Below are 48,696 nucleotides of genomic sequence, written 5' to 3'. Positions count from 1 at the left end.
CCCCCCCCCCCCCCCCCCCCCCCCCCCCCCCCCCCCCCGGGGTGGAGCAGAAAGGCGCGACGATCAGGCGTCGGCGTTCTTCGGCGCAGCCTTGGGGGCGGCCTTATTCACAGCGGCGGTGGCCTTCTCGGTGGCCTCCTCGACGGTGGCCTGCGCCTTGTCGACGGCGGCCTCGGCCTCGTCGCCCGCACGGTTGACCAGCTTCGCGGCGCGCTCGCCGACCTGCTTGGTGGCGGACGCGACCTGGCCCAGCGAGGACTCGGTCAGCTCGACGGCCTGGTTGTACGCCTTGGTCGCCTGCTCGGTGGCGTCCTCGATCACGGAGCCCGACTTGATGCGCTCGAAGGCGCTCTCGCCGCGCTCGGCCAGCGACTCGTAGATGTCGGTCGCGACCTGGATGTAGGCGGCGGCCACCTTGCGCAGCTCCTCGGGGGTGAACTTGGCGCGCAGCTCGTCGACGTCCTTGGGCAGGCCGTCCTTGGCCTCGGTCAGCTTGGCCTGCGCGGAGTCGGTGGCCTCCTCGACCTTCGCCTGGGCCTCCTCGACCTTGGTCTGGAAGTCCTTCGACGCGTCGGTGGCTGCGGCGCGCAGCTTGTCGACGACCTCGGACACGGCCTCGTAGGCATAGTCGCCGGCGCCGAGGGCGGCGAACAGGGGGGTCTTCAGGTCGTCGAGGGTGTTCTGCTCGGTCATGGCATGTTCTCCTTCAAAGCGGTCTCGTTCTCGCGGCGGAAGCTCTCGTAGATGTCGAGTAGGGCCTGCTTCTGCCGCTCGTTGATGGCAGTGTCCGCGATCAGTGCATCGCGTACCGGGGACTCCGGACGCTCCTCGAGGATCCCGGCCTGCACGTACAGCACCTCCGCCGAGAGCCGCAGCGCTTTGGCGATCTGCCCCAGCACGTCGGCCGACGGTCGGCGGAGCCCCCGCTCGATCTGGCTGAGATACGGGTTGGAAACCCCCGCCCTCTCCGCCAGTTGCCGGATGGACACCTCTGCCGCAAGACGTTGCGACCGAATGAACGCTCCAATATCGGATCCCGAGTTCACTGAATCCACTTCGGGCCCTTCATCGCTCGTCATATCCGGTCTCCCGTCTGCGCGGCTGACACCACGCTAACAGCTAGTGCTAACTCTTGCAAGCAGTTGGTTAGCAGTGTGATCGTAGTCATTGACACGAGCCCGCGCGCCTCAGAAGAGGAGCTGGGTGATCGTGTAGATCGCCAGGCCGGCCAGGGCACCGACGACGGTGCCGTTGATCCGGATGAACTGCAGGTCGCGTCCCACCGCGAGCTCGATCTTCCCCGACGCCTCGTCGGCGTCCCAGCGCGCGACGGTGTCGGTGATGATCGAGGTGATCTGCCCCGCGTAGTTCTCGACGAGGTGCCGCACCGAGCGATCGACCCAGAAGTCGACCTTCCCGCGCAGCGCCGGGTCGTCGCGCAGCCGGACGCCGAACCGGGCGGCGGATTCGCTGAACTTCTCGCGCAGTGTCGAATCGGGGTCGTCGACCGACGCCTCGATCATCCGCTTGGCCGCGCGCCACGCCGCCTGCGCCGCGGTGCGCACCTCCTCGCGCCCCATCAGCTCGGCCTTGACGTCCTCGACCTTGGCGATGGTCCGCGGATCGTGCTGCAGGTCGGAGGCGAAGTCCCAGAGGAAGGTGCTCATGGCGTGCCGCACCTCGTGATCGGGGTCGCTGCGCACCTTCCAGGTGAACTCGACGAGCTCGCGGTAGATCCGCTCCCCCAGCAGCGAGTTGACGAACTTGGGCGACCACTGCGGACCGTCGGTGTCGACGATCTTGTCGATGACGCCCTGGCTGCCCAGGGCCCAGTGGTGCGCGCGCTCGGCGAGCAGGTTGATCAGCGGCAGCTGACGCTGCTCCTGCAGCAGCGTCTCGACGAGCCGCCCGATGGGCGGCCCCCACTCGGGCTCGGCGAGCCGCTTGATGATGGTGGAGTTGAGCACCGCCTCGACGTCCTCGTCGCGCAGCACCTCGCTCATGACCTTGACCAGCTTCGCCGCCTCGGCGCCCAGCCGCTGCGAGTTCTCCGGATCGGCCATCCAGTTGGCGACGCGGCCGCTGAGCTCGAGCGAACCCACCTTCTCCGCGATCACGTCGGGGGTGAGGAAGTTGCTCTCCACGAAGCCGCCGAGCGCGTCGCCCAGCTGGTCCTTCTTGCGCTTGATGATCGCGGTGTGCGGGATCGGCAGGCCCAGCGGGTGCCGGAACAGCGCGGTCACCGCGAACCAGTCCGCCAGGCCGCCGACCATTCCCGCCTCGGACGCGGCCTTCACGTACCCGACCCACGGCCCGGCGATCGCCAGGTGCGCACCCTTGGTGTCCAGGTACTCGCAGATGAGGTAGATGATCGCCGCGCCGATGAGGAAGGAGAGGGCCAACGCCTTCATCTTGCGCAGATCTCGGCGCTTCTGCTGGTCCGGCGTGCCGCCGAACGGACTCGCCGGAGCTGAGGACGAGGGCTTCGGCCCGGACGTCTGCGGGGTACCCGCGGGAGATGACACCGTCACGAGTCGATCTTGCCCGAAGATCGGGCCCGCGCGCCGGATAGGGTGGTTCCATGGCGAACGACAACGGTTGGTCCGGTTCCGCATCCGCAGCTCTGCGCTGGCGACCGGGGTCCACGGTGCAGGACATCGACACCTCCGGCACGCCGGGATTCGACGGTGACAAGGCGGCGGGCGAGGCGCTCCTCGTCGAGCGCGGCAAGCGGCTCTCGCAGCTGCAGGAGCTGCTCTACGCCAACGGCCGCGCGGGCGATCACCGCTCGGTGCTGCTGGTGCTGCAGGGCATGGACACGGCCGGCAAGGGCGGCATCGTGCGGCACGTGATCGGCATGGTCGATCCCCAGGGCGTGAAGACCGCCTCCTTCGGCAAGCCCACCGAGGAGGAGCTCGCGCACGACTTCCTCTGGCGCATCCACCGGCAGACCCCGAAGGGCGGCCAGATCGGCGTCTTCGACCGCTCGCACTACGAGGACGTGCTCGTGGTCCGCGTGCACGATCTGGTACCGCAGTCGGTGTGGGAGCCGCGCTACGGGGTCATCAACAGCTTCGAGGAGGATCTGGCCGCCTCGGGCATCACCGTGGTCAAGTGCGCCATGTTCGTCTCGTTGGACGAGCAGCGCAAGCGGCTGCAGGAGCGCCTGGACCGCCCCGACAAGTACTGGAAGTACAACCCCGCCGACATCGACGAGCGCGGCTACTGGCCGAAGTACCAGGAGGCCTACCAGGCGATGCTCGACCGCACCAGCGTCGACAGCGCCCCCTGGCACATCATCCCCGCCGACCGCAAGTGGTTCAGTCGGCTCGCGATCACCGAGCTGCTCATCGAGACCCTCGAGGGCCTCGGGTTGGACTGGCCGCCCGCCGCGTTCGACGTCGAGCACGAGAAGGCCCGCCTGGCGCAGGCGTAGCCCCTCGGGGCGCCCCCCGCGGCGGGGGCGCCCCCGAGGCGGGCGGCCTACCCGAGTCGGGCGGCCCGGCGCTCGCCGGACCACAGCTCCTCGACGAGGACCTGCACCACGAGGGCGATGGCGCTCCACACCAGCGCGGCGAGCGGCGTGGCCCCCGCGGCGACGGCCGCGATGCCCGCGCCCAGCAGGGCGAGCGTGATGCACACCGCGAACGCACGGGTGCCGTCGAAGCCGGTGAGGTAGGCGTCCATGACCCCGATCCCCAGCACCGCTACCGCCAGCGGCCCGACGAACGCCGCCGCGACCACCACGTTGCTCACGTGCGCCTCGTGCGAGATGCCGAGCGCCTCGACGTGCAGTCCGGCGCCGAACGCCGCGATCCCCGTGAAGATCACGATGTGGCCGTAGCCCCAGGCGAAGCACTTGCTCGGAGCGCGAACCAGCGCCTCCCCGACCGGGATCGAGAAGTAGATCCACCAGATCGACAGGTTGAGCACCATCGCGGCGACGCCGAGCACGGCGATGTCGGCGCTCCAGCCCTGGGCCTTGAGCAGCGCCTGCAACGCGACGACGGTGCCGACCACGCCCTCGCCCAGCGTGATGATGGTGAGCAGGCCGTAGCGCTCGGCGATGTGGTGCGGGTTCCACGGGGTGCGCTCGCGCCGCTCGGCGATGTACGGCCCGCCGAGCTCCACGATGAACAGGATCAGGCCCGCGACGAGCACCTGCGCCAGGGTCAGCGGCGCGAACGCGCTGAAGATCCACCCGATCTGCGCGAACGTGATCGCGACGATGTAGGTGACGGCGGCCCGGCGGTACCGCGGCGACGAGATCGCCACCCGGGTCCACTGCGCGAGCAGCGCGACGCGCATCACCACGTAGCCGATCACCAGCACCGAGTTGTTCGGCTGCTCGTGCGCGGCGACCGAGGCGAAGAAGGGCTCCACGCCGAGGCCCATGATGCAGACACCGATCATCTGCAACGCCGTGACGCTGCGGAAGAGCCAGTCGTCGGTGTCGAAGGCGGAGGCCATCCACGTGAAGTTGATCCACGCCCAGATCGCGGCGAAGGCGCAGAACCCGAACCCGACGAAGGCGGCGAAGTAGTGCCCCTCCGCGATGGCGTCGGCGAGTTGCACGCCCGCGAGCGAGAAGACCACCACGAAGGTGAGGTCGAAGAGCAGCTCCAGCGTGGTGGCCGTCCGGCCCTCCTCGTGCGGGTCGCGCCCGGACATCCGGATCAATCTGCGGCGCATCGCCGACGGTGCTTCACTCACTCGCGTCTCCCTCTTCACGTCCCCACAGAACGAAGCTCATCGTAGGCGCGCCGAACGCCCTCCGCGCGCCCGGATCAGCGGGTGGTGTAGCCGCCGTTGGCGAACAGCGTCTGGCCGGTGATCCAGTGACCATCGGTCGCCAGGAAGTCGACGATGGGCGCGATGTCCTCGATCAGGGTCAGGCGGCCGCCCATGCCCTGCGACTTGTGGAACTCGACCCGCTCGGGCGTCTCCTGGCCGTAGAAGAAGGGCGTGTCCATCGGCCCGGGGGCGATGGCGTTGACGGTGATCCCGCGGCCCGCGAACTCCTTGGCCGCGGCGCGGTTGAAGTGCTCGACCGGCGACTTGCCGCCCGCGTAGGTGGAGTACCCGTCGGTGAAGGCGCCGAGCAGCGCGGTCACGATCGTGACCAGAGTGCCGCCGTCGCGCAGCGTGCGCCCCGCCTCCTTGATGAAGAAGTAGGCGGCCTTGGCATTGATGTCCAACATCGAGTCGTACTCGGCCTCAGAGGTTTCCAGGATCGGCTTGCGCAGCACCTTGCCGACCGTGTTCACCGCGACGTCGACGCCGCCGAACTCGGTCACGGCCGCGTCGAACAGCTCGGTCACGGTCGACGGTGCCGTCAGGTCGCCCTGGAACAGCAGCGCCGCAGCACCCGCGGCCTCGACGGCGGCCGCGGTCTCCCGGGCCTCCGCCTCCGACGACGGGCTGTTGTAATGCACCACCACGTTCGCACCGAGCCCGGCGAGATGGCGACTGACCAGACCGCCGAGGTTCTTGCCGCCACCGGCCACCACTGCCGTCTTCCCAGCGAGCTTCGTCATGTGTTCTCCTCATCGTTGTGCGCATCGGTGTGTGCCGCACCCAACGTAAGCGCCTAAAAGACAACCGACAATCGAATGTTTTCGGACTATTCACTACTTCTGATTGTGAATAGGATGGCCTGATGACCACGCCCGACCTCCGCCGCCTGGAGCAGTTCGTCGCCGCCATGGAGGAGCCCTCGCTCGCCGCCGCGGCCGCCCGCCTGCACCTGAGCCAGCAGGCGCTCTCCGCCGCGCTCCGCCAGCTCGAGCGCGAACTCGGCACGCCCCTGTTCACCCGCTCCGGGCGCCGCCTCGCCCCGACCGCCGCGGCCCGCACCCTGTACGACGGTGCGCCCTCCCTCCTGTCCGGTGCCCGGCTGCTCGCGGCGCGCGCCCGGGACGCGGGCGCGCAGCGCCGGCGTCCGTTCGTCGTCGGTCGCAGCCCCGCGGTGACCGCCGAGGAGGCCTACGAGATCCTGGAACCGCTGATCGCACAGGACGATCCGCCGTCGATCACCGTGCGCGAACTGTTCCCGTCGGCGATGGTCGCCGAGCTGCGGGAGGGCACCATCGACCTGGTGCTCCGGCGCGGCGCGGCGCTGCCGGACCAGCTGGCGGGAAGCACGCTCGCCTACCACCCGCTGCGGGTCGCGCTGCACCGCGACCACGGGTCGGCCGGTCGCGAGCGGCTCGCGCTCGCCGAGCTCGCGGCGTCGCCGATCGTGGTGTGGGCGCCGCCGCACGCCTCCTTCTACACGGACTTCCTGGTCGCGCAGTGTCGTCGTGCGGGCTTCGAACCGGACCTGCTGATCAACCACGTGCAGGGCACGCCACCCGCGACCGCGGTGCTCGCCGCACCGCACGCCGCCGCGTTCGTGACCGGTCCGCCCGGGGAGCGCTTCGGGGGCCGGGTCACGGTCCTCGAGCTCGACGATGCCCCGCAGGTCCCGGTACAGGCACTGTGGCTGCCGCACACCACTGATCCGGTGCGCGCCGCGCTCCTCGCCGCCTATCCGCCGGCGTGAGCCCCGACGCGAGGGCCTTCGTGAGGGCCGGGGCGAGGGCCGGGGCGGGCGCCGGTCACTGGGGCTTGCGCGCGGTGACGAACTGCCCCTGACCGCTGACCGTCTGTTTGACGTCCACGAGACCGTTATCCCGGAGCCAGCCGGTGATCTCGTCCTTGCCGAACCAGCGGAAGCCCGAAACCCGTTCGGCTGTGGACGATCCGAGGACGGAGGTGAGCGGGGTCTGCAGCGAGGTGAACAGTGCGACACGCCCGCCCGGCCCGGTCACGCGGCAGATCTCGCGGACCGCGAGCCGCGGCGCCGGGATCAGGTACAGCGCCGCCAGGCAGACGACGGTGTCGAAGGCACCGTCGGAAAAGGGCAGCTCGAGCGCGCTGCCGCGGACGTAGACGATGCGGTCGCCCGAATTGTCGGCGACGGCGCGCTGCAGCATCGCGTCGGAGACATCGAGGCCGACCACCACACCGTCGCCACTGAGCTTGCGCGCCAAGGGTTTCGTATACAGACCGGGTCCGCAGGCCACGTCGAGGAGCTTCTGCTCGCCGCGGCCCGTCAGCTCGTCGAGCAGCAGGTCCTGGCGGCTGAGCGTGCCGGAACCGCCGAGGCTGAACAACCGGGTGAAGGCCGGCCGCCAGGCCTTCTCGTACACCGCGGCCAGCGCCGGGTTGTGCATGAGCGCATTGCTCAGCCCCGTCGGCCTGGCGCTCTCCGGCGCGAGCACGTCGAGGTAGCCGTGGGTGCGGTCCGGCGCGCGGCCGAGCCGGGTGGGGTCGAGCATCGCCTCGACCCGGTCGATCGCGCCGGTCATGCGGCCCACGCTAGCGCGCCACGCACCGACCCGGGACGGTTCCCGCTCGATGTCGCCGCCCCGGCGGAGGGCTGAACCGGCAAGTCCCCTTGCCGGTTCAGCAACGGATCCCTACTTCGCCGAGTACTCGAAGAAGCCGCGGCCCGCCTTCTTGCCCTTGTAGCCGGCCTCGACCATGCGCAGCAGGAGCGGCGGAGCGGCGTAGAGCGGCTCCTTGTACTCCTCGTACATGGCGTCGGCGATGAACTTCACGGTGTCCAGGCCGATGAGATCGGTCAGCTTGAGCGGGCCCATTGGGTGCGCCAGGCCGAGCACGATCGCCTTGTCGATGTCCTCGGCCGTGGCGAAGCCCGACTCGTACATGCGGATCGCCGAGAGCAGGTACGGGACCAGCAGGGCGTTGACGATGAAGCCCGAGCGGTCGGTGGCGCGCACGACCTGCTTGCCCAGCACCTCGGAGGCGAACTGCTCGGCGCGGGCCACGGCACCGTCGGACGTGGACAGCGAGCTGATCACCTCGACGAGCGGGAGCACCGGCACCGGGTTGAAGAAGTGCAGGCCCAACACCCGTCCGGGGTTCTTCGTGGCCTCGGCGATGCGCTGGATCGGCAGCGACGAGGTGTTGGACGCGAGGACGGCCTCGGGGTCGGTGACCACGGCGTCGAGCTTGCCGAACACCTCGGCCTTGACGGCCTCGTTCTCGACGATGGCCTCGATCACCAGCTGGCGGTCGGCGAAGTCGGCGAGATCGGTGGTGAAGGTCAGCCGCTCGGCGGCCTGGTCCCGCTCACGCTCGGTGATCTTGCCGCTGGACACGGCCCGGTCCAACGACTTGAGGATGCGCGCGCGGCCGCCGGCCGCGAGCTCCTCGGTGGCCTCCCAGACCAGCACGTCCGCGCCGGCGCGGGCCGACACCTCGGCGATACCGCCGCCCATCTGGCCGGCGCCCACGACGCCGACCCGCGAAACTACTTCAGACATTTCCGCCTCTCCGAAACTTCTGCCGATATGCAAGCGGCCCGCAACATCGCGTTGCGGGCCGCCTGTCAGGTAGTCGGGCACGTTCTAGGCGTACCCCAGCAGAGTTACCCTCATCTCACCTCGTGCACGTGTCACGATCCGAGCGCCGGGTATCTCCTTGCCAATTCCTAGTGGAACTGGCCTTCCTCGGTCGAGCCCTTCAGCGCCGCGGTGGACGTGTTGGGGTCGACGGTGGTGGCGATGCGGTCGAAGTAGCCGGCGCCGACCTCACGCTGGTGCTTCGTGGCGGTGTAACCGCGCTCCTCGGCGGCGAACTCGCGCTCCTGCAGGTCGACGTAGGCCGACATCTGGTTGCGGGCGTAGCCGTGCGCCAGGTCGAACATCGAGTAGTTGAGGGCGTGGAAGCCGGCCAGCGTGATGAACTGGAAGGTGAAGCCCATCGCGCCCAGCTCGTTCTGGAACTTCGCGATGGTCGCGTCGTCCAGGTGCTGCTTCCAGTTGAACGACGGCGAGCAGTTGTACGCCAGCAGCTGGTCGGGGAACTCGGCCTTGACGGCCTCGGCGAACTTCTTGGCGAGCTCGAGATCGGGCTTGCCGGTCTCCATCCAGATCATGTCGGCGTAGGGCGCGTAGGCCTTGGCGCGGGCGATGCAGGGCTCGACGCCGTTCTTGATGCCGAAGAAGCCCTCGGAGGTGCGGGTGCCGTCGAGGAAGGGCTTGTCACGGTCGTCCACGTCGGTGGTGAGCAGCGTGGCGGCCTCGGCGTCGGTACGGGCGATCACGACGGTGGGCGTGTTCGCCACGTCCGCGGCCAGACGCGCCGAGGTCAGGGTGCGGATGTGCTGCTGGGTCGGGATGAGCACCTTGCCACCGAGGTGGCCGCACTTCTTCTCCGAGGCGAGCTGATCCTCCCAGTGGGTACCGGCGGCACCCGCGGCGATCATGGCCTTCTGCAGCTCGTAGACGTTGAGCGCGCCACCGAAGCCGGCCTCGCCGTCGGCGACGATCGGCACGACCCAGTTGTCGACCGCGTTGTCGCCCTCGACCTTGGCGATCTCGTCGGCGCGGAGCATGGCGTTGTTGATGCGGCGCACGACGGCCGGAACCGAGTTGGCCGGGTACAGCGACTGGTCCGGGTAGGTGTGGCCCGCGAGGTTCGCGTCACCGGCGACCTGCCAGCCGGAGAGGTAGATGGCCTTGAGGCCGGCGCGCACCTGCTGCACGGCCATGTTGCCGGTGAGGGCGCCCAGGGCGTTGATGTAGGAGCCGTCGCCCTTGGTCACGCCGTCCCAGAGGATCTCGGCGCCGCGCTTGGCGAGCGTGTTCTCCTCGACCACGGAGCCCTGGAGCTCCTCCACCTGAGCCGCGGTGTAGTCGCGCTTGATGCCCTTCCAGCGCGGGTTGGTGTCCCAATCCTGCTGGATCTCGGCGGCGGTCCTCGGCTGTCCGACGGTGCTCATTGGCTCCCCGTTCTTCGCTCTTCGCGTAGTCGATATAGGAATCTGATCGGCGACCGGCTGCGGGCGAGAGGCTGATCGCTAACCCGCTTCACTGCACCGGCTTTGCGCCTGAACACAGGGTGCCACACCTAAAGCCGCAGGCCAAGGCCATCGAGGATGCCAAAGCAAGCCATGAAATCACGAGGATCTTGCTAATTTTGCGAAGGAGAGTGGCACGGTTCGCAGAAAAAAGTACGTCCGTACTGGGAGTTTGCGGGTCGGGCTCCCCGGCCCCGTCGGGCCGTTTCCGACGGTCCGCCGCCGCCCGGCAGCGCACCGTCGGACCGGTTGTGTGATGCACTTCACTGCGAAGGTGGCGCATCACTGCCCGTACGCGCCGGTAGCTGGGCTTCCACGACTAATATTCGCTGCATGTCCAAGACCTACGTGGGTGCTCGCCTCCGAGGCCTGCGCAAGGAGCGCGGGCTGTCGCAGGCGTCCCTCGCCGAGGCGTTGGAGATCTCGCCGTCGTACCTGAACCAGATCGAGCACGATGTACGGCCGCTCAGTGTGCCGGTGCTGCTCAAGATCACCGATGTCTTCGGCATCGACACCTCGTTCTTCAACTCGCAGGACCAGACGCGGCTCATCGCGGAGCTGCGTGAGGTCACGATGGACGTCGACGCGCCCACCAGCACCGACGAGCTCTCCGAGCTGGCCCGCGACCACCCCGGCTTCGCCCGCGCCATGGTCGCGCTGCACCGCCGCTACCTCGGCGCCGCCGACCAGCTCGCCCAGGTCACCGACGGCCGCAACGACCCCGGTGCGCGCGGCAGCATCCCCAACCCGCACGAGGAGGTGCGGGACTTCTTCTACCAGCGGCAGAACTACTTCCACGAGCTCGACACCGCCGCGGAGGAGCTCACCGCCCGGATGCGCATGCACAGCGCCGACGTCCGGACCGAGATCGTCACCCGCCTCGAGGCCGTGCACAACGTGTCCATCCGCCGCCGCGTCGATCTCGGGGAGACGGTGCTCCACCGGTACGACCCGCGCACCCGCGTCCTGGAGATCAACCGCCATCTCTCGGTCGGGCAGCAGGTCTTCAAGATGGCCGCCGAGCTCGCGTACCTCGAGTGCGGCCGCGAGATCGACGCCATGGTCGACGGTGCCGGGTTCGGCTCCGAGGAGGCGGGTCGCCTCGCGCGGCTCGGGCTCGCGAACTACTACGCGGCCGCCGTCGTGCTGCCGTACACGCAGTTCCACGGTGCCGCGGAGGAGTTCGAGTACGACATCGAGCGGCTGTCCGCGTTCTTCTCCGTGAGCTACGAGACCATCGCGCACCGTCTGTCCACCCTGCAGCGCCCCAACCTGCGCGGCGTGCCCCTCTCCTTCGTCCGCGTCGACCGGGCCGGGAACATGAGCAAGCGGCAGAGTTCCACCGGGTTCCACTTCTCCGCGTCCGGCGGCACCTGCCCGCTGTGGAACGTCTACGAGACCTTCGCGTGGCCGGGCAAGATCATCACGCAGATCGTCGAGATGCCCGACGGCCGCAACTACCTGTGGGTCGCGCGCACCGTCGAGCGACGGGCGGCGCGGTACGGCCAGCCCGGCAAGACCTTCGCCATCGGCATCGGCTGCGAGCTGCGGCACGCCCACCGCCTCGTATACGCCCGCGGTCTGGACCTGGGCGACGCCAACGCCACCCCGATCGGCGCCGGCTGCCGCGTCTGCGAGCGCTCCGGCTGCCCCCAGCGCGCCTTCCCCGCCATCGGCAAGAGCCTCGACATCGACGAGCATCGTTCGACGGTCAGCCCCTACCTCGTCCGGTAGCTCCGTCACCCTCCCTGGTTCGACGGTGCCCGCCGTGCCGCCCGGAGGCGTACGCTCGGCGGGCGTGATGATCGAGACCCCGTCGGGGATCGCCGACGCCTACTTCGCCCGCCCGCAGACCGACGACCCCGTGCCCGGGGTCCTGCTGTTCATCGACGCCATCGGCCTGCGACCGCAGATCGCGTCGATGGCGGACCGCATCGCCTCGTGGGGGTACGCGGTCCTCGCGCCGAACGTCTTCTACCGCGACGGCGATGCCGCGGCCACGTCCCCCGACGAGCCGCTGGACACTCCGGAGGCTCGCGAGCGGTTCATGGGTGGGGCGATGAAGCGCGTCATGGGCCTCACCCCGGACAAGTCCGAGCCGGACACGGACGCCTACCTGGCCGCGCTCCTCGCCCAGCCCGGCGTCACCGGCCCCGTCGGCGTCACGGGCTATTGCCTGGGCGCCCGGCTGTCCACGCTCGCGGCGATCGCGCACCCGGACACCGTCGTCGCCTGCGGCGGCTTCCACGGCTCCCGCATCGCCACGGACGAGCCCGACAGCATCCACCTGGGCCTCCCCCGGGCGCGCGCGGAGTTCGTCTACGGGCACGCCGATCACGACACGTCGATGCCGCCCGAGGCCGTCGAACTGCTCGGCGCGGCACTGGCCTCCGCCGGGCTGACGGCCACGAACGCGATCTATCCCGATGCCCCGCACGGCTACACCATGGCCGACACCCCGAATTACCAGGAGGCCGGCTCGGAGCGGCACTTCACGGAGCTCGAGGCCCTGTTCGCCCGCACCCTCGGAGACCGCTGATGCCCACGTCCCCCCGGGTCCGCCCCGCCGGCCTGCGCGCCGCCGGACCGATCAACTACGCGATCGCCAAGGTCGGGGCGCGGGCCATCCGCGCCGACGACATGCACCTGTTCTCCACCCTCGGCCGCACGAAGCGCTTGTTCCTGGGCTGGCTCGGCTACTCCGGCATGCTCATGCCCTTCGGTGCGCTCAAGCGAACGGAGTCCGAGACGGTCATCGTCCGCGTCGCGTACCTGCGGGAGAACGCCTACGAGCTGGGCCATCACCGCCGCATCGGCGCCCGCGCCGGGCTCACGGCCACCCAGTTCGAGCGGATCTTCGACGGTTCCGGGTGGAACGAGCGCAGCGCGGCGCTGCTCGAGGTGGTCACCCAGATCGTTGCGGACAGGTCCGTCTCCGACGACGCCTGGGCGCGGCTCGCAGCGTTCTACGACGAGCGCCGGCTCGTCGAGATCGTCCTCCTCGCCACGAACTACGACGGACTGGCCACCACGATCGACATCCTCGGGATCGAGCCCGAGCGGTGACGGCGCCGTCGACGGCGCTCCTCGCCGACGCCCAGCGCGAGGACCTGTTGGCGCGCTGGAACGAGCCGCACCGCAGGTACCACACCGTCGACCACCTGGCCGGGGTGCTGCGCGGCCTCGACGAGCTCGCGGCGGCCGGTGCCGCCTTCGACCGCGACGCCGTCGAGCTCGCCGCGTGGTTCCACGACGCGGTCTACGTGATCGGCGCCCCGGACAACGAGGAGCAGTCGGCCCTTCTGGCCGAGCAGATGCTCGACGGTGACCTCGGTGCGGAGGTCGCGCGATTGGTGCGGGTCACGGCCGACCACGACGTCCCCGCCGGCGACCCCGACGCCGCCGCCCTGTGCGACGCCGACCTCGCGATCCTCGCCTCCCCGCCCGAGCGGTACCGCACCTACGCGGCAGCGGTGCGGGCGGAGTATTCGACGGTGCCCGACGACCTGTTCCGGCCGGGGCGCGCGCAGGTGCTCCGCGGCCTGCTCGCGCACGCCTTCCTGTTCCACACCGCGGCGGGGCGCGCCCGGTGGGAGGACGCCGCGCGCGCCAACCTGGCCGCGGAACTGCGCGAGTTGGAGGCCTGATCGTGCAGGTGCACAGGGTGATCACCAACATCGCGGTCGACGACATCGACGCCGCCCGCGGCTTCTACGCGGACTTCCTGGGCCTGTCCGACGAGGAGTTCAACCTCGGCTGGGTGGCCCGATTCTCCTCCCCCGACCATGCGGCCAGCGTGCAGCTCGTGACCGGTGACCGCACCGCCGAGATCGACTCCGACATCTCCGTGATGACCGAGGACGTCGAGGCGGCGTGGGCACAGGCGCAGGCCTCCGGCTACGAGATCGTGCACCCGCTGACCAGCGAGGAGTGGGGGCCGCGACGGTTCTTCGTCCGCGCCCCGGACGGCACGGTGGTCAACGTCGTCGGCCACCCGCACTGACGGCTCACGAGGTGACTCAGTCCCACCAGAACGACCAGTGGGTCCATTCGGTGAGGCCGGCGCGGAACTCGTCGGCGTCGAGCCCCTGGTCGATGTTGTCGGGGCAGTAGGCGTAGTGCTCGCGCAACAACCCGTCGATCTGTTCGGCGGACTGCGGTACCTGCCCGACCTGCACCAGTAGCGTGTCGAAACCGATCCCCACCAGCGCCGCCCCGAACCGGTCCTCCCACGACCGCAGGACCGCGGCGTGATCGTCGCCGGACATGTCGTAGTTCGCCGCACCCATCCAACCGAGCGCGGCGGGCACGTCCGCCGGCCGGGCGACGGGCACCAGCAGCAGGCCTCCGGCGCTGCCCGTCTCGAGCGATCCCGCGGCGAGGTCGGCCCCCGGGATCGCGGGCGCGAGCCCCGTCACCGGGGGGACGCTGGGCTCGTCCTCCTCGGCATCGGGTTCCTGCGCCGCGTCCTCGGCTTCGAAGCGGGTCAGGACCGCGAGCGCGTCCGGGACGTCCTTGCCCGACGGTCCCTCGAGCTCACCGTCGCCCCATGGCCTCGCGAGGTTCCCGTCCTCGAGTCCGGTGGCCTGCAGCGGCCAGAGCCCGGTCTGCGGGAAGGCCGCGGCGAGCGCGCGGATCAGCTCGTTCAGCCGGTCCTCACCGAGGATCTCGGTGCTGATCCAGGCGACCGCGGGGCCGTCGCCCTCCGCGGCGGTGACCAGGCGCCCGGCCGGCAGCGCGACACCCCCGACCTCGGTGGTATCCGCGGCGGGCAGTTTTCCCGGGGTTGCTCGGAACATCGTCTGACTCCTCGACTCGAAGGGAGATGCGCGTCGGCCCGGCACCGTCGATGACGATGCCGGGCCGACGGACGTGCGATTCCTACAGGTTGATCATGTGGCCGGCGAGGCCGTGGATCGACTCCTGCAGCGCCTCCGACAGGGTCGGGTGCGTGTGAACGTTGCGGGCCAGCTCGTTGACCGTGAGATCCCACTTCTGCGCGAGGGTCAGCTCGGGCAGCAGCTCGGAGACATCGGGGCCGATGAGGTGGCCGCCGAGCAGCTCACCGTACTTGGCGTCGGACACCAGCTTGACGAAACCGACGGGCTCGCCGAGGCCCTGGGCCTTGCCGTTCGCCGAGTACGGGAAGGTCGCCGTCTTGACGTCGTAGCCCTCGTCCCTCGCCTGCTGCTCCGTGAGGCCGAACGAGGCCACCTGCGGCTGGCAGAACGTGGCGCGCGGCATCATGCGGTAGTCGCCCAGCGCCTGGGTCTCGGCCCCGGCGATGGTCTCGGCGGCCACGACGCCCTGCGCCTCGGCGACGTGCGCCAGCTGCAGTTTGGCGGTGACGTCACCGATCGCGTAGACGCCGGGCACGTTGGTGCGCATGTAGTCGTCGATGGCGATGGCGCCGCGCTCGGTGAGGGCGACGCCCGTCTTCTCCAGGCCGAAGCCCTGGGTGCGCGGCGCGAAGCCGATGCTCATGAGCACCTTCGAGACGGTGATCTCGCCCGGGCCCTTGGGCCCGGTGTACTTCACGACCACCTGCGAGCCCTGGTCGTCGACCGACTCGACCTTGGTGGAGGTGAGGATGTTCACGCCCAGCTTCTTGTACTGCTTGGCGATCTCCTTGGAGACATCGGCGTCCTCGTTGGGCAGCGCGCGGTCCAGGAACTCGATGATGGTGACGTCCACGCCGTAGTTCTTGAGGACGTACGCGAACTCCATGCCGATCGCGCCGGCGCCGACGATGGCGATCGACGCGGGCAGCTCGCGGGTGAGGATCTGTTCCTCGTAGGTGACCACGTTGTCCGACAACGTGACGCCGGGGAGCAGGCGCACCGTCGAACCCGTGTCGATGATGATGTTGTCGCCCGTCACCGTCTGATCGCCCACCTGGATGGTGTGCGCGTCCACGAAGGTGCCGTAACCGTTGATCTCGGCGATCTTGTTCTTCTTCATGAGGAAGTGAACGCCCTTGACGATCCCCTCGGAGACCTTGCGGCTGCGGTCGAACGCCGCGCCGAAGTCGAAGGAGACGTCGCCGGAGATGCCGAAGAGCTGGGCCTTGTGTGTGAAGGTGTGCGCCAGTTCGGCGTTCTTCAGGAGCGCCTTCGACGGGATGCAGCCCACGTTCAGGCACACACCGCCCCAGTACTTCTCCTCGATGACCGCGACCTTCTGCCCGAGTTGGGCGGCGCGAATTGCGGCGACGTAGCCTCCTGGGCCGGCGCCGAGAACAACAGTGTCAAAGTGATCAGCCACGGGGTCAAGCGTAGCCCTAGTGTGGTGTCCATGGATCAGTACGCATGGCTCGAAGACGTGGAATCCGCCACTGCCCTCGATTGGGCCCGGGCCCGCAACACCGAGGCCGCGGCGCGGCTGAGCGGACCGCGGTTCGACGAGCTTCAGTCGCGCGTCCTCGCGATCCTCGACACGGACCAGCGCATCCCCTACCCGATCCGGCGCGGCGAGCACCTGTGGAACTTCTGGCGCGACGCCGACCATCCGTACGGCCTGTGGCGCCGCACCACGCTCGAGTCCTTCCGCACCGACAGCCCGGAGTGGGAGGTCGTCATCGACGTCGACGCCCTCCGCGAGGCCGAGGGCGAGAACTGGGTCTGGGGCGGGGCCGCCGTCCTGCGCGGGGAGTCGCCCGACGGTGCGCGGTTCGACCGGGCGCTCATCTCCCTCTCGCGGGGCGGCGCCGACGCGACGGTGGTGCGGGAGTTCTCCATCTCCCGCCGGGAGTTCGTCGACGGCGGCTTCTCCCTCCCGGAGGCCAAGAGCCGGATCTCGTGGATCGACAAGGACACCGTGTACGTGGGCACGGACTTCGGTCCGGGATCGCTCACCGACTCCGGGTATCCCCGGCTGGTGAAGCGGTGGCGGCGCGATACCCCGCTGGGGCACGCGGACCTCGTGTACGAGGGGCACCACTCGGACGTCTCCATCGGTGCCGGCTACGACGACACCCCCGGCTACGAGCGGCATTTCGTCACCCGCGCGATCGACTTCTACAACAGCGAGATCTATCTGCTCTCGCCGGACACGTTGGCACTGGAGCGGATCGATGTGCCGACCGACGCCGATGCGGATGTCCACGAGTCCCGCCTGCTGGTGCGCCCGAAGTCCGCGTGGGAGTTGCCCGGCGGCGTCGTGGAGCCGGGCGCGTTGGTGGCCTTCGACATCGACGCGTACCGGGCGGGCTCGCGCGAGTACAGCACCGTCTTCACGCCGGACGCGCACACGGCCCTCGCGGGGTACGCGTGGACCAAGTCGTACCTCCTGCTGTCGACGATGCGGGACGTCCGCTCGGAGCTGCACACCCTCGAACCGGGGACGTGGGAGCGGCGCGAGACGCGCGGCTTCCCGGAGCTGGCCGAGATCGGCGTGTACTGCACCGATCCCCGCGAGGGCGACGAGATCTTCGCCACCGCCAGCGGTTTCACCCTGCCGCCCACGCTGCTGCACGGCGAGGCCGGCGGCTCCGTCGAGCCGCTCAAGTCCGCGCCCGCGTTCTACGACGCCGAGGGCGTGATCTCGGAGCAGTTCTTCGCGACCAGCGACGACGGGACGCAGGTGCCGTACTTCGTGGTCCGTCGCCCGCAGGAGGGCCCGCAGCCGACCCTGCTCTACGGTTACGGCGGCTTCGAGGTCTCGCTCACGCCGGACTACACGGCGGTGTCCGGCGCGACGTGGATCGAGCGGGGCGGGGTGTACGTGCTGGCGAACATCCGCGGTGGCGGCGAGTACGGGCCCGATTGGCACACAGCGGCGCTCAAGGAGAACCGGCTGCGCGCCTACGAGGATTTCGCCGCGGTCGCGAAGGATCTCGTGGCCCGCGGCATCACCACGCGCGAGCAGTTGGGCGCGCAGGGCGGGTCGAACGGCGGACTGCTCATGGGCGTGATGTACACGCGGTACCCGGAGTTGTTCGGCGCCATCGTCTGCCAGGTGCCGCTGCTCGACATGCGGCGCTACCACCTGCTCCTGGCCGGCGCGTCCTGGGTGGCGGAGTACGGCGATCCGGACGATCCCGCGCAGTGGGCGTACCTCAGCGAGTACTCGCCGTACCAGAACCTGCCCGAATCCGCCGGTGCCCCGGGCGATCTGCCCGCACTGCTGGTCACCACGTCCACCCGTGACGACCGCGTGCACCCCGGCCACGCCCGCAAGTTCGTCGCGGCACTCGAGGCACGCGGCATCGACGTGGACTACTACGAGAACATCGAGGGCGGCCACGGCGGCGCGGCGGACAACAAGCAGGCCGCCTTCAAATCCGCTCTCGCCTACGAGTTCCTGTGGCGCGAGCTGGCAGCGTCGACCACGGACCGAACGTAAAGGGACCAATCATGCTCGCAGCGTTCTCGATCAGCCCCATGGGCGGCGACCAGAGCCCCGACGGTGGCGTGGCCGCAGCGGTGGCGGAGGCGGTCGCCATCGTCCGCGCCTCCGGCCTGCCCAACGAGACGACGTCGATGTTCACCACCATCGAGGGCGAGTGGGACGAGGTGATGGCCTGATCAAGGCGTGCGTGGACCGCCTCGCCGAGACGGCGCCGCGCGTCTCCCTGGTGGTCAAGTGCGACATCCGCCCTGGTCACACCGGCCAGCTCACGGCCAAGCTGGAGCGCGTGGAACGACACCTCCGCAACGACCAGGACTGACGTCCAGCCCACTCACAGCCCCACCTGCAATACTGTGACGCATGTTGCTCAAGAGGCGTCAGGTGTTGATGGGGTTCGTTGCGGTCCCGGCGGCAGCGGTCGCCGCGTCCCTGGTGATCCCGCACGCCGCCGCGGCGGACGCCGACAAGGCACTCCTGGACGCCGCCATCGCGGCGGCGCCGAGCGCGCGGGAGATCATCACGGTGGCGGCATCGTCGTTCTCCTCGACGGACGTGCAGGTCTCGGCGTGGGCCCAGCTCCAGACCGGCTGGACGAAGGTCTACGGCCCGGTCCCGGGCAAGGTCGGCGAGCAGGGCATCGGCGAGGGCAGGGACGATGTCCCTCGCACCCCGTTCGGCGTCTTCGCGCTGGATCAGGCGTTCGGTCGGCAGGAGAACCCCGGCACGACGCTGCCGTACACCAAGGTGACGGATCAGCACTGGTGGGACGGGAACGTCGACTCCCCCACCTACGACCGCATGGTCGTCCAGGCGGCCAGCCCCGGCCCGGGCAGCGAGAACCTCTACGGCGCCGGTCCCGTGTACGACTACGCCGTGCACTTCAACAACAACCCGTCCCACACGCCGGGCAAGGGCGGCGCGATGTTCCTGCACGTCACGGACGGCAAGCCCACCCTCGGCTGCGTCGCGATCAGCCGCGACGGCATGGTCACGCTGCTCAAATGGCTGGCGCCCGCCCACAACCCGGTCCTGGTCACCGGACTCGCTAGCTGATCCGCGGTACCCAGCCGGCACACAACCTCCGATGGTGGAGCGGCGAGGCCACGGAGTCGGCCACAGGCTCAAGGTGTAGTCGATCACCGATTCCGTCGCGAGCGACGTCCACGCGCGAGGCTATGCAGTTCTTGCATAGCCCGATCGTCGATATACAGCGCTGACCAGCACATTCACAGGGTATGCGCGGCGCGCATCACTTCCGTGCGGGACTACCCACCGGCGCCGCGGACTCGGAGCCGATGCCCCTCAGCCGCGCGGCAGAGACTGCGCGATCCACCCGGACAACGCGGGGATCACCGCGTCGGGCGAGAGGATCCACTGGTTGTGGCCCAGCGGCTCCGCGATCCGGCGATGCACGGACGCGGGGAACTTCTCCCCCACGAACCGGGACTGCTTGTCACTGACCAACTCGTCGCCGGCGATGGCCAGCGTCAAGACCGGCGTCTTCGTCGCCGCGATCCTCGCCTCGTAGTCGATATCCGCTCCGGCGACGTTGAAGTCGCCGGTCTGCACCAGGTGATCGAAATCGGCCACGATCCCGGCGGGCACCTCACCGAGCCCGTCCGGGCCGGACCAGTGGCCCCGTCGGGCGGCGGTACGCGCGGCGACGGAGGTGCCGATCCGGCGGGCGGCACCGGAGAGCCCGTCGAGCTTGTAATAGCCCGTGCCGCAGGCGATCAGGATCACCCCGGCCAGGTTCCGCCGGGCGCGCGCGGCGTACATGACGCCCATCAGCCCACCGAGGCTGTGCCCCACCAGGATCCGCGGTGCGTCGGGGAACTTCTGCCGGGCCAGCGCGGATACCGCCGGGTAGTCCTCCACCACGACGTCCTGGAAGCCGTGGGAGCCGCCGGCGCCGCGGGGCCGCGAATCCCCCTGCCCCCGCAGCTCGGACACCACAGCGTTGAAGCCCGCGTCGATGAGGCCGCGGCCGAAGTCGTCGAAGTACCCGGCGGGCACGTTCACACCCGGCCAGATCATCAGCACGGGCGCGGCGGGGTCCGGACCGCGGAAGATCCGGACGGGGTTGGTGGTCCCGTCCTTGTAGGTCAGTGTCGCGACGGTCGGTCGCGCGGTGGACCTCACCAGCCCCGCCGATCCGCCCGCCGCGCCGCGACCGCGCCGAGCCCGCCGAAGATCAGCCCCAGCAGCGCGAGCGCGCCGCCGACCGCCGCCTCGGTCACGATCCACGGGGTCAGGCTCTTCGTCACCTGGCTCAGCGCCGCGTCGATGACCGGGCTCAGTCCGCCGGTGCCGCTGCGGCCCGTCACGTACGACGGTGCCGCCACGCACAGCATCCAGGTCACGCCCGCGGCGACCGCGCCGCCCAGCCCCAGGTAGAACAGCATGAATCCACGACGGTGCGCGGCGAGCAGCGCCAGCAGCGCGGCGACCACCGCCACCAGCGGCGCGATCCACGCGACCTGCTTCAACTTGTCGGCGATCTCGGCGTACCGTCCGGCCCGGAACAGGTCCCGGTTGGCGCCCGTGCCGGACAGGTCGATCGTGACCCGCTCGGGAACCGTCACCTTCACGTTGTTCGCCTCGGCGACGGACGTGATCATCGGCGCGAGGTCGATCTCCGCAGTGGTCGCGCCGCGCAACCGCTGCTCGGCGGTCGGCCGCACCAGCAGCCACGTGTGCACCTGCCCGATCGCCTCCTTGAAGGCGCCCGGGAACTGCGGGCCGTGGGTGTAGGTCGAGACATAGGGCGTGATCGCGGACAACGGCGGGCGCGCGTCCCCCTGCTCGGTGAGCAACCGCTGCACCTGCTGGGCGATCTCCTGCGCCATGGCGTCCTGCACCGCCGGGTCGTGCCCCAACGGCTCCATGAGCGTCATGAACGCGCCGCGGTCGAGCACGGTGTTCTTCGCCCAGACGGCGGGGACCGCCACGAAGGTGGCCAGGATCGCCACCAGAACGAGGAGGAAGGCCGTCAGAGAACGCACGGCGACAACGGTACTCGACGGTGCCGCCGGGCCCGGTCCGCTCGGCGCACCGTCGGCCCCGCGAACCGGCCCGCGCGGCGCACCGTCAGTCCCCGATCAGGTCCCGGCCGCGCCCGACGATGAGAGGATCCGGTCCCGACGCGAGGACCTCCATGTCCTTGTTGTCGTAGTCGAACTTGTCGAGGATGTAGCGCATGGCGTTGAGGCGGGCGCGCTTCTTGTCGTTGCTCTTGACCACGGTCCAGGGCGCGTAATCGGTGTCCGTCGCCGCGAACACCTCCTCCTTCGCCGCGGTGTAGCCGTCCCACTTGTCCAGCGACGCGAGGTCCATCGGCGAGAGCTTCCACTGCCGCACGGGGTCGATCTGCCGGATCGCGAAGCGGGTGCGCTGCTCGAGCTGGGTCACGGAAAACCAGAACTTGGTCACGTCGATGCCGTCTTCGACCAGCATCTTCTCGAACAGCGGCACCTGGTGGGTCCAACGCTCGTGCTGCTCGTCGGAGCAGAAGCCCATGACCCGCTCGACGCCGCCGCGGTTGTACCAGGAGCGGTCGAACAGGACGATCTCACCCTTGGTCGGGAAGTGGTCGATGTAGCGCTGGAAGTACCACTCGCCGGCCTCACGCTCGGTGGGCTTGACCAGCGCCACCACGCGCGCGCCACGCGGGTTGAGGTGCTCCATGAACCGCTTGATGGTGCCGCCCTTGCCGGCGGCGTCGCGGCCCTCGAACACGATGACCAGGCGCTGGCCGGTGTCCTTGACCCAGCGCTGCAGCTTGAGCAGCTCGATCTGCAGCAGCCGCTTGTCCCGCTCGTACTCCGAACGCGCCATCCGCTCGGAGTACGGGTAGCCCTCGCGCCACGTGTCCACGACGTGCCGCTCCGGGGTGAGCAGCACCGGATCGTCGTCATCGTCGTCGTTCACGGAGAAGCCCTCGGTCGCCCGGAGGTCGACGATCTTCTGCAGTGCCTCGCGGCCGCTGACCGCGCTCAAATCGATGCCCACGGGCAGGTCGAGATCCATCACGGCCGGAAGCGTACGGGCAGGTCCGGACCGGCGGGTGAACGTCGCATGAACGCGGGGTGCATCCGACCCGCGTAAACTCCTCGGCGATGCCTACCACCGCCAACCGCGCACGCCGGCGCGCCGAACACCTCGGTCCCGAGCGTCGCCGCCCCCAGGTCCTGGACGCCGCGCTGGAGATCGCCGCGCGCGACGGTCTCGGTGCCGTGACGATCGGCACCGTCGCCGACCGCCTGCAGGTCACGCGCCCCGTGATCTACTCGTGTTTCCCGGACCGCGTCGCGCTCATCACCGAGCTGCTCGACCGCGAGACCGAGACGATGATGGCCTTCGTCCTCGCATCGCTGCACAGCGCCCACGGGGAGGATCCCGAGCAGGCCTTCATCATCGGCATGCGCGGCCTGCTCGACGCGGTGAACGAACGCGCCGACACCTGGCAGTTGTTGTTCTCCGGCGTCACCGACCCGGAGGTCGTGCACCGCGTCGTGGCCGCCCGCGCCACCCTGGCGCGGCAGGCGGAGGAGTGGATCCGGCCCGCGCTCACCCGGTGGTGGGACATGCAGGGCCTCGATGAGAAGCTGCCGATGCTGATGGAGCTCTTCGTCTCGGTCTGCGAGGCGGCAGTGCGGTCGATGCTCGCCGACCGCCCCGACGACGCCCCCGCCTCCTGGCGCGGCGATTCCGAGCGGATCGGCACGTTCTACGGTTCGGCCGTCTACCGCGCCTTCCACGACGCCTGACGGTCCGCCCGCCGGTACTGCCGGCGGCCCGTCCCGGTCCGCCCGCCCGACGGTCCGCCGTCACCTCACCGATGCCGGGACCAGGCGGCCCAGAGCCGGGCGTACCGTCCGCCCGCGGCGCGCAGGCTCTCGTGCGTGCCCTCCTCGACGATGGCGCCGTGCTCCATCACCAGGATCCGGTCGGCGCGCGCCGCCTGGCTCAGGCGGTGCGCCACCACCATCGCCGTGCGCCCGGCGAGCGCGGCCTGCGCGGCGTCCTCGAGGACGTCGGCGTCGGCGCTGTCCGCGTCGGCGGTGGCCTCGTCGAGGATCACCACCGGCGGATCCAGGAGCACCAGCCGGGCGAGCGCCAGCTGCTGCTCACGCTTCGGGGTCAGGGCGTGCCCGCCGGCCCCGACGACGGTGTCGAGTCCGTCGTCGAGCATCTCCACCCACTCGCGGGCGCGAACGCGGTCCAGTGCGGCGCGCAGATCGTCGTCGGTGGCATCGGGCGCGGCCATTCGCAGGTCCTCCGCGAGGGTCCCGGCGAAGACGTGCACGTCCTGCGTGAGCAGCACGGGCGCGGCGTCCTCGGGGAGCGTCGCGAGGTCGGTGCCGCCGATCCGGACCGCGCCGGCGTCGGGCACGTGCACCCCCGCGATGAGCGCGGCGAGCGTCGACTTGCCCGCACCGGAGGTGCCGACCACGGCCACCGTCTCCCCCGACTCGAGGGCGACGCTCACCCCGTCGAGCACGCGGCGCGCGCCGCCGTACCCGAAGGCGACGCCGTCGACCTCCACGCGGGGCGGCCCGTCCGTCCGGTTCACCACGCCCGACGGTGCGCTCTCCCCGTCCGCCAGCCGGATGACGCCGACGATGCGGGCGAGCGAGGCGCCCGCGGACTGGATGTCGTCCATCACCATGAGCAGGGCACCGATGGGTCCGAACAGCCGCAGGAAGAGCAGCATCGCGGTGGTCACGGCGCCGACGGTCGCGAGCTCGCGATCGACGAGCGCGTAGCCGAGCAGCAGGATGGTGGCCATGCCGACGAACTCGGCGAGGTTGACCCGGCCGAACAACCGGTTCTGCACGATCCGCGCCCGCATCGTCCAGCGCACGACGCCCCACGACGCGGTGCTCACCCGCAGGCTCGAGCGCTCCATGAGGTCGAAGGCGTGCACCGTGGGCAGGCCGCGGATCGAGCCGAGCATGTGGTGTGCACGCACTGCCATCGCCGCCCGTTCTGAGCGGTAGACCGGGGGCGCGGTGCGCACGTACATGCGGGCGCCCAGCGCGTACACGGGCAGCACCACGAGCACCACGAGCAGGAACCGCCAGTCGAGCGCGGCGAAGCCGCCGATGGTGACGACGACGGAGAAGCCCGACCGGGCGAGTGCGGGCACGCCCCGCGAGATCGCCTGGCTGACAACGCTGACATCGTCGGTGGCGCGGGAGACGAGGTCGCCGGAACCGGCCTCCTCGACGCGCGCCTGCGGGAGCCGGAACGCGGCGCCCACCATGGACTCGCGCAGCCGCGCGAGGGCGGTCTCGAAGAGCTGGGCCGTGAGCGCGATCCCGATGCCGGTGAACGCAGCCGACGCGATGGCCGCGACCACCATGAGGCCGCCGATGCGCAGTACCTCGAGGTATCCGCCGTCGTCGATGGCGATGTCGACCATCGCGCCGAATCCCCAGGGCACGGCGAGGCCGAGGGCGGCGCCCACGAGCAGGACCGCGAACACGACGAGCAGCGGCCCGCGTTTCCCGGTGAGCAGCCCGCGGGCGTAGCGGAAGGTCTCGCGTCCGCCCGCGACGGGCAGGGCGCCCTCGGCGGTGTCGGTGGCGATGGTCATGCGCGTACCTCCGGTGCGGCCGTGACGATCTCGTCGTCGCGGCTCAGCGTGAGCACGGTGTCGGCCGCGGCGATGAGCGTCGGAGACTGCGTGAACACCACCGTCGCGAGGCCCGCGCGCGCCGCGCCGAGTCGCTCGGCGATGGTGGCCTCGGTGACGGAGTCCACGGCGCTCGTCGGGTCGACGAGTACGAGGGTCCGGGTGTCGGTCGCCAACGCGCGGGCCAGCGCGACGCGCTGCCGCTGGCCGCCGGACAGTAGCCGGCCGGCCTCGCCGACGGGCGTCTCGAGCCCGTTCGGGAGCACCTCGAGGACGTCGTCACAGGCGGCGGCGAGCAGCGCGGCGGCCACCCGGTCGGGCGCCGCGTCGGCGCCCACGTTGTCGGCGACGGTGCCCTCGAACAGGGTGGTGGCGTGCGGCGCGACACGCACGGCCCGCAGCGCGGCCGGCTCGTCGAGCGTGTACAGGTCCGTGGTCCCGACGGTGACCGACAGGCCGGGGTCCGGGGCGCCCGTCCGGGCGAGCAGGGTGGTCGCGGCGGTCGCGGTCCCGGGGTCGCACACGACGGCGGTGACGCCGACGGACGGGAGCTCCAGGTCGACGGTGCCGCCACCCACCGGCAGTCCCGTGATCCGCACGGGCACGGCACCGTCGGGATCGGCGACCGTGCCGGCGTCCCGGGCGTACCGCGCCTGCAGCACCATGAGCACGCGCTTCGCCGAGGCGTTGCCGGCGACCCAGAACTTGCCGAAGTTGGTGCCCATCGCCTGCAGCGGCGACATCACCACCTGGGTCAGGCCGACGACGGTGATGAGCTGCCCCACGCTGAGGTCACCGTGCACGGCCTGCACCCCGGCCAGCACACCCACGACTACGACGAAGACCGCGGCGACGGCCTCCATCGAGCCGACATAGGCGCCCTCCGAGCGGCGGGCGCGGATGACGGCGGCCAGGGCGCGGGCGCTCGCCGCGCGGTAACGCCGGTCGGCCTCCCTCTCGGCGTGCATGCCCTTGACCACCCGGAGCCCGGCGACGAGATCGGCCGCGGAGCCCGCGGCCTCGCCCGCCGCCCGCTGCTCGGCCTCGCTCCGGGCGCGCAGTGCTGCGCCCGCCTTGTCGAGGCACCAGAGCATCGCGGGGGCGCCGAGCAGCACGAGCAGGCCGAGCTGCCAGGAGATCGACAGCAGCACGACGCCGCAGAAGACCACCGCCGCCAGCTCGCCGACCGGATAGAGGCCGAGCGCGACCGACATCGCCAGCCGCTGCACGTCCGAGGTGGCGATCGACAGCAGCACGCCCGGCGGGTGGCCGCCACCCAGGCCGCGCGGGTCGAGGATCCGGTCGGTGACCTGCGTCCGCAGCCGATGCTGCACCGTGTTCATCCCGAGGAAGCCGATCCGTGAGCCGAACCGGAAACTGAAGGACAGGAAGGCGAACAACACGCCCAGCAGCAGCACCCAGCGCACCGTCGATCCCCAGTCGCCGGTCTTGATCGCGCGGTCGATGGCGAGCCCCATCACGACGGGGACGAGCGCCTCGCCCACCTGGTGCCCGATGATGAGCAGCCCCGCGGGGAGCGTGCGCGACGGGTTGCCGAACATGGTGCGCAGCACCAGTGAGCGGGGCGTGGTGTCGTCGTCGACGCCGATCGGCCGGTGGTCCGGCTGCTGCTCGGGCGCCTCGAAGAACACCGGCAGGCGGCTGCCGGTCCAATCGGTCATCGGGTCAGCTCCGGGCGGTCTCGGTGACGAGGAAGGGTCCGAGCACGGTGCGCAGCTTGTTGTGCGTCTCGGTGAGCTCGGCCCGCGGGTCGGACGCGCCGACGATGCCGCCGCCCGCGTAGGCCCGCAGCGCTGTCCCGGCGACCTCGGCGCAGCGGATGCTCACGCGCCAGTGCCCGTCGCCGCTCGCGTCGGTCCACCCGACGGCGCCGGCGTAGAAGCCCCGCTCGCCCTCGATGTCGGCGATGGCGCGGGCGGCGCTCGCGCGGGGGAAACCGCACACCGCCGGGGTCGGATGCAGGGCCAGCGCCAGGTCGAGGGCGGTGGTCGACGGGTCGCGCAGCGTCCCGGCGATCCTGGTTCCGAGGTGCCACACGGGCCCGGCCCGGGTCACCGACGGTGCGCCGGGCACGTCCAGCTCGGCGCACAGAGGCGCGAGCGCGGCCGCGATCTCGTCGACGACGTAGGCGTGCTCCTCGCGGTCCTTCTCGGAATCCAACAGGCCCTCGGGCGTCGACGCGGTGCCCGCGAAGGGGTGGCAGTAGACGGTGTCGCCCATCCGCGCGACGAGCACCTCGGGGCTCGAGCCGACCAGCGCGCGCCCGCGGAACGCGTCGCCGGCAGCCGCGAGGTCGACGGCGAAGGCATTGCCCTCGAGATCGCGGTCCGCCAGCGCTGCGGCCACGGCGAACGGATCGAGCGGCTCGGCGGCCTCGAAATCGACCGCGCGCGCGAGGACGACCTTGCGCAGGTCCCCGGGGCCGGTGATGAGCCGGACGGCCCGCTCGACCCGCGCCACGTGCTCGGCGGGCTCGGGGTGCTGGGCGGTCAGCGTCAGGGTCGGCAGTTCCGCTGCGGGGCGCGCGGGCAGGGCGCCGAATCGGACGGGCACCGTCAGCGCGGCGGGATCGTGCAGGTCGAAGGGCAGGGCGCCGACGACGACGGGAGCGCTCCCGTCGCGCAGGGCCGCGGCCGCCGCGTGCGGGTCCGGGAACACCGCGCGGACGCCGCTCCCCGCGTGGGACCGCCCCGCAGCGGTCAGCAGGAAGTGCGGCTGCTCGCCTTCCTGAGTCATCGCAGTGCCTCCAATACCCGATCCGTGCTCTCCACTCTGCCGCATCGAGTGGACACGTAGGTGAGTGCGCGCTCGTGATCCTCCACCGAGAAGTCCGCGACGGCGTCGCGCACCACGTAGGGCTGGACATCCCGCATGAACGCGTCGAGGGCGGTGGTCATGATCCCGATGTGGGCGTAGATCCCGGCGATCACCAGCTGGTCGCGGCCCCACGCGCGCATCCGCTCGGCGAGGTCGGACTTGGCGAACGCGCTGTAACGCCACTTGGTGAGCAGTACGTCGTCGGCCGCCGGGGTGAGCTCGGCGATGATGTCCTGGTTCGCGGTGGCCAGCCCGGGCCCCCAGAAATCGGTGAGCAGCGCCCGCTCCTCAGGGTCCTGGTCCCCCGGCTGCGCGGTGTAGACGACCGGCATTCCTGCGGCGCGCGCCGCGGCGCGCAGGGCCACGATGTTCGGCACGACGGTGCGCAGCGGCTCGGCGTCGCGCCGGAACGGGCCGACGAAGTGCTCCTGCATGTCGTGGATGAGCAGCACGGCCCGGCCGGGTTCGACGGCCCAGTCGACGGTGTCGGCGCACTCGATGCCGGGCAGTTCGTAGACGATGCTCTTGGGCAGGCTCATTGCTTGTCCTCCTGGTCCGCCCTGGAGAGCTGCTCCGCCAGGGTGCGCCGCAGCTCGCGGCGACTGATCTTGCCGACGCCCGTGGTCGGGAACTCGTCGGCGAACACGATGCGATCGGGCACCTTGTACTCGGCCACGCCCCGGGCGCGGACGAACTTCTTCAGTTCGGGAACGGTCGGCCGCGCGCCCGCGGTCAGGACGACGGCGCAGGACCGCTCGCCGAGGAAGTCGTCGGCCACGGCCACGACCGCCGCGTCGATCACGGCGGGGTGCGCGATGAGGTGGTTCTCGACCTCCTCGGCGGCGATCTTCTCGCCGCCGCGGTTGATCTGGTCCTTCGCGCGGCCCTCCACCACGAGGTGCCCGCTCGGCAGCCGCCGGACGATGTCCCCGGTGCGGTAGAAGCCCTCGGCGTCGAAGGACTCGGCGTCGACGCCGCCCAGGTAGCCACGGATCGTGTACGGGCCGCGCGTCCAGAGGAGGCCGGGCTCGCCGTCGGCGACGGGGAGGCCGTCCTCGTCGAGCACGCGCACCTCGTCGTCGGGCGAGATCGCCCTCCCCTGGGTGCCGAGCACGAGATCCTCGGGATCGTCCGCACGCGTGTAGTTCACGAGCCCCTCGGCCATGCCGAAGACCTGCTGCAGCCGGCAGCCCAGCTCGGGCTCGACGCGGCGCGCGGCCTCGGGGGTGAACTTGGCGCCGCCCACCTGCAGGACCTCGAGGCTGGACAGGTCCGCGGTCGCGGTGGGCCGGGCCTGCAGCCAGAGCATCGCGAGCGGCGGCACGAGCGAGGTCATGGTCACCTTCTCGGCCTCGATCAGCGGGAAGGCCCGCGACGGTGCCGGGTCGGTCCCCAACACGACGGTGCCGCCGGCCCACAGCACTCCGAGGATGCCGGGGCTGCTCATCGGGAAGTTGTGCGCCACGGGCAGGACCACCAGGAACCGGGTACCGGGTCCGAGTCGGCAGATCGTGGCGGACTCGCGGACCGAGTACAGGTAGTCGGCGTGGGTGCGCGGGATCAGCTTCGGCACGCCGGTAGTACCGCCCGAGAGCTGCAGGAAGGCCAGGGATTCCGGTTCGACGGTGACCGGCGTCCCGCTCGCTACGCTCCCGGCGACGGTGACCGGCGTCCCGTCCGCGTTCCCGGCGCCGAAGGGCTCGTCGTCCACCACGAACGCCCGCACGCCGGTCTCCGCAGCGACCTCTGCGGCGAGGCCGCGGTGATCGAACCGGTTGATCGACGCGGCGGTGACGAGCGCCTTCGCCCCGGCCGTCAGTACGAAGTGGGTGAGCTCGCTGCGACGGTGCGCGGGGAGCGCGAACACGGGGACCGCACCGATCCGGAACAGCCCGAACAGGACCGAGACGTACTCGACGGTGTTCGGCAGCTGCAGCACGACGCGGTCGCCCGCTCCGATGCCGCGGGCGACCAGCCCCGCCGCGATGGCCGCGGCGGCGGCGTCCAGCTCGCGATAGGTCAGGCGGACCCGATCACCCGTGCGGTCCTCGCCCACGAGGGCCTCGGCGTCGCCGAACCGCTCCGCGGCCTCCGGAAGGAAGCCGGCGAAGGTGTCGCCGTTCCAGTACCCCGCCGCGCGGTAGCGCTCCGCGAACTCGGGCGGGAAGTACCGGGTCTCGGTGCTGGTCATGCGGTGGCTCCTCCGTCGACGGTGAGTACCTGCGCGGTCACGTGCCGCGCGTCGGGCGAGAGCAGGTACTCGATCGCCCCGGCGATGTCGTCCGCATCGGCGATGCGGCCCAGCGGGATTCCGGGCCGGTGCCGCGACAGGTCGCCGGCGATGGCCGCCTCGGCGGCCGCGGCGCCGCCGAACGCCGTCTGCATCGGCGTCGCGGTCGAGCCGGGAGCGACCACGTTGACCCGCACGCCGCTGCCCGCCACCTCGAGCGCCAGGGCCAGTGTGAGGTTGTGCGCGGCGGCCTTCGACGCGCCGTACACGCCCAGGCCCACGCGGGGGCCGTTGCCGGCGTTGGACCCGACGACGACGGCGGAACCCGTTCCGCGTTCGGCCATCCGGGAGACGACAGCGGTGAGGACGTTCGCGGTGCCGGTCAGGTTCACGCCGAGTGCGGCCGCGATGTCGGCGGCGGACGCATGGAGCACGGGCCCGGTCACGAGGACTCCGGCGCAGTGCGCGAGCGCGTCGACCGGCCCGCCTGCGCGCTCGGCGGCGTCGAGGGCCGCGAGCACGGCGGCGCGGTCGGTCACGTCGACCACGTGGGAGGACGCCGTGCCGCCCGCGGCGGACACGGCGCGCGCGGTGGCGACCAGGCCGTCGGCGTCACGGTCGGCGAGGGCGACGGGTCCGCGCCGCGCGAGCCGCAGGGCGGTCGCGGCACCGATTCCCGACGCCGCGCCGGTCACGAATGCGTGCATCAGTGGTCGTCCTCGTCGAAGTCGGCGACGCCGAGCTTCCAGTAGCCCGTGATGTCCTGGTCGTGCTTGGGCAGTTTCCACGCCTCGGCGACCCAGCGGCGCAGGGGCTTGAGCACCCCGGCCTCGCCGGCCAGCCAGCAGTACCACCGCTCACCGTCGGGTACCTCCTGCGGGAGCTCGGCGACGGCACGCTCCAGCACGTCGGAGGTGCCGGGCGCGGCCTCGCCGCGGTGCAGCCAGCGGACCTGGAAGCCCGGCGGCGGGTCGAGCGGGATCTCCTCGGAGGCGTCGATCACCTCGATGAGCGCCCAGCCGGCGGCGTCGCGCGGCAACTCCTCGAGCCAGCGGTCCATCGCCGGCAGCGCGGTGATGTCGCCGGCCATGAGGTACCGGTCGTAGCGCGGGGGCACGATCACGCCGCCGGGCGGGCCGGCCACGTGGATCCGCGCGCCCGGGGCGACCGCCTCGGCCCAGTCCGAGCCGAGGCCACCCGGGTGCAGGGCGATGTCGATGTCGAGCTCGCCCGCGGCGGCGTCGTAGCGGCGCACGGTGTACTCGCGGGTGATCGGCCGCGGGTCGCGAGGCCAGTGCAGCATGAGCCCGTCCTTGCGCGGCAGGTTGAGTTCGCCGCTCTCCTCGGGGTAGAGGAACTTGATGTGATCGTCGGCGGCGTGGGTCTGGAAGCCCTCGAGCTCGGGGCCTCCGAGGGTCACCCGGATCAGGCCTGCGCCCACCCGTCGGGTGCCGCGGATCTCCAACTCGCGCATGCCGATCGGGTAGGGCACGCGCTCGGCGCCCTCCGTCGCACCGCCGAGCACCTCGGCGATCCGCTCGTGATGTCGAGCGCGGTGATCGGTTCGTGCCATGTCGATGGTCCTGTTCGTCGGGCTGGGCTGGGCTGGGCTGGGCTGGGCTGGTGGTCGCGACGGGCGGGTCAGGTGCCGAGGTAGGCGCCGGAGTCACCGAGGATCTTGGCGGCGGGGTGTTCGGCGCCGTCTGCGGTGCGGACACGCTCGACGACGAGGGCGGGGTTGCCGCCGCGCCAGGCCTCGGGGCCGGCGACGACGGCGATGCCCTCGCCGTCGGGGACGCATACCCGCCCGGGCGTGCCGCCGTACCGCTTGGTGGAGACGGACGCGGCGGTGATCGCCAGTCGCTCACCACGGAAGACGGTGTGCGCGTTCGGGTACGGGTCGGACTGCGCGCGGATCAGGCGTTCGATCGCGTCGGCCGGCCAGGACCAGTCGATCGCGCTGTCGGAGTCGGAGCGCTTGTGGAAGTACGTCGCCGCGGCGGGGTCCTGCGGGATCGGCTGTGCGGTCCCGGCTTCCAGCTCGCCGAGGGACCGGGCGACCAGCGGGCCGATCAGGTCGACGGTGCGGTGGAACAGGTCGACGGTGCGGTCGGCGGGCCCGACGGCGATCGACTCCTGCGCGATGATCGGACCGGTGTCGAGCCCGTCGTCCATGAGGTGCGCGGTGACCCCGACATGGGTCTCGCCGTTGATCAGCGCCCAGATCAGCGGCGAGAAGCCGGCGTAGCGGGGCAACAACGAGTCGTGGATGTTGAGCGTGCCCAGGCGCGGCATGTCGTAGATCGACTTCGGCAGCCAGGTGCGCCAGTTGTTGGCGACGATGATGTCCGGATCGGCCGCTGTGACGGCCTCGAACAGGGCGTCGTCGGGCTTCTTCGCGAGGTGCACCGGCACGCCGCGGTCGGTGGCCAACTGCTCCACCGAGTCGTTCCACATCATCTCGTACGGGTTGTTCGACACGGGATGGGTCACCGCGAGGGTGACCTCGTGGCCCGCGTCGAGGACGGCGGACAGCGTGCGGTGGCCCCAGGTCTGGAAGCCGAAGGTGACGACGCGCATCATGCTCCCTTCGCGACGGTGGTGAGGGCGGTGTCGGCGACGAGTCCGTCGAGGATCTCGCCGGAGCGGACGGCGACGTTCGACAGCAAGGTCGACCCGAGGCCGTGGGTGGATTCGGTGGCACCCTGCACGTACAGGCCGGCGACGGGCTCGCCGTCGATGGTGAGGCGGTAGTCGCGGCCGACGCCCAGGCGCTCGGGCGCCACGTCCCATCCGGCGAGCACGTCGGAGACGCCGATCGAACGGAAACCGGTGGCGCACACGACGGCCGTGTAGTCGGCGGTGTCGGTGACGCCCGCGAGGCGGTCGTGCAGGTCCACGCGGACCCCGGTGTCCGACGGTGCCGCGGAGACCACGGCGGTCGCCGGGCGCATGACCAGGCGGCGGCGCCCCGTGACCTTCTCCTGGTACTCGACGGCGAAGAGCTCGTTGATCAGCTCCAGGTCGACGCAGCCGTAGTTGGTGGTGGCGTGCCGGGTCATCAGCTCGGCGCGCACCTCCGCCGGCGCGTCGTAGAAGTCGTCCACGGCCTGCGGGTCGAACACCCGGTTGGCGTACGGGCTGTCGTCTGCGGGCTGGAAGCCGTAGGAGTTGAACGCGCACTCCACCACGGCCTCCGGGTAGCCGCGGTGCAGGTACTGCGCGACCTCCGCCGCACTCTGACCGCCGCCCAGCACCAGGAAGCGGTGCGGCGCCGTGGGGTCGAGCGCGGCGGCATCGAGGTGCTCGAGCAGTCGGTGGTTGTGGAACAGCCGGGGTCCGGTCTCGGCCCACTCGGGAACACGCTCGCGCAGCCCCGTCGCCACGACGACGGAGCGGGCGCGCAGTTCCCCCGCACCGTCCGGGCCGGTGTACCGGACGAGCCACCGCGCACCGTCGACGGCGATGCCGTCGAGCCGCTCGACGGAGGTGACCGTGGTGCCGTACTCGATGCGCGCGGCGACGGTCTCGGCCACCCAGGAGAGGTAATCGGTGAACTCGACCCTGGTCGGGAAGAAGGTCTGGTGATTGATGAAGTCCACGAGCCGCCCTCGCGCCTCGAGGTAGCTCAGGAAGGTGAACGGGCTGCGTGGATTGCGCAGGGTCACCAAGTCCTTGAGGAACGCGATCTGCATGGTCGCACCGTCGAGCAGCATGCCGGGGTGCCACGCGAAGGACGGTTTGCGTTCGAGCACGGTCATCGAGATCGGGGGCAGGCCGGTGCGATTGCGCTCATCGACGGCGGCGGCCAGGCCCAGGTTGGACGGGCCCGCCCCGATCCCGATCACGTCGACGATCGCGTGCTGCTGTGCCATGTGTCTCCCTCGTGCTGACCAACTTAGATAGGATAGGCATACCTGAAATTCGGTACGGTTCGCCAGTCGATCCACTCGCTGTGTCCAGTGCCACAGCCCCGACGAACCAGGAGAGAAACCGTGTTCTTCCGACCCCGACTCGCGCGATCGGCGCTGGTCATCACCACTGCCGCAGCACTTCTCGCGGGCACCGCGGCGTGCGGCTCCACCCCCGCCGGCGAGGACCACGCGCAGCACGACGCAGGCTTCCCCGTCAGCATCACCAGCTCGCTCGGCACGGCCGAGATCACGCAGCGGCCGCAGCGCGTCGTGACCCTCGGCTGGGGCAGCACCGAGGCTGCGCTCGCGCTCGGCGTCACTCCGGTGGGCATGCGCGACATGAAGTCCGACTCGGGCACCGTCGACGGGATCCTGCCCTGGGTCAAGGACCGGCTGGGCGACGCGAAACCGGTTCTGCTGCAGGAGACCAGCAAGGCGATCCCGATCGAGGAGATCGCCGCGCTCAAGCCGGATGTGATCCTGTCGGTGCAGTCCGGGCTCACCGCGGACCAGTACGCGCAGCTGAGCCGGATCGCCCCCACCGTGGCGCAGCCGGGCCGCGCCTGGCAGACCTCGTGGCAGGATCAGACCACGATCGTGGGCAAGGCGCTCGGTCGCGACGCCGAGGCGAAGCAGCTCGTCACCGACACGGATCGACGCATCGGCGAGGCGAAGACGGCGCACCCGGAGTTCGCGGGGAAGACGGTCGCGGCGGCCAGCGCCACCACCACGGACAGCCTGAACCTGTACTTCGACACCGATCCGCGCGTGCAGCTGCTGCAGGGCCTCGGCTTCACCCCGCTGCCGGGCCTGGCGAAGCTCCGCGAGGAGTCGCCGGCCGGCAAGTTCGCGGTGCCGGTCAGCTGGGAGAAGGTCTCGCAGTACAACGCGGACGTCCTCACCGCCTGGTACCTCTCGCCCGAGACCCAGCGGACGGTCGAGGCCAACCCGGTGTTCGCGAGCCTGACCGCGGTGCAGCGCAAGTCCTATGTGCCACTGACCGATCCGCCACTGGTGTTCGCCGTGAGCTCGCCGAACGCATTGAACATGCCGTGGCTGCTCGAGCGCTACACACCGCTGCTCAAGGCCGCCGTCGACTCCGTTCGCTGACACGGCTACAACCCGGCGGCCTCAAGGGCCTGTTCGTAGAGATCCGTCGCCTCGTCGCGGGAGAGTCCCGCAGCGAGGGCGTCGGCGAACACGCCGCGGAGCCGGTCCTCGCCCACGGCTTCGAACCGTTTCGTCCACTCCTCGGCGTCGAACCGCCAGTAGCCGACGACATCGGCACGGTCCCGCACCCACCCCAGCCCGCGCACGTGCTTCTTGGCGGCGCGGGTGTCCGCCGCCTCTCCCGCGAGCCAGAGGTAGGCGTCGGTCGGCAGGTCGACGGTGCGCAGCAGCGCCGGCAGGCGGCTGGGCGCGGCGCCGTTGCCGGTCCCGATCGCCTCGATGATCTCGGTCCCCGGGCGGCGCGGCAGGTAGTCGATCTCGCTGCGGTCCAACACCTCCGCGATCACGGTCACCTCGATGCCCGCCGGGGTGTCCTCCAGGATCCGGGCGAGCGCGGGCAGTGCCGCCAGGTCGCCCGCGAGCACGTGCCGGACAGCGTCCCCGGGCGGCTCGTACCAGGAGCGCGGCCCGGCGGCGAGGAGCCGCCAGCCTGGCTGCGCCGCCCGGAACCAGTCGATGGCCGGGCCGTGGCCGTGTTCGGCCACGTCCACGACCATCCGCCTGGTGCCGGGGTCGTAGCTGCGCACGGTGTAGTTGCGGTGGCCGAGACTACGGGCCTCGTCGCCGATCTCCCAGCCGCCCAGCGCCTTCGGATCGTCCGACGGTACGGCCCGCAGCTCGGCACCGTCCGGCGAGAAGTAGAACGCGATGGACTCGTCCCCGGGGGCGATGGGGGTGTAGCCCCCGCCCGATCCCTCGCCGACCTCGAACTCGAGGCGCAGCAGGTTCCGGGCGACCTGCGAGACGCCGGTCACGGTGAGGACGAAATCGTTCCACTTCACGCTTGCACTCCGTTCTTCCTACTTCTTGCGGAAGGTCTTCTCCACCACGTCCAGCGTGTCCATCGCCCGGTCGAAGTCGGGACGCTGCACCCAGTACGGCAGGTCGTAGGCGTGGTTCGTGGTGAATGCGGGCAGCGCGGCGTACACCGGCTCGCTGCGCAGCTTGGCCACGTCGAAGGTGTCGCGGTTGAAGCCGATGATGAACACCGTCGGCTGGGTGATCACCGAGGGCAGCAGCTCACTGCTGAGTTCGAACGAGTCGCCGCCGGCCTGATAGGGCTTGTACTTCCCGCTCGCGAACAGCGGGTCGGTCGTGAAGCCCAGGCGGGCGAACTCAGCGGGCAGGCCGCGGTTCTCGATGAGCACGAAGGGCCGCTTGTCGGCGGTCATCGACAGGAACGAGACCGGGTTCGGCGGCACCGTGATGTTGCCCTTGACCTGCTCGATGCGGGCGTCGTAGCGCTTCGCGGCGTCCGTGTAGACGTCCGGCTTGCCGAAGGAGTCCGCGATCCACTTGAACTGCTGCTGCCAGGTGTCGAGCTTGTTGTCCACGAGCACCGTGGGCGCGATCTTGCTCAGCTTGTCGTAGCTGTCGCTGGCCTGCTTGAACGGGAAGGCCAGACCGCCCGCGAGGATCAGGTCCGGCTTCTGGGCGGTGATCGCCTCGATGTCGAAGCCCGTCGAGGGCCAGGGCAGGAACTTCGTTCCGGCCTTGTCGAAGTCCGCCTTCCATGCGTCGCGGGGAACGCTGGTCTTGTCGGTCGCCTCCGGCGTCATCGCAACGATCGGCAGACCGAGGTCGAAGGCGTAGCCCGCCAAGGAGTAGTTCAGCAGCACCACGCGCTTGGGCGCGACGGGCACGGTGACCTCGCCCTTGACGGTGCTGATCGTGCGGGTCGCGGTGTCCGCCGGCGCGTCCTTCGCGCCGGAGTCGCCACAGCCGGCGACCAACGCGACCGCACAGGCAAGGGCGGCGATGATACGGAACTGTCTCTTCACGGGGGACCTTTCTTCGAGGATGTCCGTAGGTCAGGGTAGACTAACCTAGTTTTGGATAGGCATGCACTACCCTTCGCCGACCTTCAGGAGTACTCACTCATGACCGCCCCCACCCTCACCGCCGCGCAGGTCCGCACCGACGTCGCCGAGCTGCTGCAGAGCGACCCGTCGTCGATCGCGCTCGACGACAACCTGTTCGACCTGGGCCTGGATTCGGTACGAGTGATGACGCTCATCGAGCGCTGGCGCACCGCCGGCGCCGCGGTCGAGTTCCCCGATCTCGCCGAGCAGCCGGAGCTGGGCCACTGGCAGGCGCTGCTGGGACTGTCCGAATGAACCCGTTCGACGAGGCCGACGGCGCATTCCTCGTGCTCGTCAACCACGAGGACCAGCGCTCGCTGTGGCCCGCGTTCGCCGAGGTGCCCGACGGCTGGCGGCCGGTGTTCGGGCCGGCCGGCCGCGCCGAATGCCTCGCCCACGTCGAGACCACGTGGACCGACCTGCGCCCGCTCTCACTCCAGGAGGCTCTGCGCCCGTGACCCGTGCCGATCTCGATGCTCCCCACGATGCGGGCCCGACGGAACCCGACCGGACCCCGGATCGTCGCGGACCCGCCGCGGCGACCGATTCCCCCGAGGCGCTGCTCCCGCTCACCGCGGCACAGCTGGGGATCTGGAACGCCCAACGCCTGGAGCCGGACTCGCCCTTCTACGTGGTGGGCGATGTGATCGAGATCGGCGGGGGCCCCGCGATCGACGGTGCCGCGCTGCGCCGGGCGATCGCCGACACCGTCGACGAGGCGGACAGCCTCCGGGTGCGGATCCGCGAGACCGCCGACGGTCCGCGGCAGTGGATCTCGACGGAGCCGACTCCCCTGCCCGAGGTCCTGGACCTGCGCGGGGAGAGCGATCCGCACGCCGCGGCGGAGGCCGCCGTCACCGCCGAGCGCGCGCGGATCGCGGCGCGGTGCCGCGCGATGACCGACCGGCCGCTGTTCGCGCACCGCGTGCTCGTCCTCGCCGAGGACGAGGTCTGGTACACCCAGCTCGGCCATCACCTGGTCTTCGACGGCTACTCCGCGGCCATGCTCTCGCGCCGCGTGGCCGCGCGGTACACCGCCGCCGTCGACGGGACCCCCCTGCGGCCCAGCCCCTTCGGCAGTTTCGCCGAGCTGATCGCCGACGACGCGCAGTACCGCGCGGGTGAGCAGCACGACGCCGACCGGGCCTACTGGCGGGACCGGCTCACCCCGCTCCCGGACATCCCGCCGCGCGGCGAGGTCGACGGTGCCGCGGCCGGCACCCTCAGCGCGCGCGGCATCGTCGACGCCGCAACCCGCGAGCGCCTCGCCGAGGTGGCCGGCGAGTCCGGGACCACCTGGGGCGAGGCGATGATCGCCTGCTACGCGGCGTTCCTGCAGCGCAGCACCGGCGTCTCCGACGTGGTCTTCGCCCTGCCCCTCATGTGCCGCACGGGCTCCGTCGCGCTGCGCACCCCGGCGATGGCGGTCAACGTGCTGCCCCTGCGGGTGCGCGTGGACGCCGGCGACACGCTGCCGGAGTTGAGCGCACGCGTCGCGGAGGCCATGCGCGAGATGCGCACTCACCAGCGCTACCGTGGCGAGGACCTCCCCCGCGACCTCGGAGCACCCGGGGCCGGCGCGATCCTGCACGGCCGCGGCATCAACCTCAAGGCCTTCGACCTCACGCTCACGTTCGGCGGGGCGTCGGGTGTCATGCGCAATGTCGCCGGCGGACCGCCGGAGGACTACGGGCTCAGCGTCATTCCGGCCGGCGACGATCTTCTGCTCGGCTTCGAGGTGGATTCCCGGGCGGCCGACCAGGACCGGGTCGACCGCCGTATGGCCGCGATGCTGGCCTTGATCGAGGGACTCACCGCGGACGATCGCCCGGCAGTGGGACAGGTCCCGCTCCGCGGCGCCGCGGAATCCGCGGCCCTGCTACACGCCTGGCACACACCCGACGACGCGCCGCTGCCGTCGGCGATCGACGCACTCGCGGCGCTCGACCCGGCGGCCCCGGCCCTCGTCGCGGGCACGGAACGTCTCACGGCCGGCGACCTCACCGCCCGTGTGCACCGCCTCGCGCGGCTCCTGCGTGCCCGTGGGGTCGGCGCCGACGACGTGGTCGCGATCGCGCTTCCCCGTTCCGCCGACCTGATCGTCGCGCTGCTCGCGGTCCTCGACGCCGGTGCCGCCTACGTGTGCCTCGACCTCGCCCACCCCGACGCGCGACTGCGCGACCTGGTGGCCGACGCCCGCCCCGCGCTCGTCCTCACGGATTCCGCGCACGCGGGCGAGCCCTGGCGCGGCGACGTCCCGGTCCTGGACCTCGACGGCGCCGCCGCGGAACTGTCCACCCTTTCGGCGGATCCGCTGGTACCCCGCGAACTCTCGGCGCCCCGCCACCCCGACCACCTGGCGTACGTCATCTACACCTCCGGTTCGACGGGCCGCCCCAAGGGCGTACTCGGCCGCGTCGGAGGGCTCGCGAGTCTGCTGCGGCACCACCGTCGCACGCTGCAGCCCCACGCCGCCCGGCAGGAACCGCAGGGACGGTTGCGGACCGCGCACACAGAGTCCCCTCTCCCCGCCCAGGGCGTCGCCCGGCAGGAACGGTTGCGGACCGCGCACACCTACTCCTTCTCCTTCGACGCCTCCCTCGACCAGCTGCTGTGGCTGCTCGACGGGCACGAGCTGCACCTCTACGACACCGGGATCAGCCGCGACGCCGAGGCGCTCGCGGCCGCGTACGCCGCCGACCGCATCGACGTCGTGGACACCACCCCGTCGATGGTCCAGCCGCTGCTCGACGCCGGGCTGCTGACCTCCGCGCACCCTCCGGCGCTGCTGCTCCTGGGCGGCGAGGCGACGCCGCCCGCGCTGTGGCGCACCGTCGCGGCCAGCGGGGTCCCGGCGCTGAACCTGTACGGCCCCACCGAGGCCGCCGTCGACGCGACCGCCGCGCCGATCACCGGCACAGCGCCGACCATCGGGCGAGCCGTCGCCGGCACCACCGCGATGGTGCTCGACGGCGCCCTCGAACCGGTACCCGAGGGCGAGACCGGCGAGCTGTACCTCGCGGGCCCGCACCTGGCTCGCGGCTATCTCGGCATGCCGGGCACGACGGCCGAGCGATTCGTCGCGAATCCCCACGGCGAACCCGGGTCCCGCATGTACCGGACCGGTGATCGGGTGCGCTGGAGCGCTGCCCAGGGCCTCGAGTTCCTCGGCCGCAGCGACGACCAGGTCAAGATCCGGGGATACCGGATCGAACTCGGCGAGGCGGAGACCGCCCTGGCCGACGTCCCGGGCGTGACCGCGGCCGCGGTCATCGTGCGGTCCGACGGCGGTCGCCCCCGCCTCGTCGGCTACGTGACGGGCGCCGTCGACGCGGACGCGGTGCGCGCCGACCTCGCGGACAGGCTGCCGGAACACCTCGTGCCCAGCGCGGTCGTCGTGCTCGACGAGTTGCCCGTCACCATCAACGGCAAGCTCGACCGCGCCGCGCTGCCCGCGCCGCAGGTGCGCTCCGAGGGCCGCGCACCGCGCACCGACGCGGAGCGCACCATGGTCGCGGTCGTCGCGGCCGCCCTCGGCCTCGAATCGGTGTCGATCGACGACGACCTGTTCTCGATCGGCGGCGACAGCATCTCGGCGATCACCGTGTGCAGCGCGCTCCGCGCCGAGGGACTGGAGATCCGTCCGCGGGAGTTCCTGTCGGGCAGGACCTTCGCCGCGCTCGCGGCCGCGGCGCAGCGCACCTCGGACGCCGTGGTCGCGCCGCCCGACGAGCCCCTCGGCGAGGTCCCGCCGCCGCCGATCGTGCGCTCGCTCCTCGCGGCGGCTCCAGACCTGGACGTCATCGCGGGCTACGCGCAGTGGACCGCGCTGCGCGTCCCCGCCGGCCTGTCCGAGACCGCCCTGGCCGCGGCGTTCGACGAGACCTTGCGCGTCCACGACGCCCTGCGGCTCCAGATCGGAGACGACGGCGTGCTCGTCGTGCCGCCCGTCCCCGCCTCGGGCTCGGGAGAGCCCCCGGTGCTCACCGTCTCCGACGGTGCCGCCGACCCCCGGTCCGTCGCGGAGCGCCTCGGCGCACGGCTCGACCCGCGGGTCGGCCGGATGCTGGTCGCCGAGCTCATCCGCACCGGCGGCGACGAGGATCGGCTCGTGATCGTTGCGCATCACCTCGTGGTGGACGGCGTCTCGTGGCGGATCCTGGTGCCCGATCTGGAGGCCGCCTACGCGGGGGCGACGATCGCGCCCGCGGCCACGAGCTGGCGCAGCCACGCGCTGGCTCTCGCCGGTACCCCACCGCGCCCCGCCGAGACCGCGCTGTGGGAGGCCGCGGATGCCGCGGTGTTCCGGCTCGGCGACCGCCCCCTCGATCCGCACCTCGACACGGTCGCCACCGCACGGATCTCGCACACCGGGACCGCGGCCGCCACGACGGCGCTGCTCGACGACCTGGCCGCAGCGTTCCGCGCGGGTGTCGACGACGTCCTCCTCGCGGCGCTCGCGCTCACCGTCGCCGCGTGGTCGCGCGGGGCGCGCGGCGCGGTCCCCACCGCCGCGACGGTGACGGTCGAGGGCCACGGACGCGAACCGCTCACGCCCGGTGCGGATCTGGCGCGCACTGTCGGCTGGTTCACCACCGAGTTCCCGCTGCGGCTCCCGCTCGATGCGGTCGCCGACGGCTCCGCGGGCGGCGATCCGTCTGCCGGCGATCTCGCCGATGCGCTGCGTGGCGGCTCCGCGGCGGGGCGGCTGCTGCGGGCGGTGAAGGAGTGCAAACGCGCGATCCCCGACGGCGGCATCGGTCACGGCCTGCTCCCCAGCACCGGAGCCGTGCCGGACGCCACCGCGGGCGGCGCGCAGAACTCCGCTCCCGACCTCGTGCTGAACTACCTTGGCCGCTTCGCGGACGCCCCCCACGCCGGGTGGCGACTCCCCGAGGAGGAACCGTTCGGTCTGCTCGACCCGTCCGCGAAGGCGCTCGAACAGGTACTGGCGATCAACTGCTTCCGCGTGGGCGACGGCCTGCGCACGGAGTGGACGGCGGCATCGCGTGCGGTGTCCGAGGGCACCGTCGAGCGGCTGCAGGAGCTCTGGGCCCGGTCCCTCGACGGGCTCGCGGCGTACGCGCGATCCCTCGGCGGACGCCGGGGCGCGCTGACGCCGTCCGATGTTCCGCTGGTACGGATCCCGCAGGCGGAGCTCGACGTGTTGCAGGCCGACCGTGCGATCGCCGATGTCCTGCCGGCGACGCCGCTGCAGGTGGGGCTGGCGTACCAGACGATGCTCGCCGCCGACGGCGACGCCGACGCCTACGTGGTGCAGGCCGCGACGCATCTGTCGGGCACCGTCGACCCCGATCGGATGCGGCGGGCCGCCGAGGAACTGTTGCGGCGCACGCCCGCGCTGCGGGCGTACCTCGCCCAGATCGAGGGCCGGGACGCCGACGATCAGGTGGTCCAGGTGGTCCCCACGGAGACGGCGCCGGAGTTCCGGTTCATCGACCTGCGTTCCGCGCCCGAGCGTTTCGAGTCCGAGGCGCTCGTCGAACGGACCCGGCCCTTCGATCCGGCCGAGCCGCCGCTGATCCGGTTCCTCCTGTGCCGCACCGGCGGCGAGGAATACCGCCTGGCGATCACCAATCACCACAGCCTGCTCGACGGCTGGTCCATGCCGATCGTGGGCCGCACGCTGCTCGCGCTCTACGCGGAACTGGGCGGCGGCCCCGTCGCCCCGGCCGCGGAGCCGCTGGGCGAGTACTTCCGATGGCTCGCGGGCCGCGACGCCGAGGAGGCGCGGACCGCGTGGCGCTCCGAGCTCGAGGGCCTGGACGCGGGGACGCACCTGGTCCCCGCCCGGCCGGCGGGCCCGGCGCAGGCCGCGGAGCGCGTGTACACCGACCTCGGTGCCGACCTCACGCGGCGCGTCGAGGCCCTGGCCCGCGCGCAGGGCGCGACGCTGACCTCGGTGCTGCACACGGCATGGGGCGTGCTGCTCGGGCGGCTCACCGGCCGCCGGGACGTGACCTTCGGCTGTCCGGTGTCCGGCCGCCCGCCGGAGGTCGACGGCGTCGGCCGCATGGTCGGGCAGCTCGGCAACACCATCGTGGTGCGCGTGGGCTTCACCCCGGCGACCCCGGCCGCGACCGTCATCGCGGACGTGCACGCCCGCTCGCTCGCCGTCGCCGACCACCACCACGTGGGTCTCACCGAGATCACGCGGCTGGCCGGCGTGGGCGAGCTGTTCGACACGATGGTGGTCACCGAGAACTTCCCGATGTCGGACCGGCACACCGAATCGATCACGGCGGAACTGGATCTCACGGGCGTCGACATCGCCGATGCCACCCACTACCCGCTCACGCTGATCGTGCTGCCGGGCGAGACGATCCGCATCGGCTTCGGCTACCGGCCGGAGCTGCTCGACGAATCCGTGGTGCGCGGCTACGCGCGGTGGCTGACTCGGCTGCTCGAGTCCCTGGTCGCGGCACCGGATCTCCCGGTGGGCCGCCTGCGGCACCTGCCCGGCGACGAGGAGCGGCGGGTCCTGGACCTGGGTCGCGTGCCCTCCTCCCACCGCCGCGGGCCGATCCTCGACGAGCTCGCCGCCCGCACCGCGGAGACGCCCGACGCCGAGGCGCTGGTGTGCCGCGACCGGTCCCTGACCTTCGCGGAGCTCCGCGGCGCGGTGAACACCGCTGCGCGGGAGCTGATCCGGCGGGGCGTGGCGCCGCAGGACACCGTCGCCGTGTTCGCCGAGCGGGACGTCGAGATGACGATCGCACTCCTGGCGATCCTCACCGCGGGCGCCGTGTACCTGCCGCTCGATCCCGCGCATCCGGCGGGTCGCCTGCAGTACATGCTCGACGACGCCGCGCCCGCCCTGGTGGTGACGACCGGTTCCGTGGAGATCCCCGCGGAGCTCGCGGCGGAGCGCCCCGTCTGGCACCTGGCGTACGAGGCGGGCACCGTCGACCCCGGGGATCCGGCGGCGGCGCGCTCCCGCCTGACCCCGGACGCGCTCGCGTACGTGATCTACACGTCGGGCACGACGGGGCGACCGAAGGGCGTCGCGGTCCCGCTGCGCGGTCTGCCGGACCTGATCTCGTTGCAGGAGGAGGTCGTCGGGATGCGGCGCGGCGAACGCTACCTGCAGTTCGCGTCGACGGGCTTCGACGTCGCGGTGTGGCAGATGCTCGGGCCGCTGCTCTCCGGCGGCACGTCGGTCATCGCGCCGGACGAGGTGCGGCTGCCGGGCGACGAGCTGTTGGACTACATCGCCGAGCACCGCGTGACCGGCGTCAACCTCCTGCCGTCGTTCCTGGCGGCGATGCCCGACGACCGCGCCGTGCCCGACGACGTGTTCTTCGTGGTCGGCGCCGAGCGGCTCGACCCGGCGCTCGCGCGGCGATGGGGCGAGGGCCGCACGGCCCTGTTCAACGCGTACGGGCCGACGGAGGTCACCGTCAACGCGGTGACCTGGCGCTACGACCCGTCCGATCCCGGCCCCCTGCCGATCGGCCGCCCGGATCCGGATGTGGACGCGTACGTCCTCGACGACGCCCTGCTCCCCGTGGGCGTCGGCGTCGTCGGCGAGCTGTACCTCGCCGGCACCTCCGTGGCCCGCGGCTACCTGGGCCGGCCCGACCTGACGGCGTCGGCGTTCACGGCGAACCCGTTCGGTCCGAGCGGGTCCCGCATGTACCGCACCGGCGACCGGGTGTGCTGGCGCGAGGACGGGAACCTGGTGTTCCTCGGCCGCGTCGACCACCAGGTGAAGATCCGCGGTCTACGGGTGGAGCTGGGCGAGATCGAGACCGTTCTCGCGCAGCAGGACTCGGTCCGCGCCGCCGCGGTCCTGGTTCGCGATGACGACGCCACCGGGAAACAGCGATTGGTCGCGTACCTGGTGCCGTCCGACGGTGCCGTCCCCGACCCGGATGCGATCCGTGCGGCCGCGGCGCAGCGGCTACCGGACCACATGGTGCCCACCGCGTACGTCGTGCTCGACCGGTTCCCCCTGGGCGCCACCGGCAAACTCGATCGCGACGCGCTGCCCGCGCCCGCGGCCGCCTCGGGAGGCGCGGACCGGACACCGTCGACGGACGCGGAACGGGCCCTGCTGCCGATCTTCCGGGACCTCCTGGGCGACGACACCGGTATGGACGACGATTTCACCGACCGCGGCGGCGACTCACTGCTGTCGCTGCAGGTGGTCTCGCGGGCGCGGCGCCGCGGCTGGACGCTGAGCCCGCGGGACGTGCTCGAGGGCCGATCGGTGGCGGGCATCGCCCGCCGCGCCGTGCCCGCAGCGCGCGAGACCGGTATCGAGGTCAGCGATTTCGAGGATCTCCTGGCCGTGCTGCACCTCGCCGACGGCGAGGCGCCGGGCGTCTTCTTCGGGCGGCACCCGGCGAAGGTCGGCGTGCACACCTTCGGTGGGCAGATCCTGGCGCAGGCGATCGTCGCCGCGGGGCGCACGGTCGACGGGCTCCCCCTGCACGCGGCGCATACGCACTTCGTGGAACTGGGTTCCGTGACAGCGGATCTGGTCTATCGCGTGGTGGCGCTGCGCGACACCCCGTCGGCGGCGAACCGGCAGGTCACCGTGGAACAGGACGGCCGGGTCGTCGCGGTGATGACGCTCGCGTACCAGGCGGACGCCCCGGATCCGCTGACGCACGCCGACCCCGCGCCGCGGGTCGCGCCACCCGAGTCGCTGCCGCGGATCCAGGAGTCCTTCGCCGGACGCGAACGCGAACTGCACGCCCTCGTGGATGCCTCGCACCCGATCGACATGCGGTTCGCATCGGATCCCGTGTGGGTGCGCCGGGAGACGGAGACCCGCGAGGGCGGCAACCGGGTGTGGATGCGGGCCGACGGCGCGCTCCCCGACGATCAGGTGGTGCACGACGCCGCGCTGGCGTGGGCATCGGACATCACGGTGCAGGACCCGATCGTGATGCGGCACGGCCTGTCCTGGGGCTACGACCGCGTGGCGGCGGCGACGCTGAACCAGTCGCTGTGGTTCCACCGGCCGGTACGGTTCGACGCCTTCCACCTGTTCGCCACGGACTCGCCGGTGGCGCGCCGCGGGCGCGGACTCTCGACCGGACACTTCTACACCCGGTCCGGGGAACTGGTGGCGACCGTGACCCAGGAAGCCGCCGTCCGGAGGACGCACGCATGACCCGGGCCGAGCGGCCCTCCCCCGCCATCGTGGTCGCGCGGACCGTCGCGCTCGCGGTGGCGGGCCTGGTCCTCCTGCTCTTCACGGCCGCCGTGCTCCTGTCTCAGATCTTCGCCGCGATCTCCGCGGCGTCGGCGTTCTCGCCCGTGTGGCGGACCGTCGGGGCTCTGGGCGCGAGGGTGACGGGCACCGCCCCCGCCCCGGTCGACGTGGCGACGGGCAGCGACCTCGCCTGGGCCTGGCAGTTCCACGCGGGAGCGCTCGTGATCGGCATCGCCGTGGGACTGGTGTGGGGCGTACTCGCCGTCCGCGGCGACGACCGGGGCCGGGCCGGCATCGAGCGCGCCGGCCGCGTACTGCGGGCGGCCGCGATCGGCGTCCTCGCCGTCGCGATGCTGCTCTACGGCCTCGCCAAGGTGATCCCCGCGCAGATGGGGTACATGAACCTGCCCGCGTACCAGTTGCAGGCCGTCGGCGACACGGAGCCCTTCTCCCTGCTCTGGGGATACATGGCGGCGTCCACGCCCTACACCGTGATCACGGGGGCGATCGAACTCACCGCGGGACTGCTGCTGATCGTCCCCCGCACCCGGCTCGTCGGGGCGATGCTCTCGATCGCCGCGCTGACGCAGATCGTGCTGCTCAATGTCTTCTACGACGTGCCGGTCAAGCTGCTCGCCGCCGAGCTGCTGGTGATCGCCGTGGTCCTGGTGTTCCCGCATCGCCGGGAACTGCTGCGCGCCGTCCTTCCCACCGCCGCATCGCCCGCGCGGCGGACGGGCACCGTCGTGGCAGGCGTGCTGGCCGCCGTCCTCATCGCCGCGACCGTCTCCGGAAACCTGGCGCGGGTCGACACCATGAACACGCCGCGCGATCCGCGGGACGGGGTCTGGCGGGCGGTCTCACTCACCGTCGACGGTGCGCCCGCCCTCGCCACGGGCGAGGCCGGCCCCGTCTGGACGTCGATCGCGATCACGCTGCGCGGGACCGCGGACCGTCCGGCGAGCGGATCCGCACAGGACAGCCTCGTCACGCAGGCCCCCGACGGGGCCGTGACGGCCTGGGGCCTGCGGGTGCGGGGCGATCGGTTCACCGTGCGCCGGGGTGCGTCCGCGGCGCCGGTGGACCTGCTGGTCACGACGGTGCCGGGCGGACTCCGGATGGTCGGCACCGTCGACGGGCGGAGCCTCGACGCGCGGTACGAGCGGCGCGCACTCGAGCGTCGGGACGACATCCGACTGGTGCAGGCGCCCTTCGATCGCACCCGCCCGCGCCTGTAGTGGCACAGTGGTCTCCCATGGAGCTACGCATCTTCGTCGAACCCCAGCAGGGCGCCACCTACGCCGACCAGCTCGCCGTGGCCCGGACCGCGGAAGCATCCGGGTTCGGTGCCTTCTTCCGGTCCGACCACTACGTCGCCATGAACGTCGACGGTGCGCCCGGCCCGACGGACTCGTGGGTCACGCTCGGCGGGATCGCGCGGGAGACCTCGTCGATCCGGCTCGGCACCCTGGTCACCTCGGCCACCTTCCGCTTCCCCGGCCCGCTGGCGATCTCGGTCGCGCAGGTCGACGAGATGTCCGGCGGGCGTGTGGAACTGGGCCTCGGTGCGGGCTGGTTCGCCGACGAGCACCGCGCCTACGCCATCCCCTTCCCCGAGGTGAAGGAGCGCTTCGCCCGGTTCGAGGAGACCCTCGAGATCGTGACCGGTCTGTGGGAGGCTCAGGGCCCGTACAGCTTCCAGGGTGAGCACTTCTCCGTGGTCGACTCCCCCGCGCTGCCCAAACCGGCGCAGGCGCACGTCCCGATCGTGCTCGGCGGGGCGGGCCGCACGCGCGGGGCGGCGCTGGCGGCGCGGTTCGCCGACGAGTACAACACCCCGTTCGTGCCGGTCGCCGAGGCGGCCGCGGTGTGGGGCCGGATCGATGCGGCCTGCGAGGCGGCGGGCCGCGATCCGCGATCCGTGATCAAGTCCGCCGCGCAGGTCGTGTGCGGCGGCTCCAGCGAGGCCACCGTCGCCCGCCGGGCCGCGACCATCGGTCGCGAGCTGCCCGAGCTCCGCGAGAACGGCCTCACCGGGTCCGCGGACGAGATCGTCGACAAGCTCGGCGTCTTCGCCGAAGCGGGCGCATCGCGGGTCTACCTGCAGGTGCTGGACATGAGCGATCTCGACCACGTCGAGTGGATCGGCGCCGAGGTGCTCCCGCAGGTCGCCGGGCTGTAGCGGGCCGCCACCGCCCGTCTCCTTCCCGCGACCGCGACGTGTTCCCGCGATCACCGTGGTGATCGCGGGAACGATTCGTCGCCGCGGGAGACGCCGTGCGGCGGCGATCAGGCCTTCGCGGCCAGCAGGTTGGTCGCGGTGCGGCGGGCCAGCGCCATCGTCGTGATCATCGGGTTGACGCCCGAGCACGTGGGCATACCGCTGGCGTCGGCGATCCACACGCCCCGGGTGTCGTGCAGCTCGCCCGAGGGCTTCGCCACCGAGGTCGCGGGGTCGGCGCCCAGCGGGGCGCTGCACATCTGGTGCGCGCTGAACACCGGAGTACCGCCGGGGCCGATCGGGATCGCGTTCACCTGCTCGATGAACGCCTCGAGATCCTCGCCGCGGGTCCAG

The 48,696-nt window shown here is 71.5% G+C and carries 41 protein-coding genes and 1 pseudogene (1 of these 42 cut by a window edge); 17 read left to right on the top strand and 25 right to left on the bottom strand.

Annotated features, from left to right (window positions below):
- Window positions 1-63 precede the first annotated feature (63 nt).
- From HF999_RS09080 to HF999_RS09070, 3 genes are all read right to left on the bottom strand, one after another.
- Entirely contained in the window at window positions 64-693 is a 630-nt protein-coding gene (locus HF999_RS09080; RefSeq protein WP_168545547.1) for a heparin-binding hemagglutinin, read from the bottom strand.
- Window positions 690-1,079 (bottom strand): helix-turn-helix domain-containing protein, encoded by a 390-nt coding sequence (locus tag HF999_RS09075; protein ID WP_168545546.1) that lies wholly within the window; start codon window positions 1,077-1,079, stop codon window positions 690-692. Before HF999_RS09075 ends, HF999_RS09080 begins: the two co-directional genes overlap by 4 nt.
- A 108-nt stretch (window positions 1,080-1,187) precedes the next feature.
- Window positions 1,188-2,525, bottom strand: coding sequence for a DUF445 domain-containing protein (locus tag HF999_RS09070; RefSeq protein WP_168545562.1), 1,338 nt, complete (start codon window positions 2,523-2,525; stop codon window positions 1,188-1,190).
- A 56-nt stretch (window positions 2,526-2,581) separates the two neighbouring features.
- Here HF999_RS09070 and HF999_RS09065 point away from each other — a divergent pair, with 56 nt between their 5' ends.
- Window positions 2,582-3,436 carry a polyphosphate kinase 2 family protein gene (locus tag HF999_RS09065; RefSeq protein WP_168545545.1) on the top strand — a complete coding sequence of 285 codons (855 nt, stop codon included), beginning with the start codon at window positions 2,582-2,584 and terminating at the stop codon, window positions 3,434-3,436.
- A 47-nt stretch (window positions 3,437-3,483) separates the two neighbouring features.
- Here HF999_RS09065 and HF999_RS09060 read toward each other — a convergent pair whose 3' ends face one another.
- Together HF999_RS09060 and HF999_RS09055 are read right to left on the bottom strand one after the other, a co-directional pair.
- Window positions 3,484-4,713, bottom strand: a complete 1,230-nt coding sequence (locus HF999_RS09060) for a low temperature requirement protein A (protein ID WP_312854073.1) — start codon at window positions 4,711-4,713, stop codon at window positions 3,484-3,486.
- Window positions 4,714-4,787: 74 nt separating this feature from the next.
- Entirely contained in the window at window positions 4,788-5,537 is a 750-nt protein-coding gene (locus HF999_RS09055; protein ID WP_168545544.1) for an SDR family oxidoreductase, read from the bottom strand.
- 122 nt (window positions 5,538-5,659) lie between these two features.
- On the opposite strand from HF999_RS09055, the gene HF999_RS09050 reads away from it, so the two are divergent.
- A complete protein-coding gene (locus tag HF999_RS09050) occupies window positions 5,660-6,544 on the top strand; it encodes a LysR family transcriptional regulator (protein ID WP_168545543.1) in 885 nt (294 codons plus the stop codon).
- A gap of 55 nt (window positions 6,545-6,599) precedes the next feature.
- Here HF999_RS09050 and HF999_RS09045 read toward each other — a convergent pair whose 3' ends face one another.
- The 3 genes from HF999_RS09045 to aceA form a co-directional block, all read right to left on the bottom strand.
- A complete protein-coding gene (locus tag HF999_RS09045; RefSeq protein WP_168545542.1) occupies window positions 6,600-7,352 on the bottom strand; it encodes a class I SAM-dependent methyltransferase in 753 nt (250 codons plus the stop codon).
- Between the two features lie 111 nt (window positions 7,353-7,463).
- The gene (locus HF999_RS09040; RefSeq protein WP_168545541.1) at window positions 7,464-8,333 is read right to left on the bottom strand and encodes a 3-hydroxybutyryl-CoA dehydrogenase; all 870 of its coding nucleotides are present in this window, start codon (window positions 8,331-8,333) and stop codon (window positions 7,464-7,466) included.
- Between the two features lie 167 nt (window positions 8,334-8,500).
- A complete protein-coding gene (gene aceA, locus HF999_RS09035) occupies window positions 8,501-9,793 on the bottom strand; it encodes an isocitrate lyase (protein WP_168545540.1) in 1,293 nt (430 codons plus the stop codon).
- 411 nt (window positions 9,794-10,204) lie between these two features.
- Here aceA and ramB point away from each other — a divergent pair, with 411 nt between their 5' ends.
- From ramB to HF999_RS09010, 5 genes are all read left to right on the top strand, one after another.
- Entirely contained in the window at window positions 10,205-11,605 is a 1,401-nt protein-coding gene (gene ramB / locus HF999_RS09030; protein WP_168545539.1) for an acetate metabolism transcriptional regulator RamB, read from the top strand.
- Window positions 11,606-11,672: 67 nt separating this feature from the next.
- Window positions 11,673-12,410, top strand: coding sequence for a dienelactone hydrolase family protein (locus HF999_RS09025; RefSeq protein WP_168545560.1), 738 nt, complete (start codon window positions 11,673-11,675; stop codon window positions 12,408-12,410).
- Window positions 12,410-12,937, top strand: a complete 528-nt coding sequence (locus tag HF999_RS09020; protein WP_168545538.1) for a carboxymuconolactone decarboxylase family protein — start codon at window positions 12,410-12,412, stop codon at window positions 12,935-12,937. Before HF999_RS09025 ends, HF999_RS09020 begins: the two co-directional genes overlap by 1 nt.
- Complete coding sequence (locus HF999_RS09015; RefSeq protein WP_168545537.1) at window positions 12,934-13,518, top strand: HD domain-containing protein; 585 nt, start codon at window positions 12,934-12,936, stop codon at window positions 13,516-13,518. The genes HF999_RS09020 and HF999_RS09015 overlap by 4 nt, the downstream gene beginning before the upstream one ends.
- 2 nt (window positions 13,519-13,520) lie before the next feature.
- Entirely contained in the window at window positions 13,521-13,874 is a 354-nt protein-coding gene (locus HF999_RS09010) for a VOC family protein (protein WP_168545536.1), read from the top strand.
- A 16-nt stretch (window positions 13,875-13,890) separates the two neighbouring features.
- Here HF999_RS09010 and HF999_RS09005 read toward each other — a convergent pair whose 3' ends face one another.
- Window positions 13,891-14,670, bottom strand: a complete 780-nt coding sequence (locus HF999_RS09005) for a DUF4253 domain-containing protein (RefSeq protein WP_168545535.1) — start codon at window positions 14,668-14,670, stop codon at window positions 13,891-13,893.
- Between the two features lie 82 nt (window positions 14,671-14,752).
- Window positions 14,753-16,135, bottom strand: coding sequence for a dihydrolipoyl dehydrogenase (gene lpdA, locus HF999_RS09000; protein WP_168545534.1), 1,383 nt, complete (start codon window positions 16,133-16,135; stop codon window positions 14,753-14,755).
- Between the two features lie 30 nt (window positions 16,136-16,165).
- Between lpdA and HF999_RS08995 the strand changes: the two genes are divergently transcribed.
- From HF999_RS08995 to HF999_RS08985, 3 genes and pseudogenes are all read left to right on the top strand, one after another.
- Window positions 16,166-18,214, top strand: a complete 2,049-nt coding sequence (locus HF999_RS08995; RefSeq protein ID WP_168545533.1) for a prolyl oligopeptidase family serine peptidase — start codon at window positions 16,166-16,168, stop codon at window positions 18,212-18,214.
- 11 nt (window positions 18,215-18,225) lie between these two features.
- A pseudogene (locus tag HF999_RS08990) lies at window positions 18,226-18,539 on the top strand (thiamine-binding protein).
- A 41-nt stretch (window positions 18,540-18,580) separates the two neighbouring features.
- Window positions 18,581-19,273 (top strand): L,D-transpeptidase family protein, encoded by a 693-nt coding sequence (locus tag HF999_RS08985; protein ID WP_246207500.1) that lies wholly within the window; start codon window positions 18,581-18,583, stop codon window positions 19,271-19,273.
- 249 nt (window positions 19,274-19,522) lie between these two features.
- Here the strand turns inward: HF999_RS08985 and HF999_RS08980 are convergent, their stop codons facing one another.
- From HF999_RS08980 to ppk2, 3 genes are all read right to left on the bottom strand, one after another.
- Complete coding sequence (locus tag HF999_RS08980; RefSeq protein ID WP_168545532.1) at window positions 19,523-20,362, bottom strand: alpha/beta fold hydrolase; 840 nt, start codon at window positions 20,360-20,362, stop codon at window positions 19,523-19,525.
- Entirely contained in the window at window positions 20,359-21,225 is an 867-nt protein-coding gene (locus HF999_RS08975; RefSeq protein WP_168545531.1) for a hypothetical protein, read from the bottom strand. The genes HF999_RS08980 and HF999_RS08975 overlap by 4 nt, the downstream gene beginning before the upstream one ends.
- A gap of 85 nt (window positions 21,226-21,310) precedes the next feature.
- Entirely contained in the window at window positions 21,311-22,249 is a 939-nt protein-coding gene (gene ppk2 / locus HF999_RS08970) for a polyphosphate kinase 2 (RefSeq protein ID WP_139057923.1), read from the bottom strand.
- Window positions 22,250-22,338: 89 nt separating this feature from the next.
- On the opposite strand from ppk2, the gene HF999_RS08965 reads away from it, so the two are divergent.
- The gene (locus HF999_RS08965) at window positions 22,339-22,989 is read left to right on the top strand and encodes a TetR/AcrR family transcriptional regulator (RefSeq protein WP_068571141.1); all 651 of its coding nucleotides are present in this window, start codon (window positions 22,339-22,341) and stop codon (window positions 22,987-22,989) included.
- A gap of 65 nt (window positions 22,990-23,054) precedes the next feature.
- Here HF999_RS08965 and HF999_RS08960 read toward each other — a convergent pair whose 3' ends face one another.
- From HF999_RS08960 to HF999_RS08920, 9 genes are all read right to left on the bottom strand, one after another.
- Entirely contained in the window at window positions 23,055-24,821 is a 1,767-nt protein-coding gene (locus tag HF999_RS08960) for an ABC transporter ATP-binding protein (RefSeq protein WP_068571142.1), read from the bottom strand.
- Window positions 24,818-26,542, bottom strand: a complete 1,725-nt coding sequence (locus tag HF999_RS08955) for an ABC transporter transmembrane domain-containing protein (RefSeq protein ID WP_068745065.1) — start codon at window positions 26,540-26,542, stop codon at window positions 24,818-24,820. Before HF999_RS08955 ends, HF999_RS08960 begins: the two co-directional genes overlap by 4 nt.
- 4 nt (window positions 26,543-26,546) lie before the next feature.
- Window positions 26,547-27,617: an isochorismate synthase gene (locus HF999_RS08950; protein ID WP_068745063.1), complete on the bottom strand. Its 1,071-nt coding sequence runs from the start codon at window positions 27,615-27,617 to the stop codon at window positions 26,547-26,549.
- The gene (locus tag HF999_RS08945) at window positions 27,614-28,237 is read right to left on the bottom strand and encodes an isochorismatase family protein (RefSeq protein WP_068571144.1); all 624 of its coding nucleotides are present in this window, start codon (window positions 28,235-28,237) and stop codon (window positions 27,614-27,616) included. The genes HF999_RS08950 and HF999_RS08945 overlap by 4 nt, the downstream gene beginning before the upstream one ends.
- Entirely contained in the window at window positions 28,234-29,889 is a 1,656-nt protein-coding gene (locus HF999_RS08940; protein ID WP_068571145.1) for a (2,3-dihydroxybenzoyl)adenylate synthase, read from the bottom strand. The genes HF999_RS08945 and HF999_RS08940 overlap by 4 nt, the downstream gene beginning before the upstream one ends.
- Complete coding sequence (locus HF999_RS08935; RefSeq protein WP_068571146.1) at window positions 29,886-30,635, bottom strand: SDR family oxidoreductase; 750 nt, start codon at window positions 30,633-30,635, stop codon at window positions 29,886-29,888. The genes HF999_RS08940 and HF999_RS08935 overlap by 4 nt, the downstream gene beginning before the upstream one ends.
- Window positions 30,635-31,501: a siderophore-interacting protein gene (locus HF999_RS08930; protein WP_068571147.1), complete on the bottom strand. Its 867-nt coding sequence runs from the start codon at window positions 31,499-31,501 to the stop codon at window positions 30,635-30,637. The genes HF999_RS08935 and HF999_RS08930 overlap by 1 nt, the downstream gene beginning before the upstream one ends.
- Window positions 31,502-31,569: 68 nt before the next feature.
- Window positions 31,570-32,508 carry a methionyl-tRNA formyltransferase gene (locus HF999_RS08925; protein WP_068571491.1) on the bottom strand — a complete coding sequence of 313 codons (939 nt, stop codon included), beginning with the start codon at window positions 32,506-32,508 and terminating at the stop codon, window positions 31,570-31,572.
- The gene (locus HF999_RS08920) at window positions 32,508-33,803 is read right to left on the bottom strand and encodes a lysine N(6)-hydroxylase/L-ornithine N(5)-oxygenase family protein (protein ID WP_068571148.1); all 1,296 of its coding nucleotides are present in this window, start codon (window positions 33,801-33,803) and stop codon (window positions 32,508-32,510) included. Before HF999_RS08920 ends, HF999_RS08925 begins: the two co-directional genes overlap by 1 nt.
- Before the next feature lie 120 nt (window positions 33,804-33,923).
- Here HF999_RS08920 and HF999_RS08915 point away from each other — a divergent pair, with 120 nt between their 5' ends.
- Window positions 33,924-34,952, top strand: coding sequence for an iron-siderophore ABC transporter substrate-binding protein (locus HF999_RS08915; RefSeq protein WP_068571149.1), 1,029 nt, complete (start codon window positions 33,924-33,926; stop codon window positions 34,950-34,952).
- Window positions 34,953-34,957: 5 nt separating this feature from the next.
- On the opposite strand, the gene HF999_RS08910 is transcribed toward HF999_RS08915, so the two are convergent.
- Complete coding sequence (locus HF999_RS08910; RefSeq protein ID WP_068571150.1) at window positions 34,958-35,854, bottom strand: siderophore-interacting protein; 897 nt, start codon at window positions 35,852-35,854, stop codon at window positions 34,958-34,960.
- Between the two features lie 18 nt (window positions 35,855-35,872).
- On the bottom strand, window positions 35,873-36,853 hold the full coding sequence (locus HF999_RS08905) for an ABC transporter substrate-binding protein (protein ID WP_068571151.1): 981 nt from the start codon (window positions 36,851-36,853) through the stop codon (window positions 35,873-35,875).
- Window positions 36,854-36,952: 99 nt separating this feature from the next.
- On the opposite strand from HF999_RS08905, the gene HF999_RS08900 reads away from it, so the two are divergent.
- The 5 genes from HF999_RS08900 to HF999_RS08880 are packed head-to-tail and all read left to right on the top strand — an operon-like array spanning window position 36,953 to window position 48,303.
- Entirely contained in the window at window positions 36,953-37,189 is a 237-nt protein-coding gene (locus tag HF999_RS08900; protein ID WP_068571152.1) for a phosphopantetheine-binding protein, read from the top strand.
- The gene (locus HF999_RS08895) at window positions 37,186-37,392 is read left to right on the top strand and encodes an MbtH family protein (protein ID WP_068571153.1); all 207 of its coding nucleotides are present in this window, start codon (window positions 37,186-37,188) and stop codon (window positions 37,390-37,392) included. The genes HF999_RS08900 and HF999_RS08895 overlap by 4 nt, the downstream gene beginning before the upstream one ends.
- On the top strand, window positions 37,389-46,079 hold the full coding sequence (locus HF999_RS08890; protein WP_210733614.1) for a non-ribosomal peptide synthetase: 8,691 nt from the start codon (window positions 37,389-37,391) through the stop codon (window positions 46,077-46,079). The genes HF999_RS08895 and HF999_RS08890 overlap by 4 nt, the downstream gene beginning before the upstream one ends.
- The gene (locus HF999_RS08885; RefSeq protein ID WP_068571155.1) at window positions 46,076-47,359 is read left to right on the top strand and encodes a hypothetical protein; all 1,284 of its coding nucleotides are present in this window, start codon (window positions 46,076-46,078) and stop codon (window positions 47,357-47,359) included. The genes HF999_RS08890 and HF999_RS08885 overlap by 4 nt, the downstream gene beginning before the upstream one ends.
- Window positions 47,360-47,376: 17 nt before the next feature.
- Window positions 47,377-48,303, top strand: coding sequence for an LLM class F420-dependent oxidoreductase (locus tag HF999_RS08880; RefSeq protein ID WP_068571492.1), 927 nt, complete (start codon window positions 47,377-47,379; stop codon window positions 48,301-48,303).
- A 107-nt stretch (window positions 48,304-48,410) separates the two neighbouring features.
- Here HF999_RS08880 and HF999_RS08875 read toward each other — a convergent pair whose 3' ends face one another.
- Window positions 48,411-48,696 carry the final stretch of a GMC family oxidoreductase N-terminal domain-containing protein gene (locus HF999_RS08875; protein WP_068571156.1) on the bottom strand. It continues 1,685 nt past the right edge of the window, so the window shows 286 of its 1,971 coding nt (coding positions 1,686-1,971); its start codon lies off the right edge, out of view; the stop codon is at window positions 48,411-48,413.

Source organism: Tsukamurella spumae (assembly GCF_012396015.1).
GTDB classification, from domain to species: Bacteria; Actinomycetota; Actinomycetes; order Mycobacteriales; family Mycobacteriaceae; genus Tsukamurella; species Tsukamurella spumae.
This window is presented reverse-complemented; position numbering and strand designations above follow the sequence as displayed.

What these genes read in the sequence shown, in the direction of transcription:
- ramB (WP_168545539.1), top strand. Translation starts at nt 10,205, where the DNA reads ATGTCCAAGACCTACGTGGGTGCTCGCCTCCGAGGCCTGCGCAAGGAG.
- HF999_RS09050 (WP_168545543.1), top strand. Translation starts at nt 5,660, where the DNA reads ATGACCACGCCCGACCTCCGCCGCCTGGAGCAGTTCGTCGCCGCCATG.
- HF999_RS08895 (WP_068571153.1), top strand. Translation starts at nt 37,186, where the DNA reads ATGAACCCGTTCGACGAGGCCGACGGCGCATTCCTCGTGCTCGTCAAC.
- HF999_RS08940 (WP_068571145.1), bottom strand. Translation starts at nt 29,889, where the DNA reads ATGACCAGCACCGAGACCCGGTACTTCCCGCCCGAGTTCGCGGAGCGC.
- HF999_RS09055 (WP_168545544.1), bottom strand. Translation starts at nt 5,537, where the DNA reads ATGACGAAGCTCGCTGGGAAGACGGCAGTGGTGGCCGGTGGCGGCAAG.
- HF999_RS08950 (WP_068745063.1), bottom strand. Translation starts at nt 27,617, where the DNA reads ATGACTCAGGAAGGCGAGCAGCCGCACTTCCTGCTGACCGCTGCGGGG.
- HF999_RS08930 (WP_068571147.1), bottom strand. Translation starts at nt 31,501, where the DNA reads ATGGCACGAACCGATCACCGCGCTCGACATCACGAGCGGATCGCCGAG.
- HF999_RS09080 (WP_168545547.1), bottom strand. Translation starts at nt 693, where the DNA reads ATGACCGAGCAGAACACCCTCGACGACCTGAAGACCCCCCTGTTCGCC.
- HF999_RS08920 (WP_068571148.1), bottom strand. Translation starts at nt 33,803, where the DNA reads ATGGCACAGCAGCACGCGATCGTCGACGTGATCGGGATCGGGGCGGGC.
- HF999_RS08935 (WP_068571146.1), bottom strand. Translation starts at nt 30,635, where the DNA reads ATGCACGCATTCGTGACCGGCGCGGCGTCGGGAATCGGTGCCGCGACC.
- HF999_RS08960 (WP_068571142.1), bottom strand. Translation starts at nt 24,821, where the DNA reads ATGACCATCGCCACCGACACCGCCGAGGGCGCCCTGCCCGTCGCGGGC.
- HF999_RS09025 (WP_168545560.1), top strand. Translation starts at nt 11,673, where the DNA reads ATGATCGAGACCCCGTCGGGGATCGCCGACGCCTACTTCGCCCGCCCG.
- HF999_RS08880 (WP_068571492.1), top strand. Translation starts at nt 47,377, where the DNA reads ATGGAGCTACGCATCTTCGTCGAACCCCAGCAGGGCGCCACCTACGCC.
- HF999_RS08925 (WP_068571491.1), bottom strand. Translation starts at nt 32,508, where the DNA reads ATGCGCGTCGTCACCTTCGGCTTCCAGACCTGGGGCCACCGCACGCTG.
- ppk2 (WP_139057923.1), bottom strand. Translation starts at nt 22,249, where the DNA reads ATGGATCTCGACCTGCCCGTGGGCATCGATTTGAGCGCGGTCAGCGGC.
- HF999_RS08985 (WP_246207500.1), top strand. Translation starts at nt 18,581, where the DNA reads ATGTTGCTCAAGAGGCGTCAGGTGTTGATGGGGTTCGTTGCGGTCCCG.
- HF999_RS09020 (WP_168545538.1), top strand. Translation starts at nt 12,410, where the DNA reads ATGCCCACGTCCCCCCGGGTCCGCCCCGCCGGCCTGCGCGCCGCCGGA.
- HF999_RS08945 (WP_068571144.1), bottom strand. Translation starts at nt 28,237, where the DNA reads ATGAGCCTGCCCAAGAGCATCGTCTACGAACTGCCCGGCATCGAGTGC.
- HF999_RS08955 (WP_068745065.1), bottom strand. Translation starts at nt 26,542, where the DNA reads ATGACCGATTGGACCGGCAGCCGCCTGCCGGTGTTCTTCGAGGCGCCC.
- HF999_RS08965 (WP_068571141.1), top strand. Translation starts at nt 22,339, where the DNA reads ATGCCTACCACCGCCAACCGCGCACGCCGGCGCGCCGAACACCTCGGT.
- HF999_RS09005 (WP_168545535.1), bottom strand. Translation starts at nt 14,670, where the DNA reads ATGTTCCGAGCAACCCCGGGAAAACTGCCCGCCGCGGATACCACCGAG.
- HF999_RS09045 (WP_168545542.1), bottom strand. Translation starts at nt 7,352, where the DNA reads ATGACCGGCGCGATCGACCGGGTCGAGGCGATGCTCGACCCCACCCGG.
- HF999_RS09075 (WP_168545546.1), bottom strand. Translation starts at nt 1,079, where the DNA reads ATGACGAGCGATGAAGGGCCCGAAGTGGATTCAGTGAACTCGGGATCC.
- aceA (WP_168545540.1), bottom strand. Translation starts at nt 9,793, where the DNA reads ATGAGCACCGTCGGACAGCCGAGGACCGCCGCCGAGATCCAGCAGGAT.
- HF999_RS08885 (WP_068571155.1), top strand. Translation starts at nt 46,076, where the DNA reads ATGACCCGGGCCGAGCGGCCCTCCCCCGCCATCGTGGTCGCGCGGACC.
- HF999_RS09065 (WP_168545545.1), top strand. Translation starts at nt 2,582, where the DNA reads ATGGCGAACGACAACGGTTGGTCCGGTTCCGCATCCGCAGCTCTGCGC.
- HF999_RS09040 (WP_168545541.1), bottom strand. Translation starts at nt 8,333, where the DNA reads ATGTCTGAAGTAGTTTCGCGGGTCGGCGTCGTGGGCGCCGGCCAGATG.
- HF999_RS08900 (WP_068571152.1), top strand. Translation starts at nt 36,953, where the DNA reads ATGACCGCCCCCACCCTCACCGCCGCGCAGGTCCGCACCGACGTCGCC.
- HF999_RS08995 (WP_168545533.1), top strand. Translation starts at nt 16,166, where the DNA reads ATGGATCAGTACGCATGGCTCGAAGACGTGGAATCCGCCACTGCCCTC.